Source organism: Curtobacterium sp. ER1/6 (assembly GCF_001742745.1).
In the GTDB taxonomy this organism is placed as follows: Bacteria; Actinomycetota; Actinomycetes; order Actinomycetales; family Microbacteriaceae; genus Curtobacterium; species Curtobacterium citri.
On sequence record NZ_MJAK01000001.1, the window covers coordinates 115,343 to 171,117 of the forward strand.

Here is a 55,775-nt window from a genome sequence, read left to right on the forward strand (position 1 = left end):
CCGGCCACCAGGACTCGTCCACGGAGTGCTTGTCGGCGACGTACTGCTCGTACAGCTCGTCGACGAGCCACTCGTTCGCCCCGAATTCGCCCGCGGTCTCGTCCGTACCCGTCGTCTGGCTCGACACAGCCGATCGCCCACTCTCCGTCGATAGATGCTCGTGTGTGTCGTGCGGGCAGCCCTGCCGCGCACTGGACGTCAGCCTAGCCGCTCGGCCGTGACCGTTCGGTGACCGTCGACGCGTGCCGCCGGTCCCGTCGTCGTCCGCGCGTGTCGCCCGCCGACGGCCGGGGATGGACGGCTGCCGGGGCCCCCGGGAGCCGTACAGTTGTGGGCATGAGGTTCTACGAGACGCGGCCGACGCACGACCTGACCTACTCCGACGTCTTCCTCGTCCCGAGCCGCTCCGGCGTGACGAGCCGCTTCGACGTGGACCTCGCGACGAACGACGGCACGGGAGCGACGATCCCGATCGTCAGCGCCAACATGAACTCGGTGACCGGGCCGCGCCTCGCCGCCACCCTGGCCCGTCGCGGCGGACTGGGCGTGCTGCCGCAGGACATGCACCTGCAGGACCTCGCCGCCGCCATCCGGTGGGTCAAGGAGCAGCCGGTCGACTTCGACACCGCCTACGACATGGGCGCCGACACCACGGTGTCCGAGGCGCTCGAGCAGCTGCTGCCGGTCGCCGGTCGCGGGGTCGTCGTGCGTGACGCGGCGGGGGAGTACCTCGGCTGCGTCCCGGCGGCCCGCCTCGGCACCGCCGGTGCGGACGCCGTGCTCGGGGACCTGCTGCACGGTGCGTCCACCGCGATCGACGCGGACGACGCCGGCACCGCGCGGCACGTGTACGACGTGCTCTCGGCGGCCGAGGTCGACTTCGCCCCGGTGGTGCGCCACGGCCGGGTCGTCGGCACCACGAGCCAGACGAGCGCGATCCGCTCGGACATCTACACGCCCGCCGTCGACGGCGAGGGGCGCCTCCGCGTCGCGGCCGCGGTCGGCATCAACGGCGACGTCGCCGCGAAGGCGAAGGCCCTCGCCGCGGCCGGTGTCGACGTCCTCGTCCTCGACACCGCGCACGGCCACCAGGAGGGCATGCTCCGTGCCCTCCGCACGGTGTCCGCGCTCGGCCTCGGCCTGCCGATCGTCGCCGGGAACGTCGTCACCGCGGACGCCGTCGCACACCTCGTCGACGCCGGCGCGAGCATCATCAAGGTCGGTGTCGGCCCGGGCGCCATGTGCACGACGCGCATGATGACCGCGGTCGGACGCCCGCAGTTCTCCGCCGTGCTCGAGACCGCGGCGGCCGCGCGGTCGCTCGGCGCCCACGTGTGGGCCGACGGTGGCGTGCGCTACCCGCGTGACGTCGCACTCGCCCTGGCCGCCGGCGCCTCGGCGGTGATGATCGGCTCGTGGTTCGCCGGCACGCTCGAGGCACCCGGGGTGCTCCGCCGCGACGCCGCGGGCAAGGCGTACAAGGAGAGCTGGGGCATGGCGTCCGCGAAGGCCGTGCGCGAGCGCTTCGAGCGGCTCGACCCGTACGAGCGGGCGCGCAAGGCGCTCTTCGCCGAGGGCATCTCGTCGTCGACGATCTACCTCGACCCGGAGCGCCCGAGCGTCGAGGACCTGCTCGACATGATCACCACGGGCATCCGCAGCTCGGCGACGTACGCCGGCGCCTCGTCGCTGCACGAGTTCGCCGAGCGCGCGCTCGTCGGCATCCAGTCGGCCGCCGGCTACGAGGAGGGCAAGCCCCTCCCCGTGAGCTGGTAGCGCGCGCGGTCTCCGCGCCGGTACGCGAGACTCGGCTCGGCGGACGCTTTCGCGGTCTGGCCGCCGCGAAGGAGTCCGCCTGGCCGAGTCTCGGCCTGGACCGCGGACGGACGGGAGGCGCGGTGCCAGCTGACACCGCGCCTCCCGTCCGTGGTCGGTCTAGCGCCGTCGGGTCGCGTCCTCGACGGTGCCGACGAGCTCCTCGAGGATGTCCTCGAGGAACAGCACGCCGACGGTACGGCCGTCCGCGTCGAACGCCCGCGCCACGTGCCGCCCGGCTGCCCGCATGGTCGCCAGGGCGTCCTCGAGGTCCATGTCCGTGTACAGCGAGATGAGCTGCCGGATGCGCTTCGGCGGGACCGGCACGTCGAACTCGTCGGGCCGCAGGTCGATGACGTCCTTGACGTGCACGTAGCCCGTCGGATCGCCGTCCTCGGCGACGAGGACGTACCGCGAGAAGCCGCGCTGGGCGACGGCCCGCTCGACGTCCTCGGGGGTGGCGTCCTCCGGCAGGGTGACGAGGTCGGACATCGGCACGGCGACGTCGCGGACCTTCTTCTCCGTGAACTCGAACGCCATCGCGAGCTTGCCGTCGTCGGTCAGGGTGCCCTCGCGACGCGACTGCTCGACGATCGTCTGGACCTCCTCGACCGTGAAGGCGCTGACGGCCTCGTCCTTCGGCTCGACCTTGAAGAGGCGCAGGACGCCGTTCGCGACCGAGTTGAGGCCGACGACGACCCAGTGCAGGCCGTGGCCGATGTACCAGAGCGCCGGGACGAGCACGAGTGCGGCGCGGTCCGGCATCGAGAACGAGATGTTCTTCGGGACCATCTCGCCGAACACCACGTGCAGGAACGACACGAGCAGCAGCGTGAAGACGAACGCGACGATCCCGATGACCTCGACGCTCCAGCCGGTCAGGCCGAGCGGGACCTCGAGCAGGTGGTGGATCGCCGGCTCCGACACGTTCAGGATGAGGAGCGAGCAGACCGTGATGCCGAGCTGCGTCGTGGCGAGCATGCGCGTGGCGTGCTCCATCGCCCAGAGCGTCATCTGCGCCGCCTTCGACCCGGCCTCGGCGCGGGGCTCGATCTGCGACCGACGGGCCGAGATCACGGCGAACTCCGCGGCGACGAAGAACGCGTTGCCGAGCAGCAGGACGACGAGCCAGAAGATGCCCCACCAGTCGGAACCGGCGGGACCGGACTCACCGGCGGCGAGGACCAGGCCGTCGTGCACGGACGCGGCGCTCATCGGGAGCCTTCCTTCGTGGCGGGGATGATGATCCCGGTGGCCGGGCGCTGCGCGGTGGCGGTGCTGCCGGTCGGCGTCGGGTCGGGGTGGGTCGGGGTCCAGCGGATGCGGTCGACACGGCGGCCGTCGAGCCGTTCGACGCGGAACACGCCGTCCTCGAGGGCGACCTCGTCGCCGACCACGGGCAGTCGACCGAGCGTCGACATCACGAAGCCGCCGACGGTCTCGTAGGGGCCGTCCTCGGGGACGGTGACGCCCGCGCGGTCGGCCAGTTCGTCCGGGCGCAGCAGGCCCGGGAACGTCAGCCACCCGCGGGACCGCACGACGTCGATGCGCGCGCGGTCGTGCTCGTCGGACACCTCGCCGACGATCTCCTCGACGAGGTCCTCGAGCGTGACGACCCCGGCGGTGCCGCCGTACTCGTCGACGACGATCACCATCTGGTAGCCGCGGCTGCGGACCTCGGCCAGCAGGGTGTCGCCCGGCATCGTCTCGGGGACGCGCTCCGCCTCGGTCATGAGCGCGCCGACCGGCACCTCCGGGCGCTTCTCGCGCGGGACCGCGACGGCCTGCTTGACGTGCACGATGCCGACGACGTCGTCCGCGTCCTCCTCGATGACCGGGAAGCGGCTGAAGCCGGTGCGGCGGGCGAGGGCGACGACGTCCTCGGCCGACTCGGACACGCGGATCGTGGAGAGCCGCGGGCGCGGCGTCATCACGTCGCTGGCGCTCAGCTCGGAGAACGCGATGGTGCGCTGCAGCAGCGTCGCGGTGTCCTGTTCGAGCGACCCCTCGGACGCCGAGCGACGCAGGAGGGAGCTGAGCTCCTCGGCGCTCCGGGCACCGGACAGCTCCTCCTGGGGCTCGATGCCCATCGAGCGGAGGACGGCGTTCGCGGTGCCGTTGAGCAGGGCCACGGCGGGTTTGAACACGGTGGTGAACGCGATCTGCAGCGGGACCACGAGCTTCGCGGTCTGCAGGGGGAGCGCGAGCGCGAAGTTCTTCGGCACGAGCTCACCGAGGATCATCGACAGCAGCGTCGCGATGACGAGCGCGACGATCGAGCCGACGGTCTCGACGATCGCCTCGGGCAGGTCGAGCGCGAGGAACGGGGCCTCGAGCAGCGTCGCGATCGACGGCTCCAGCAGGTAGCCCGTGAGCAGGGTCGTCAGCGTGATGCCGAGCTGGGCGCTCGACAGGTGCGTCGAGGTGACCTTCAGCGCGCCGATGACGGGGGACAGGCCGGACTCGCCGCGGTCGCGTCGGGCCTCGACCTCGGCGCGGTCGAGGTTGACGAGCGCGAACTCCGAGGCGACGAACACGCCGGTGCCGAGGGTCAGCAGGATGCCGCCGACCAGCATGACGACGTCGATGGGACTCATTCTCCACCTCCCGGCGCACGGGAGGAGGGGCTGCTCACCGAGTGAGCGCCGGATGAGTGGGAAGGCGAAGAGGAATTCGGAGGATCGTCCACAGTGAGGAACATGGTAGCGGCTGGAGGCAGGGGAAGCCGAGAGGACGTACAGGAGACGACCCGCGCCTCCCGTCCGGTGCGGTGACGGCGGACGGGAGGCACTGGTCGGGCCGCGCGGACCGGCCTACGCCGTGACGCGGGCCCGGTGGTACTGCTGCGGTTCGTAGTCGAGGGCGACGCCGAGCTCGGCGGCTGCGCGCAGCGCGAACGACGGGTCGCGGAGGAACTCGCGCCCGACCATCACGACGTCGGCCTGCCCGGTCGCCACGACCTGCTCGGCCTGGAACGCGGTGGAGATCATCCCGACCGCGATGGTGCCGATGCCGGCCTCGCGGCGGACGGTCTCGGCGAAGGGCACCTGGTAGCCGGGTCCGACCGGGATCGCCGCCCGCGCGACGTTGCCGCCGGTCGAGACGTCGGCGAGGTCGGCGCCGTGCTCGGCGGCCCAGCGGGCGACCTGCACGACCTCGTCGACCGTCAGGCCGCCGTCGGTCCAGTCGGTCGCCGAGAAGCGGACGACCACCGGGAAGCCCTCGCCGACCTCGGCGCGGACCGCGTCGACCGTCTCGAGGAGCGCACGCGCCCGGTTCTCGAGCGAGCCGCCGTAGCCGTCCGTGCGGTGGTTGCTCAGGGGCGAGAGGAACTGGTGGAGCAGGTAGCCGTGGGCTGCGTGCAGCTCGACGAGGTCGAAGCCGGCCTCGACGGCGCGGCGCGCGGCGGCAGCGAAGGCCAGTGCGACGACGCGGATGTCCTCGGGTTCGAGCTCGCGCGGGGTGGCGTACCCGTCGAAGGCCGCGGCGGACGGGGCGACGGTCTGCCAGCCGCCCTCGGACGCGGGGACGCTGCCCTGCACGTCGTTCCACGGGCGGTACGTCGAGGCCTTGCGCCCGGCGTGCGCGAGCTGGATGCCCGCGGCGGCGCCCTGCGCGTGCAGGAAGTCGACGATCGGCCGGAAGGCGTCGCGCTGCTCGTCGTTCCACAGCCCGACGTCCTGCGGCGTGATCCGGCCCTCGGGCACGACGCCCGCGGCCTCGACCACCACCGCGCCTGCGCCGCCCTTGGCGAACCCGCCGAGGTGCACGAGGTGCCACGCCGTCGGGACCCCGTCCTGCTGCTCGACCGAGTACTGGCACATCGGCGAGACCCAGAGTCGGTTGCGGACGGTGAGGTCGCGGATCGTGATGGGTTCGAACAGGGCGTGCGTCACGCGGGTGCTCCTTCGGCGGTCCGTGCCGCCAGCTCCTGCAGGAAGGTCCGCAGCGCGGTCGGCGACGTGTAGTGGTGGCCGACCGCCCCGATCGCGTCCGCGCCGGCGGCGTTCTCGGCCCTGTTGTCGACGAACACCATCTGCTCGGGCGTGATTCCCAGCCGCTCGCACGTGGTGCGGTAGACGGACGGGTCGGGCTTGAGGACGTGCTCCTCCGCGCTCACGACGACCGTCTCGAACAGCGAGCCCATCGGCGATCGCCGGTAGGGGTCCCCGAAGTCGAAGCCGGCGTTCGAGAGCATCGCCAGGCGCGTCCCGGCGTCGTGGAGCTCCTCCACGACCGCCAGGGTCTCCGGCTCGACCTCGAACCACCCCGTGAAGTCGACCGCCCAGAAGCGGTGGATGTCGGTGACCGTCCAGCTGCGCCCGGTCCGGGCACCGATGGCCCGCCAGTAGTCGAGGACCGACAGGTCGCCGCGGTCCAGGTCGTGCCGGCGCTCCCGGTAGACGGGCAGCAGCTCGTCTGCCGGCACCCCGGTCATCGCGACGAGGGTGTCCCACGCGCCGTGCGGTGTCCTGCTGATCACCTCGCCGTAGTCGAAGACCACCACGCGACCGGGCAGGAACAGGCTCATGCGCTCCACCGTAACGTGGCGGTCGTGAACGACTCCGTCCCCTTCGCCCCCGCCGACGCCGCCGCCTGGACCACCGCCCCGCACGGCGAGTCCACCAAGTACCGACGCGGGGTCCTCGGCGTCGCGACCGGCTCGGACCGCTACCCCGGCGCCGCCGTCATGGGCGTCGACGCCGCCGTCCACACCGGCGTCGGGATGGTCCGCTACGTCGGTCCCGCACGAGCGACCGACCACGTGCTGCACCGGCGCCCCGAGGTGGTCTCGGGCACGGGCCGCGTGCAGACCTGGCTCGTCGGGTCGGGGATCTCCGCCGGATCGCTCGGGGAGCTCGACCCGGCGACGGCGGCCGCGTTCGGGCACGCGTCGGACGACGGGGTCCCCGTCGTGGTCGACGCCGGCGCGATCCCGCTCGTCGACCTCGGGCCGCTCGCGGTGCTGACCCCGCACGCGGGGGAGCTCGCGCCCGTGCTCGGCACGTCGCGCGAGGACGTCGAGGCGGACCCGGCGGCAGCGGCGCTCCGCGCGGCCGAGCGCACCGGGAGCGTCGTGCTGCTGAAGGGGTCGGCGACGCACGTGGCGACCCCGGACGGCTCGGTGCGGCTCGTGGCGACCTCGGCGACGCCGTGGCTCGCCGCCGCGGGTGCCGGTGACGTGCTCGGCGGGGTGCTCGGCGCGCTCGTGGCGACGCGGCAGGGCGCCGCCGAGGCCGACGGGTCGTCGCTGTCGCCGTCGGACCTGGCGCACCTCGCCGCCTCGGCTGCGGTCGTGCACGGGCTGGCGGCGCGACGGGCGTCCCGCGGCGGGCCGTTCACGATGACGGCGCTGATCGAGCAGCTGCCCGGTGTGGTGCGGGACCTCGTCGTCGAGGGCGACGCGCGGGGGTAGCGCGCGGCGCGGAGTGCGGCGCAGGGTCTGCGACGTCGCGCGCGTCGATCGACACGTGCGGTGTCGCACGGTGCGTGCGCACATGGTTCGTGCGCATGGTCCGACGTGACACGCGTCGATCGACGCGTGTCATGTCGTGTCGGTGTCCGCTCACCGGACGGGAGGCGCGGGGCGGACCGGTGACGCGCCTCCCGTCCGGCGGTGGGTCGCGTCGGGACGCGGGGTTGCGTCAGGACGCGGGGGTCGCGTGCACCAGGAACTCCACCGCGCCGGCGTCGTCGACCTTCACGAAGCCGAGGTCCGGCGCCTGCACGCCGAAGTCCGAGAACGTGATCGGCACCGACCCGGAGACGTCGACGCCGTCGCCGCTCAGGCCGACCTGGAGCTCGGCCCGGACGGCCTTGGTGACGCCGTGCAGGGTCAGCTCGCCGGACGCCTCGACGGTCGTCGTGCCCGAGCCGCTCGGCACGGCGTCCGCGACCGGCTCGGTGAGGGTGAACGTCGCCTCGGGGAAGGCCGCGACGTCGAGGGCGGAGTCGCGGAAGTAGGAGTCCCGCTGCGCTGAGTCGGTGGCGATGTCCGCGACCTGCACCGTGACGGTCGCCGCGGTGATCGCGCTGCCGTCGACCGTCGCGGAACCGCTGACGCTGTCGGTCCGACCGGTGACGGTCACGTCGGATCCGTTGAGGACCTCGTGCACGCGGTAGCCGGCCTCCGAGTCACCGCCGATCGTCCAGTCGCCGGACAGGTCCGCGGCGTCGAGGGTGGACGGGGCGCGGCTGGCGGCGACGGAGGGCGCCGCCGACGCCTTCGCGTTCTCGTTCGACGAGTACACGTTCGTCCCGACGGCGACGCCGACGACGGCGAGCACGGCGACGACGAGGACGACGCCGGCCCAGACGAGGGGCTTGCGGCTGCGGGGGCGCTGCGGTTCGGAGGTCACGAGCAGAACGGTGACACGTCCTCCTCAGGAGTGGCTGGCAGTTCCCCGCTACGCTCGTCCGGTGCAGAGGTCCCGGTGGGTCGGCGTCGTCGGGTTCGCCCTGGCGTTCCTGCTCGTGCACGGCGTGCTCTGGTGGCTCGCCACGACCGTGCCGAACCAGCCGTTGGGTGACGTCCTCATCACGTACCGGCGCTGGATCGAGGTCGGGCGCGTCGACCACTCGTGGGTCGGGGTCGACACCGACTGGGTGTACCCGGTGTTCGCGATCGTGCCCATGGCGGCGGCCGCGCTCGGTGGGACGGCCGCGATCGGCACCGGGTGGCTCGCGCTCATGGTGCTGCTCGACGCCGTGGCGTGCGCGTTCCTCTGGCGCTTCCGCGCGTCCGGCGTCCGCGTCGTGTGGTGGTGGCTGCTCTTCCTGCTCGCCCTCGGGCCGATCGCGCTCGGACGCATCGACACCGTGGCGACCGCGCTCGCCCTGGTCGGCGTCGCCTTCGTCGTGACTCGGCCCGCGGTGGCCTCCGCCCTGTTCACCGCCGCCGCGTGGACCAAGGTCTGGCCGGCCGCCCTGGTGGGCGTGCTGCTCCTGCTCCGTCGCGGGCACCGTGGGACGGTCGTCGCCGGCGCGGCGGTCGTCACCGGCCTGGTCGTCCTGGTCGACGTGCTCTACGGCGGCGCACCCCACCTGCTGTCCTTCGTCGGCGAGCAGAGCGACCGGGCGCTGCAGATCGAGGCGCCGCTCGCGACGCCCTTCATGTGGGCGGCTGCCCTCGGCGTGCCGGGCGCGGCGGTGTACTACGACCGCGAGATCCTGACCTTCGAGGTGTCCGGCGCCGGGACCCATGCCGCCGCTGCCCTCTCGACACCGCTCATGGCCCTGGTCGTGCTCGGCGGGGTCGCCGCCGCGCTCCTCGCCGTCCACCGCGGTGCCCGCCGTGCCGAGGCCGCCCCGGTCCTCGCGCTGCTGTTCGTCGCCGCGCTCATCGCGGTGAACAAGGTCGGGTCCCCGCAGTACGTCGGCTGGTACGCGGTGCCGGTCGTGTGGGGGCTCGTCGCCGGTCGGCCGAGTGCCCGACGGTTCCTGCCCGTCGCGATCGGTGTGCTGCCGATGGCCGTGCTGACGCAGGTGATCTACCCCGGCTACTACGACCAGCTGCTCGCGGTCGAGCCGTGGATCGTCCTCGTGCTCACGGTGCGCAACCTGCTCGAGGTCGCGGTGCTCGTCTGGGCGGTCGTCGTCCTGGTGCGCCTCGGGCGTGGATCCTCCGACCGCCGAGGCGACGCCGAGGAGGCGCGGTCGGTGCGGCGGGACGTCGCCGGGGGCAGGATGGACGCATGATCGTCGCGTTCTCCCTCGCCCCGTCCGGTGGTCCCAGCGCAGCGTCGGACGGCTCTGTGCACGACGCCGTCGCTGCCGCGGTCCGCGTCGTCCGGGAGTCCGGGCTGCCGAACCGCACCTCGTCGATGTTCACCGAGGTCGAGGGGGAGTGGGACGAGGTCATGGACGTCGTCAAGCGCGCGACCGAGGCCGTCGCCGCCTACGGCACCCGGGTGTCGCTGGTGCTCAAGGCCGACATCCGCCCCGGGCACACCGGCGAGATCGACGGCAAGCTCGAGCGGCTCGAAGCGGCGCTCGACTCGTAGCGCCGGTCTCGTGGCGCTCGACTCGTCGCGCGCGCCGACCGTCGTCGAGCAGTGCGTCAGGGGTACATGCGACCGTTGTTGCGGTCTCGTTCCGCCTGCCGCAGCGCCTCGGCGATCTCGGGGTCGCTCCCGTCGTACCGACGTGAGCGCGAACCGAGGTCGGTCAGGTGGTGCATCCACAGCCACAGGCCCACCGCTGCGAGCACGACGATCCCGGTCACGATCCACCACCCCATGTCGAGGAGCGTACGCGCACGAGCGCGTCCGGTGCGCGGGCTGGGAGCTCCACGACACGCCGGAGGCCTCCCGTCGATGTCGGTGGGCGGGTGTCTCATGGTGCGCACCGGGCCGCACCGCGCAGCTCGGCCACGGTGACTGCGACGACGAGGAGTGCCTCATGATGCACGACGGCTGGTGCCCGGACTGCGACCTGCAGACGGTCGTCATCGACTCCGACGAGCAGGGTGACGGCGCCTGGGCGACCTGCACCGAGTGCGCGGCCGGGTGGGTCCACCGGGACGAACTGCCGGAGTCCGCGGCACGCCGGGACGTGCAGGCGGAGCGCCAGGCGGCCTAGGGCCGGTCCCGCGACGCCTGTGCTGCCGTGGTCCGCGGCGAGCGGACGGCTGACCGCCCGTTACCGGGCGGCCGCGCGCCAGCTGCCGGACGCTCGCCCGCTGCCGGACGCCCGTTCGCTACCGGTCGGCCGTGGTGAAGACCAACCGACCAGTGCCCGGCGCGTCGGCATCGGCCCACAGCGTCGACACGTCCGTGAACGAGGCCACCTGCGCGTCGACGGCCACCGTGCCTGCGGCGATCGCCTCGACGATGCCCGGCAGCTCGGTGACGAACGCGTCCCGCCCGACCGAACCCTGACCGCTCCCCACGATGGTCAGCCCGGATGCGCGGAGTGCGGCCGAGGGGATGGGCGCGTCCTGGCCGGCCGTCGAGCCGATCGCGATCCAGTCGAGTCGGCGACCCCGGTCCGTCCGGGCGGTGACGAGGGCACGCATGACGTCCGAGGCAGGCCGGCCCCACACGTAGTCGACGACCACGTCCACGTCTGCCGCTGCCCGCCCGACCGACGCGGGGTCGTCGAGGGCGACCAGGATGTCCGCGCCGAGGTCGCCCAGGGCGGCGAGCCGGGTCGTGTCGCGCCCGCTGGCGACGACGGACGAGGCACCCAGGTGCTTCGCCACCTGCACCGCAGCCCTTCCCGACGCCCCGGTCGCGCCCAGCACGAGCACTCGGGCGCCCGACGCGAGGTCGATCCGGCGGCGGAGGGCGACCCAGGAGGACATCACCGGGTTGGCGCCCGCAGCCACGGCGACCGGGTCGGCACCATCGGGCAGGACGACACTCGCTCGTGGGTCCGCGGCGACACGCTCCGCCATGGTGCCGCGGGTCTCGCTCGACGCGACGAAGTAGCGCAGCGAGCCGTCGGGGAAGCGGCCCACAGCGTCGACACCGGGCACGAGCGGCAGGCTGCCCTCGCTCGTGTAGTGCGATCCTGCCGCCTGGGACCGGACCCGCGGGTGCAGTCCGGTGGCGACGACCTCCACCACCACCTCGGCCTCGGCGGCGACGGGCTCGGGGAACTGCCGCCAGGTCGGTACCCGGCCGAACTGCTCGACGACTGCTGCGTGCATCGGATCCTCCATCTGGTTCGTTATACGAAGCAAAGTAGTTCGCGACACGAAGTTTGTCAAGTAGGATCGCGACATGGACCGACACGACCAGGAAGACGGGGGCGACGGAGACGACCGCGACGATCGGCTCGTCGACGCGCTCGGAGAGCTCGCGTTCCGCACCATGGGCACGCTGACCGAGATCGCCGCCGACGAGGGCGTCTCGCTGACGCAACTGCGCGTGCTGGCGATCCTGCGCGACCGACGGGTCCGGATCGGCGACCTCGCGCAGTACCTCGGGCTCGAGCGGTCGACGATGACGGGCCTGGTGGCACGGGCATCGGCGAAGGGACTGCTCGCGCGGCAGCCGAACGCGGACGACGCACGGGCGGTGGACGTCGTGCTCACCGAACCGGGGCGCCGGGTCGCCCGACGCCTCGAGACCGCGATGCGCATCGCCCTCGACCCGATGACCGGCACCCTCGACCCGGCCCGGCGTCAGGAACTCCGGGTCCTGATCGAGGCGATGCTCCACTGACGGGTGGGTACGGGCCGTCGAGGAGTCCGTGCGCGTCGCGCCGTGTCCGACGCCAGCGCACCAGCTCGGTCGCCGAGGCGGCCCGGCGGACCCGCGGACGTGCGGCACCGCCTGTCGAATCGATTCGGCCTGTCGCCTTCCGTCGACGGTTTGGAGCGGTCTACACTGCTCTGACCGGGTCACCAGGACGTGGTCCGGTCGTTCGACGCCGAACCGGACCGTCCCTGCGCACGGCCGCACCGGGCGACGACCCCGCGCGACGCACGCGGAGCGGTCCCCGCGCGTGGCGACACGCGCGTCCTGCCGGTCCGCAGGCCGGTGTCCGGAACCCAGCCCCGCTCCTCCCGTCAGAGAACAGGTCGCATGACGCTCACCACCCCGACGCAGCGCGCCCTCGCGCTCATCGCCCTCGCGCTCGGCGGCTTCGCCATCGGGTCGACCGAGTTCGTCGCGATGGGACTGCTGCCGAACATCGCCGAGGCGCTCCTGCCGACGCAGTACGCCGCCGACCCGGCTGCGGGCGTCGCGCACGCCGGGTGGCTCGTCAGCGCCTACGCGCTCGGCGTGGTGGTCGGCGCCCCGACCATCGCCGCGATCTCGGCGACCTTCCCGCGCAAGGGCCTGATCCTCGTGCTCCTCGTCGGCTTCGTCGTCGCCACGATCGCGAGCGCCGTCCTGCCGAGCTTCGGCCTCGTGCTCGTCGCCCGGTTCGTGGCCGGGCTGCCGCACGGCGCGTACTTCGGCATCGTGTCGATCGTCGCGGGCGAGATCATGGGCCCGGGCAAGCGCGGCAAGGGCATCGCGATGGTGATGCTCGGGCTGTCCATCGCCAACGTCGTCGGCGTCCCCGCGATCACCTGGATCGGTCAGAACGCCGGCTGGCGGATCGCCTACGGTGTCGTCTCGCTGCTGTTCGTGCTGACGTTCCTCGCCGTTGCCGCCTTCGTGCCGCGCAGCGCCGCCGACGCGCACGCGACCATCGGGCGGGAGCTCCGGGCCTTCCGGTCGCCGCAGGTCTGGATCGTGATGGGCCTGGGCGCCGTCGGGTTCGGCGGGTTCTTCGCCGTGTACTCCTACATCTCGCCGCTGGTGCAGAACGTGACCGGGCTGCCCGAGTCGGCGGTGCCGCTCGTGCTCGTGGTCGTCGGTCTCGGCATGGTCGTCGGCGGTGTGCTCGGTGGACACCTCGCCGACCACAGTGTCAAGCGCACGATCTACATCGGGATGCTCGCGCTCATCGGTGCGCTGCTCGTGACCGTCTTCACGGCGCAGTGGGTCTGGGGCGTGTTCCTCGGGGCGTTCCTGCTCGGCGCGACCTCGTCGGCGATCCCGCCTGCGGTGCAGTCGCGGCTCATGGACGTCGCCGGTGACGCGCGCACCATCGCGGCGGCGCTCAACCACTCGGCGTTCAACATCGGCAACTCGCTCGGTGCGGCCCTCGGCGGTGCGGTCATCGCGGCCGGGTTCGGCTTCCTGGCACCCGCGTGGCTCGGCATCGTGCTCGCGCTCCTGGGGCTGCTCGTCACGATGGTGAGCTACGGCGTCGAACGGCGGGCGGACCGGCGCTCGGCGCTGCGGTCGTCCTCGCCGTCGACCGGTCCGATCACCGCGCCGGTCCCGACGGTCTGAGGCGTCCGGACGAGGGACCGGGTGGCGGCAGGCGCGTCCACACGACGGACGGGAGGCCCGTGGCGGTGTCGCCACGGGCCTCCCGTCCGTCGTGTGGTCCGGTACCGGACCGACCGTTACAGCCCGACGGGGCTGCCGTCCTGCACGATGATGCCGTCGGTGATCGCGCGCTTCCGCAGCGCGACCTTCGTGCCGACGTCGAAGCCAGCGACGCGGTACTTCTCGCGGATGCGCTTGAGGTAGCTCTTGGCGGTCTCCTCGGAGATGCCGAGCTGGTAGGCGACGCTCTTCACGGGCTCGCCGCCGCCGTAGAGCGCCATCACGCGACGCTCCTGCGCGCTGAGCTTCGGGACACCGCCGACGTCGCCGCTGTTGATCGCGAGGTCGAGCTCCGCGGACACGTACTGCTCGCCGCGCTGGGCGGCACGGATCGCCTCGACGATCATGTCGGCGTCCTCGCTCTTGACGAGGTAGCCGAGGGCACCGGAGGCGAGGGCCTCGCGGACAACGTTCGGCTCCGAGTACGTGCTCATGACGACGGTCTTGACGCCGGCCGTCTTCAGCGTCGAGATCTTCAGCGAGACCGGGATCGAGTCCTTGAGGTCGAGGTCGAGCAGGACCACGTCGACCGGGAACGCGGGGCTCGTGAGGAGCTCCGGCCAGGTGGTCACCGCCGCGACGAGCGTGATGTCGTCCGCGGCGCTGCGGATCCACTCGGTCAGCGCGCCGAGCAGCATCCGGTGGTCGTCGACGAGTGCGAGTCGGATCGGTTCCTCTGGAGTCGCCATCAGGCGTCCTTTCTCGAAGGAGGTGCGGGGCCGATCCTAGGTGGACGGGCCGTTCTGGTCGGGCAGGTGGAGCGGGTGTCCGGCAGATCGGGCCCGGCCGGGCGGTGGTGCGGGTCGTGCGGTGTGACTGGTCGTGCGGTGGTGCTGGTCGTGCTGGTGCCGTGCCGTCGCGGGTCTCGCTACATCGTGGGGTGTCGGTCGACGACGCAGTGGGAGACGATGTGGAGGACCCCGTCGCGGACCGAGTCCGTGTAGGGGCCGACGCGCTGCAACGCACTCCACGCCGTCGGGCCGAGTCGGCGGCGGGGGACCCCGCGGGACTCGAACACGATCGGCACGTCCATCCGCTCGTCGGAGACGGGGTGACCGTCCGAGCCGATGGGTCCGAGCGTCACGGAGACGACCGGGGAGCCGGGATGGTTGGTGCGGCCGTCCCCGACCATCTGCCAGAGCGCCTGCAGCAGCCCGTCGCGTTGCGCAGGGGTCAGGTGCCCGGCGAGCGACTGCGGGTCGGCGACGCTGACCGAGCGTCCCAGGTGGTCGGACTCGGTGATCGCGTGGTACAGCCAGGTCTCCCGGCGCCCCTCGATGAGGTGCAGCCGGAGCTCGGTGGCCAGGGAGGCGGCGACCGACGCCGAGGCGTCCGAGAGCGGCAGCGGGTCGGAGCCGTTCGCGACGGCGTCGAGGAGCTTCTCCGCGGCCAGGTCGAGGCGGGCCAGCTCGTCAGAGGCGAGCATGCCGACCGCGAACTGCGGCGCCTGCACGTTGCTCTGCACGAGCACCCGGTCGAGTTCGCGCTGGACGAGCTGGCGGAACCGGTGCACGACGTACAGCGCGAGCGACGGGGGGACGACCACCAGGGCCAGCAGGGAGACGATCCCGGGCAGCGTGTCCGACGTGATCGGGGTGGAAAGGACGGCGACGACGGCGAAGGCGAGGCCGAGCACGGCGATCGCGGCCGCGACCTCGCGGGCGGGACGCAGCGCCGCGACCGGGAGCAGTGCGAAGCCCGCGGTGACGGCCGCGCTGACCGAGTGGGCGATGTCGTGCTCGGGGAAGATGCCGATGAAGTCGAGCGTCACGACGCAGGCGAGCACGGCGCAGATCAGGCCGAACGCGGTGCCGGTCAGGCGTTCGCCGTAGGTCATCAGGCTCAGCCCGACGCCGACCGCGGCGACCAGGTAGAGGGCCCACGCCGCGGCGGGGAGCCAGGGGTTCGCGTACTCGGGCAGTCGGGCGACGAAGAACACCAGTCCCGCGACGGCCTCGATCGCGGCGAGGACCGCCGCGCCGAGCCCGAGGTAGCCGGCGCCGAGCGAGGCGCCCGGCTTCGCGGCCTGCCGCAGCGACCGCGCGCCCGTCGAGGTCGAGGGGAGTCCGCGGGCCTGACGCCGCTCGCTCCCGCGGTAGCGCTCGCGGGCCTCGCGCCGGGTCCGCGGTGCCTGCTGCACGGTGTCGCCGGGCAGTCCGCGGCTGATGGTGTCCTCGGGGACGCGGGTCATCGGGGTGCCTCCAGGACGACGGTGGTGCCCGATCCCGGGGCGGAGAACAGCTTGGCATCGCCGCCGACCTCGCGGAGCCGGCTGACCACGCTCTCCTTGAAGCCGAGGCGTTCCGCGCTGACCGCGTCGAGGTCGAAGCCGACGCCGGAGTCCGTCACCATGGCGCGGACGGTCTCCTGGTCGTGCACGATCGTGACGTGCGCCTCGCCGACGCCGGCGTGCCGACGGACGTTCTCCAGGCACTCGCCGAGCGCGAGGAGGAACGCATCGAGCACGTGCGACGGGAGCAGGACCTGGCCGGTGCCGTGCCAGCTGACCTCGAGCCCCATCCGGCCGAAGCGCTGCTTCACCGACTCGAGGGTCTGTCCGAGGGGGGACTCCTCCTCGCGGGTGAGGGAGTAGTCGCCGGACTGCTGGGGCTGCGGGGTCGCGCCGAGGCGAAGGTGTCGGAGCAGTCGGGCGTCCTCGGCGGCCTGCTCCCGCATGGCCTGCTCGGAGACGCCGACGCCCGAGTGCGCGAGGAGCGTGAGCGTCGCGAGCACGGTGTCGTGGAGGAGGCGTGCGCCCTGCCGGCGCTGTGCCTCGGTCTCGCTGGCCTGGCGTTCGGCGCGGTGCGCGGTGCCGATGCTCATGATCCGCCGGGCGACCCGGGGGATGCTCCGGGCGATCCACACCGACACGACCGCGACGAGCACCCAGCCGAGCACGACCCCGCCGGTCGCACCGGACAGGGGGCTGCCGGACGCCCACGCGACCACGCCGACCGCCGCGACGCCCGCGACGATCGTCATCGCGAGACCGACCGGGGTGCCCCGCTGCGCCATGAGCGGTGCGGACAGCGATCCGGCGGCGAGCGGCACGACGGCACTGGCCACGACGGTCCGCACGTCCGGGTCGGCACCGACGAGCAGGAGCGCGAGGGCGCCCAGCCCGGCGGCGAGCGCGAGGGCGGTCCACCAGACGGATCCGTTCGTGCCGAACACGAGGAGGGCCGCGATGAGGACCGCGACGCAGGCGAGGCCGCCGAGGAGCGGCACGAGGGGGACGGCCAGGGAACTGACGATCCCGACGACGGAGACCAGGGCACACGTGACGCCGACGACACGGGTGGTGGACCGCAGCAAGCGGTCGCGTTCCTGTGCGATGAAGTCCATCGATGTCCTGGTTGGTGACGTCAAGCGGATGTGGAGCGGGTGTTCGGCGGGAAACCGAGCCCCCTTCAGGGGCCTCCGACGACATCATTCCACGAGGGGCACCCGTTGAGGGGTGTTCGGCGCGCTGCGGGATTCGGATGGCTGCGGGATCGTTACCGGGCGGAACCGCCCGCGGCTCAGTCCAGGAGCCTCCGGAGGTGCGCCCCCACCGCCTCGTGCTCGATGAGGAACCCGTCGTGCCCGAACTCGCTCTCGAGCACCGCGGCGCGGTCGCCGTCGAGCGTGTCCGGGACGCCGGCCGCGATCCGGTGCTGGTCCTCGAGCGGGAACAGCCGGTCGCTCGACACCCCGAGCACCAGGGTCCGCGCCGTCACCCGACCGAGCGCCGCCGCGACCCCGCCCCGACCGGCGCCGACGTCGTGCGAGTCCATCGCGTGGGTGAGGGCGACGTACGACGCGGCGTCGAACCGTCGAGTGAACCGGTTGCCGTGGAAGTCGAGGTAGCTCTCCACCGAGAAGCGCCCGTCGTCGCCGAGCGGGGAGACGTCGCTCTGCCACGACCGCGCGAAGCGTCCGTTCAGCTCGTCCGGTGCCCGGTAGGTCATGAGCGCCATCCGCCGCGCGAGGGACAGCCCGCGGTGCGGACCCTCGCCCGCGTCGGCCTCGTGGTGGTCACCGCCGTTGTAGGCGGGATCGGTCTGGATCGCCGCGCGCTGGAGCGAGTTCGCCGCGATCTGGTCGGCCGTCGTCTGCGCGGTCGTCGCGAGGACGGCGAGCCGCTCCACCCGCGACGGGTGCGTGACGGCGAACTCGAGCGCGTGCATGCCGCCCATCGAGCCGCCGACCACCGCCGCGAACACGTCGATGTCGAGGAGGTCGGCCAGCTGCGCCTGCACGTCGACCTGGTCGCGCACGGTGACGAACGGGAACCGCGAGCCCCACTCGAGGCCGTCCGGTGCGACGGACGAGGGACCGGTCGTGCCCTGGCAGCCGCCGAGCACGTTCGGTGCGACGACGAACCACCGGTCGGTGTCGATCGCGCGCCCCGGCCCGACGACGTCCCCCCACCACCCGGCGGTGCGGTGCCCGGGTCCGGGCGGGCCGGCGACGTGGGAGTCGCCGGTCATCGCGTGGAGGACGAGGACCGCGTTGTCCCGCGCCGCGTTCAGCTCGCCCCAGGTCTCGTACGCCACCCGGACCGAGGGGATGCGGCCGCCGCGCACCCACTGCTCGCCGAGCGAGGCGAACCGCCGGGAGCCGGGGTGGTCGCCGGGGCGCCAGGCCCCGGTGGCGGGCGGCTTGCCGAGCGTCCCGAGCTCGGATCCGGGCACGAGGGTGGACGGGACCGAGTCCTCGGGGATCGTCTGCCAGTCCATCGCGTCCAGTCTGCCGGGAGGCGCGCCCCACCTCCGCCGTGTTACGTCACCCCCGTCTCGCGGAGCGGAACGGGGGTGCGTCAGGCGCGCAGGCCCTCCTGCGAGACGGCACGCGCGGCCGCGAGCCCCGCCTCGAGGTCGGCGCGCAGGTCCTCGACGTTCTCGATGCCGACCGACAGCCGCACGAGCCCCGGGGTGACCCCCGTGGTGAGCTGCTGCTCGGGCGTCAGCTGCGAGTGGGTCGTCGACGCCGGGTGGATCACGAGCGAGCGCACGTCGCCGATGTTCGCCAGGTGCGAGAACAGCCGCAGCTCGTCGACGAACGCCCGACCGGCGGACACGCCGCCCTTCAGCTCGAAGGACAGGACCGCACCGACGCCCCGGGGCGCGTACTTCGTCGCCGCGGCGTACCAGGGCGAGGTGGGCAGGCCCGCGTACGACACCGACGCGACGTCCGGGTGCCGGTCGAGCCACTCGGCGATCTCCTGCGCGTTCGACACGTGCCGCTCGATGCGCAGCGACAGCGTCTCGATGCCCTGCAGCAGTGCGAAGGCGGTGTCGGGCGAGTTCGACGCGCCGAGGTCGCGGAGCAGCTGCACCCGGGCCTTCACGACGTAGGCGAGCTCGTTGCCGACGGCCTGCGCGAACACGGCACCGTGGTACGAGGGGTCGGGGGAGTTGAACTCCGGGAACCGCTCGGCGTGCTCCGACCAGGCGAAGCGGCCGCCGTCGACGATGACGCCGCCGATCACCGTGCCGTGACCGCCGAGGAACTTCGTCGCCGAGTGCACGACGATGTCGGCCCCGTGCTCGAAGGGTCGGATGAGGTACGGCGTCGCGATCGTGTTGTCGACGATGAGCGGCAGCCCGGACTCGTGCGCGACGCTGCTGACGCCGGCGATGTCGAGGACGTTGATGCGCGGGTTGCCGATCGTCTCCGCGAAGAACAGCTTCGTGTTCGGTCGGACGGCGCGGCGCCACTCCTCGAGGTCGTCCTGGTCCTCGACGAAGGTCGTCTCGATGCCGAGCTTCGCGAGCGTGTACTTGAACAGGTTGTACGTGCCGCCGTAGATCGACGACGAGGACACGATGTGGTCGCCGGCACCCGCGATGTTGAGCACCGCGTAGGTCTCCGCGGCCTGGCCGCTCGACACCAGGAGCGCGCCCGTGCCGCCCTCGAGCGCGGCGATCCGCTGCTCGACGACGTCGTTCGTCGGGTTCATGATCCGCGAGTAGATGTTGCCCGGCCGCGCCAGCGCGAAGAGGTCGCGGGCGTGGTCCGAGTCCTCGAACACGTACGAGGTCGTCTTGTAGATCGGCGTCGCCCGCGCGCCCGTCGTCGGGTCGGGCTGCGCGCCGGCGTGGACCTGCGTCGTCTCGAACCGCCAGGCGGCGGCGTCGTTCGTGCTCATCGGTGCTCCTGTCGGGTCTTGGCGGTCGTCGGGTCGCGGGTGCCGGCCGGGAGGCCCGGTGCGGCGTTGCGACGTCCGTCACGGTACGCAGGTGACCGGCCGGGCACCAGCGCGCCCGCCGCGCGACGTAACGCGCGCGCCGGACGCGGGCCGCGCCTCCCGTCCGGGTCAGCGGCCGGCGACGTCCCGGCGGAACAGCCAGTCGACCTTCGGCTCGAGCAGCCACCGCATCCCGCGCCGCACGAACGGCTGCGCCAGGAACAGGCTGACCGCGCAGGCGACCGCGACCATGAGGAGCACGTACGGCCAGGCGGAGTGCTCGCCGGCCAGGATCCCGGACTCGCGGATCGGGTAGAGCACGAACGTGTGGAGCAGGTAGACGGACATCGTCGCGGCGCCGAAGCGGGTGATCCAGACCGTGCGGCGGGGGACCAGCAGCAGGAACGACGCGGTCAGCAGCGTCGCCAGCAGCACCAGGCCGAGCCGCACGCCACCCGCCCACCAGGCGTCCTCGCCCAGGCCCGAGTACGAGTCGTCGTAGAAGAACCAGTGGTGCAGGTCGAAGTCCGCGAACTGCGGGATGAACAGCAGGCACGCCGCGGCCCACGCGGCGAAGACCGCGGCCGCCGCGATCCGTACCCGCACGACCGTGCGCCGCGGGGCCTCGTACCAGCGGTCGAACACGCCCCACTCCTTGACCTGCCAGCCGAGCAGGAAGAACGGCAGCAGGCTGATCGCGCGACCGAGCGAGAACGTCGAGTCGACGTTGTCGAGGTACCCGACGCCGACGCTCAGCGCCAGGGCCCAGACGAGCGGCCACCGCAGGATCGCCAGGTACGGCAGGATCAGCCGGAAGATCCCGAGCGCGAGCAGGAACCACAGCGTCCAGGTCGGCTTCGTCGGGTTGAACTCCTTGCCGCCCTCGACCACGGCCTGCACCACGGTCCAGATCGTCTGCATGACGATGTACGGCACGACGATGTCCGTGAAGGTCCGACGCATCCGGGCGGCGGTGGGGGTGGCCGCGGACGAGAAGTACCCGCTGATGACGCCGAACGCCGGCATGTGGAACGCGTAGATGAACGTGTAGAGCGCCAGGGCGTGCTCGCTGCCCGCCGTCTGCCGCTGGATCGCGTGCCCGATGACGACCAGGGTGACCGCGACGAAGCGCGCCGTGTCCCACATCGGGATGCGGCGGGGCGCGCGGCCGGGCTCGAGCGGCGTCGCCGGGGCCGCGGGCGCTGGGGGAGCGGCGTCCGTCGTCATGGTCGGTCACGGTACCGGACGGCCCGCTCGGCGGTCCGGGCCGGGCCCGCCCGCTCGTCGGGCCGGGCAGGGCCCGCTCGCTCGCCGGATCGGTACGGTGGGAGATCGACACCCTGGAGGACCCATGCCGTCACGTCCCGACACCACCGAGCGCCTCGCCGTCGTCACCGGCGCGAGCTCCGGCATCGGCGCCGCCACCGTCCGGCTGTTCCGCGCCCACGGCTGGCAGGTGCTCGCCGTCGCCCGTCGGCTGGAGAAGCTCGAGGCGCTCGCCGCGGAGACCGGGGCCCAGGTGCTGGTGGCCGACGTGACCGACGCCGACGCGGTCGCGGCGCTCGCCGAGCGGGTCGACGGACTCGGCGGCGCCGACGTCCTCGTCAACAACGCCGGTGGCGCACTCGGCTCGGCGAGCGTGGAGGAGTCCGACGTCGACGACTGGCGGGCGATGTTCGAGGTGAACGTCATCGGCACCAAGCGCGTCACCGCCGCGCTCCTGCCGCAGCTCCGCCGTCGCGCGACGACCGCCGGTGTCGCCGACGTCGTCACCGTGACGAGCACGGCCGGCCACGTGGCGTACGAGAACGGCGGCGGGTACAACGCCGCGAAGTTCGCCGAGCACGCGCTGGTCGCCGCCCTCCGGCTCGAGCTGAACGGCGAGCCGCTCCGCGTGGTGGAGATCGCCCCGGGCCTGGTGAAGACCGACGAGTTCGCCCTCACGCGGTTCCGTGGGGACCGGGAGAAGGCCGCCGCCGTCTACGCCGACGTGCCGGAGCCGCTCGTGGCCGACGACGTCGCCGTGGCGATCGTGCACGCGGTCGAGCTGCCGGCGCACGTCAACCTCGACCTGGTCACCGTGCGGCCCGTCGCCCAGTCCGCCCAGCACAAGCTCGCGCGCGGACCGCTCACCCCGCGCAGCTGAGCGCGGCCGCCCGGCGCCGCTGCAGCGGTCGTCGCCGCGGCCGCTGCCGGTGCGCGGGTGGGACGGCGCCGGAATCCCGGCACGCGCGGCGGTGGTGCACGGGTCGCGGCGGCGGGGTCCCTGCCGGTACCGTGGGCGGATGCCGATCAGCAGCGAACCCGGGTCAGCCGCACAGGCTCCCTCGACCGTGACCGTGACGAGCGGGCCCGAGGTGCTCGGTTGGCTGGAGTTCGGCGACGCCGCTCGGCTGCTCGCCAAGGACGTCCTGTCGTCCGGCTTCGAGCCCGAGGTCGTCGTGGCGGTGGCCCGCGGCGGGCTGATCATCGCCGGTGCGGTCGCGTACGCGCTCGGCACCAAGGAGTGCGGCTCGATCAACGTCGAGTTCTACACGGACGTCGAGCAGCGCCTCGAGGAGCCCGTCATCCTGTCGCCCGCGCTCGACGCCCCGAGCCTCGCCGGCAAGCGCGTCCTGGTCGTCGACGACGTGTCCGACTCGGGCCGCACGCTGCGCCTGGTCGTCGACATCATCCGCAACGCCGGTGCCGACGTCCGGAGCGCCTGCCTCTACTCGAAGCCCGGCACCGTGCTCGAACCCGACCACGTCTGGCGCCGCGTCGACGGGTGGATCACCTTCCCGTGGAGCGCCCTCGCACCGGTGACGGCCGAGTCGTGAGCATCCACCTCGTCGGCGGCGGACCCCTCGTCGCCGCGGACGTCGCCGCGCCGTTCCTCGCCGGGGCCACCGCCCGTTCCGCCGCGGTCGGCCGGAGCGTGCCCCGCATCGCCCTGCTCTCCGTGGCCGGCGCCTCCGGTGCCTCGCCGTCGTCGACCGCGGACATCGCCGAGGTCCTCGGCGGCGCTCGACAGGCCGAGGTCCTGGTGACCGAGGTCGCCCCGGGCGAGGTCTTCGCCACGACGGTCCTGAGCGACGTCGACGCACTCGTGGTGGGCGGCGGCGTCACCCCGCACTACCTCGAGGCGATCCAGCCGCTCGTCGACCAGATCCGGCTGCTCGTCTCCGACGGCCTGCCGTACCTCGGGTACTCGGCGGGCGCGATGGTCGCCGCCGACCGTGCCCTGGTGGGCGGCTGGCGCATCGGTGGCGTCGAGGTCTGCCCCGAGGAGGCCTCCGAGGGTCTCGACGAGGTCGAGCTGCGCGAGGGCCTCGGGCTCGTCGACCTGACAATCGACGTGCACGCAGTGCAGGCCGGCACGCTCGCCCGGCTGATCGCGGCGGCCGAGGCCGAGTTCGTGACCGCCGGGCTCGCCGTCGACGAGGACACCGCGCTGGTCGTCGGCGAGGGCGCACTCGAGGTCCGCGGCACCGGCAGCGTCTGGCGCGTCGTGGCCGGCGACGAGACCGTCTCCGTCGCCACCATGGGCGCCTAGGCGCGTGCGACCCCGGCCGCTCGCCGAGCTCGTCGACCCCGGCTGGGCCGAGGCGCTCGCGCCCGTCGAGGACGACGTCCACCGCATGGGTGACTGGCTCCGCGAGGAGGTCGCCGCCGGCCGGCACTACCTGCCCTCGGGGGAGAACGTGCTCCGCGCGTTCACGCAGCCGTTCGCCGACGTGAAGGTCCTCGTCGTCGGGCAGGACCCGTACCCGACGCCCGGCAACCCGATCGGGCTCTCCTTCGCGGTCGACCCGCACGTCCGACCGGTGCCCCGCAGCCTGGCGAACATCTACCGGGAGCTGCACGACGACCTCGGCGTGACGCCCCCGGAGCACGGTGACCTCCGGGCGTGGTCCGAGCAGGGCGTGCTGCTGCTCAACCGAGTGCTGACCGTGGAGGCCGGGGCCGCCGGCAGTCACCGCGGCAAGGGGTGGGAGGCCGTCACCGACCAGGCCGTCCGCGCCCTCGTCGCCCGTGGCACCCCGCTCGTCGCCGTGCTCTGGGGCGCGCAGGCCGCCTCGGTCCGGCCGCTGCTCGGTGACACCCCCGTGGTGGCGTCCGCGCACCCGTCGCCCCTGAGCGCGTCGCGCGGGTTCTTCGGCAGCCGCCCCTTCTCGCAGGTCGACGCGCTGCTCCGCGAGCAGAGTGCCGAGCCCGTCGACTGGACGCTGCCCGCCTGACCGCGGTGCCGTCGGGGTAGTGGACAGTAGGCTCGGTCGCGTGCTCGAGGAGGAATACCAGCGACGGCGTGTCCTGCCCCGCCACCTGCGTGCGCCCGTCCCCGCCGAGGCGGCGTTCACGTACACGATCCGTGCCGCCGAACCGCGGGACCTGCCCGACGTCCGCGAGATCCACACGCACTACGTCCGGAACTCGTCGGTGACCTTCGACCCGTCCGCCTTCACCTTCGCCCGGTGGAAGCAGCGCTACGACGAGGTCCGTCGCCGCGGCCTGCCGTTCCTCGTCGCCGAGAACCCCTCGGGCCAGATCCTCGGCTACGCGCTCGTCGACCCGTGGAACCCCCGCGACCGGTCGAACCACGTGGTCGAGGACTCGATCTACCTCGGTGCCGCCTCCGGTGGCAAGGGGCTCGGCCGGGCCCTCATGGAGGCGCTGCTCGACGAGTGCCGCGCCGCCGGCGTCCGGGAGGTCATCGCCGTCATCGCCGACCGCCAGGCCGAGGCCTCGATCCGCCTGCACGAGCGGCTCGGGTTCGAGGAGGTCGGCCGCATGGGGAAGGTCGGGTTCAAGTACGACCGCTGGCTCGGCACCGTGACGATGCGGCTCCGCCTGCGCGGCCCGCGGCTCTTCCGCGCCCGTCGCTGACGCCGGAAGCGCCGCGAGACGCCGCCGGATGCGGCGAGACGCCGCCGGGCGTGCGGCGTCTCGGACCCCTGGACGGCGTCTCGCGTCGACGCCACCGTCTCGCGTCGCGACCCACGGGCGGACGGGAGGCGCAGGGCCGGGCCCGCCGCGCGCCTCCCGTCCGCCCGTTCCTTCCCATCACGCGTGCGGTGGCTGGTGGGATCGGGCATGCCTGGTCGATCGGGACGACCAGGTACGCCCGGAACGACCAGGTACGCCCGGAACGACCCGCGGGCGGCGGGCCGTCGCCGTCGGACGGGAGGCGCGGGATGCGGCCGCCGCGCGCCTCCCATCCGCCCGTTCCTTCCCATCACGCGCGCGGTGGCTGGTGGGATCGGGCATGCCTGGTCGATCGGGACGACCAGGTACTCCCGGAACGACCCGCGGGCGGCGGGCCGTCGCCGTCGGACGGGAGGCGCGGCCCGGGCCCGCCACGCGCCTCCCGTCCGCCCGCACCCGGGTCACGACCCGGGCGCCTCGGCGATGAACTCGTCGCGCGTGACGCGCAGCAGCGCCGTGGCGGCCGTGCCCGCGGCCGCGGCGTCGCCGGCGACGACCGCGAGCGCCACCGCCTCGTGCCGCACCGCCGCGTCGAGCGTCCAGCGCGTGATCGTGTCCCGCGACTCCGAGGTGCGGGTGCGCAGGAGCGCCTCGACGGTGCCGGCGAAGTGGGCGAAGACGGCGTTGCCCGACCCGGTGAGGAGCGCACGGTGGAAGCGGACGTCCGCCTCGAGGTACGCGCGACTGTCCTCGCGCGCGCAGGCGTCGAGCATGGCGCGGGCCGCCTCGAGCACGGCGGCGCCGGGGGCGCGTCCGCTCCGCACCTCGGCCGCGAGTGCCGCTGCCACGGGTTCGACGCCGAGCCGCAGTTCCAGGAGTTCCCGCTGCTGCACGAAGTACGCCGGCGACGCCCCGCGCCACCGGATGACCGTCGGCGCGAGGAGCTCCCACGAGGTCGTCGGGAGGACCTGGGTGCCGACGCGCTGCCGTGGCTCGACGAGGCCGAGCGACTGCAGGACGCGCAGGGCCTCGCGGACGACCGACCGCGACACGCCGAACTCGGACGCGACCAGCTCCGGCCGGACGACCGCGCCCGGGGCGAGGATCCCGTCGACGATGCGCTGCCCGAGGGTCTCGAGCACGTGGGCGTGGAGCCCGCGGGCGGTGGTCATCGTTCCTCCGGTTGTGCGGTGCAGGACGTCGGACGCGCCGGTGTGACGCGGTCTCCATCGAAGCGGCAGACTGCGCCGCAGGGCGGGTGCCGCGCGGCGGATGGCAGTAGAGTCTGATTTGTCAGATTATTCGGGACGGGCGTTGCACGCGACCGTCCCGGGCGTCACGACACCCACACGAAGGCGACGGAGCCGCGAAGCGGCGGCTCCAGGAAGGGGCACCGATGCCTCACGCACCCACCGGAGGAACCGCGCCGGTCGACACGTTGCACGGGCTGACCGTTCTGGCCGCCGAGGGCGGCGGCACGCAGACCGTCGACCCCTCCGGTCCGATCGGACAGCTGATCACCGCGGCGCTGCTCGGCATCGTGGTGATCATCGTGCTCATCACCTGGCTCAAGGTGCACCCGTTCGTCGCGCTGACGATCGGTGCGCTCGGCGTCGGCATCGGGGCCGGTCTCGCCCCCGACAAGGCGGTGACGAGCTTCGGTACGGGGTTCGGCGCCACGATGACGAGCGTCGGGATCCTGGTCGGCCTCGGCTCGATGTTCGGTCGCATGCTCGTCGACTCGGGTGCCGCGGACCGGGTCGTCGACACCCTCGTGCGGCGCTCGTCGAAGGCTGCGCTGCCGTGGACGATGGCGCTGATCGGCGCACTGATCGGCCTGCCGATGTTCTTCGAGGTCGGCCTCGTACTCCTCATCCCGATCATCGTGCTCGTCGCCAAGCGCAGCGACGTCCCGATCATGAAGATCGCCGTCCCCGCCCTCGTCGGCCTGTCCACGATGCACGCGTTCGTCCCGCCGCACCCCGGCCCGCTCGTCGCGGTGTCGACCGTCGGCGCGAACCTCGGCACGACCCTCGCGTTCGGCATCGTCCTGGCGATCCCGGTCATCGTGCTGGCCGGCCCGGTCTTCGCCCGGTTCGCCGCACGGTGGGTCGACATCCCCGCCCCGGACATGTTCGGGTCGCGCGGTTCCGGGTCGTCCGACCCCGCGCACGCCGGCCGGGAGGCCCGCCGCGGCCCCGCCACGCAGGACACCGCGTCGCTGCCGAACGGCAAGAGCGACTTCACCCGCGTGATCAGCGAACCGCGCAGCCCGTCGTTCGCGGTCGCGCTCGTCGGCATCCTGCTGCCCGTCGTCCTCATGCTCGCCCAGGCGGTCCGCGAGGCGACCGCTCCCGACGCCGCCGGTGCGTGGGTCTCGCTCCTCGACTTCCTCGGCAGCCCGATCATCGCGATCGGCATCGCGACCGTCTTCGCGATGGTGTTCTTCGCGATCGGGGGCGGCATGGGCCGGAGCGCGGTCGCGAAGTCGCTCGAGGACGCCCTGCCCCCGGTCGCCGGGGTGCTGCTCATCGTCGGCGCGGGCGGCGGGTTCAAGCAGGTCCTCATCGACACCGGCATCGGCGGCGTGATCGCCGACGCCGTGCAGGAGTCGGGCATCTCGGTGCTGCTCGTCGCCTGGGTGGTGTCCGCGCTCGTGCGCGTCGCGACCGGCTCGGCGACCGTCGCGACCGTGACGGCGGCGGGCATCATGGCCCCGATCGCCGCAGACCTGTCGACGCCGGAGACCTCGCTCCTGGTGCTCGCGATCGGCGCGGGCTCGGTCTTCCTGTCGCACGTCAACGACGCCGGGTTCTGGCTCGTCAAGGGCTACCTCGGCACGACCGTCGGCCAGACGTTCAAGACCTGGACAGTGCTCGAGTGCCTCATCTCGGTCATCGGCCTGGTGGGCGTGCTCATCGCCGGGGTGTTCTTCTGATGCCGGGCGCCGAGGCACGGGTCCTCGTGGTCATGGGCGTCTCCGGCTCGGGCAAGTCGACCCTCGCCGCGACCCTGGCCGACCAGCTCGGGTGGGACCTCGCCGAGGGCGACGACATGCACCCGGCGGCGAACGTCGAGAAGATGCATGCGGGCACGCCGCTCACGGACGACGACCGCTGGCCGTGGCTCGACCTCGTCGCGGCCTGGATCCGGGAGCGCCTCGACACGGGGACCCCGGGCGTCGTGACCTGCTCGGCGCTGAAGCGCTCCTACCGGGACGTGCTGCGGGCGGCCGGCGTGGTGTTCGTGCACGTCGCCGGTGACACCGGAACCATCGAGCAGCGGATGACCGCCCGGTCCGGCCACTTCATGCCGACGTCGCTCCTCGCCTCGCAGCTGGCGACGCTCGAACCGCCGCAGCCGGACGAGGCGCACCTGACGGTGGCCGCGGACCGGTCGCCCGACGAGGAGGCCGCTCAGGTCATCGTGCGCCTCGGCCTGCAGCCGGTCAGCTGAACCAGATCGCCGTCCCGACCGGCAGCTGCGACAGGGTCGTCGTCATCGCGGCGGAGATCCGCACGCACCCGTGCGAGCTGCCGGTCGGGTCCGGGTAGTAGTGCAGGGCGGTCAGGGCCGCGTTGCCGCCGTACTGCGGGATCCGCGAGGAGTGCGCCCCGGTGAGGATGATCGGGTTGCCCTGCGTGTAGGTCACGCGGGCGTCGACGTACGCGGCTTCGACGTAGGTGGCGGTCGACGTCGGTGTCGGGTCGTCCGGGGTGCCGAGCCGGGCCGCCTCGGTCGCCGACACGGAGCCGTCCCTGGCGACCACCGACACCGTCGAGGCGTGGACGTCGACCCGGATCATCCGGTCCGTCGGGGCGATCGTGAAGTCGGCGGCACGGGCCCACGCGAACGTGGCACTCGGCGCGGTGGGGTCACCGCCGTCGCCCGGCGTCCGGTTCCGGGCCGGCGTCGACACGAGGACCATGCCGCCGTCCCGCCCCGCCGAGCGGCCCCAGACCGCGGTCGCCGCGGGCGTGTCGATGGTGGACACGGTCGACGCGAGGGTCGCCACCGGGCGGGCGTCGGGTGCGGCGTCGGCGTACAGCGCGACGAGCCGCTGCTTCGGCGTGGCGATCTCCCAGCGGTTGTCCGGCCGGACGTGGCTGCCGTCGAGGAGCTCGGGCACGACCGCGTCGTGGAAGGCGAGGGGGAGGGCGGCGAGCTCGGCCTCGGACGCCGCCGCCGGGACCGCGGGGAGCGTCGGGGTGGGGCTCGGCGTCGGGGTCGGGGTCGCCGTGCTGCGCGCGGCAGCGGTCTCGACGGGGGCCGACGGCTGCACCGCCGCGCCGATCCCGCCGGCAACGAGTGCGGCGGCCGCCACCGCGCCGATCGTGATGCCCCAGGTCCTGCGTCGCATGGTCCCCTCCCGCGACCAGTGCACCACATCGCGGCCGCGACCGCACCGCACGGGCGCGTCGTGACGACGCCGGGCCGCTCCCGTCTGACCCGACGGACACCGAGCGGTCGGCAGCATGGGCGGCATGGCCATCGACGACTCCCTCGGCATCCTGACCCGCGGCTACGGCTTCGGCGCGCACCTCTGGCGACGCACGCGACCGGACGCCCGTGCGGTCCCGTTCCGGCTCCTCGGCAAGCCCGCACTGCTCGTGCGCGGCGAGGAGGGCGTCGACCTCTTCTACGACGGCTCCCGCACGCGACGGCACGGGGCGATGCCGGCGCTCGTGCAGCGCACCCTGTTCGGGGTCGGGTCGGTGCACTCGCTCGACGGCACCGAGCACCGGCACCGCAAGGCGACCTTCGTCGACGTCGCGTACGAGGACGAGCAGGTCCGCCGCCTCACGCCCTTCCTCGCCGAGGAGTGGTCCCGCGAGCGCGACGCCTGGCTCGCGGGCGGACGCCGGAGCGCCTACGACGCCGCGATCGGGGCGATCGGTCGCGCGGTGATGCGATGGGCGGGCCTGCCCGGCACGGCCGCCGCGAAGACCCGGTGGGCGGCGAAGCTCGCGCAGGTCGTCGACGGGTTCGGCGTGCCCTACTCGCCGGAGTACCTGCTCGCGGCGCTGAACCGGCACTGGTCGGACCGGCACGCCGCCCGGCTCGTCGAGGCCGTCCGGGGCGAGCGCTTGCACCCCGCGGCGGGCACGGCGCTCCACGAGTGGGCCTGGCACCGCGACCAGGACGGTGCGCTGCTGCCCCCGCGGACCGCCGGCATCGAGCTGCAGAACTCGATCCGACCCGCGATCGCCGTCGCCCGGTTCGTGGCGTTCGCGGCGAAGGAGCTGCACGACCGGCCGGAGTGGCGCCGGCGGATCGCCGAGGAGACCGTCGAGCGCGGCTCCCTCGTCGACGGGCCCGTGGCCGTCGCGTTCGCGCAGGAGATCCGGCGCACCGCGCCGTTCGTGCCCGTGCTGCCCGCCTGGGCGACCGAGGACGTCGAGCTCGACGGGGAGCGGGTCCGCGCCGGCGGCCGGGTGGTGCTCGACGTCCTCGGCACGGACACCGACGACCGCTCGTGGTCGGACGCCGACCAGTTCGACCCGTCGCGCTGGCTCGACGTCACGAGCTGGGACGACGTCGAGGCCGTGCGCACCTTCGTGCCCCACGGCGGCGCGGACGTCGCGACCGGACACCGGTGCCCGGGGGAGAAGGTCGCGGTCGCGGCCCTCGCCACCGCGGTCGCGGTGCTCGGTGACCCGCGGCTCGAGGTGCTCGACACCGGGCTCGACGTCGACCGTCGCCGGATGCCGACGAAGCCGGCGTCCGGCGGTCGCGTCGCCCGCCGCGGCGCTGCCATCGGCCGCTCCGGCGGCTGCCCGTTCCACCGTTCCGCGCACTGACGGTACCGGTGTCGGTCGGGAGGCGCGTGGCGGACCCCGCCATCGTCCTCCCTCGCAGGCTCGGTCGGCGCGCCCCGCGCAACGCTCCGCGTTGCCGCTGAGCGGGGCGCGCCCGACCTTCCTCTTCAGCCCTCGGTGACGCGACCCGCCTCGACCCGCCACCGCCGGTCCAACCGCACGGTGTCGAGCATCCGCCGGTCGTGGGTGACGAGCAGCAGGGTGCCGTCGTAGGACTCCAGCGCCTGCTCGAGCTGCTCGATCGCGGCGAGGTCGAGGTGGTTCGTGGGCTCGTCGAGCACGAGCACGTTCACGCCGCGGGCCTGCAGCAGGGCGAGGCCGGCACGCGTCCGCTCGCCCGGGGACAGCGCCGACGACGGGCGTCCGACGTGGTCGGCCTTCAGCCCGAACTTCGCGAGCAGGGTCCGAACGTCGGCCGTCGTCATCTCGGGCACCAGGTCCTCGAAGGCCGCGGCGAGGGGCTGTTCGCCGGTGAACGCCGCGCGGGCCTGGTCGACCTCGCCGACCGCGACGCTCGACCCGAGGGACGCGGTCCCGCTCGTCGGCGAGGTTCGGCCGAGCAGCGCCCGGAGCAGCGTCGACTTGCCGGCGCCGTTCGGACCGGTGATGCCGATGCGGTCGCCACCGGAGACCTGCAGCGACACCGGGCCGAGCGTGAAGTCGCCCTGTTCGTAGACCGCGTCGGACAGGGTGGCGACGACCGCCGACGAGCGGGGTGCGCTCCCGATGGTGAAGGCGAGCTGCCACTCCTTGCGGGGTTCCTCGACCTCGTCGAGCCGGGCGATGCGCGACTCCATCTGCCGCACCTTCTGCGCCTGCTTCTCGCTCGACTCACTCGCGGCCTTCCGGCGGATCTTGTCGTTGTCCGGGGCCTTCTTCATGGCGTTCCGCACGCCCTGGCTCGACCACTCGCGCTGCGTCCGGGCGCGCGAGACGAGGTCGGCCTTCGTGGCGGCGTACTCGTCGTACGCGTCCCGCTTGTGCTGGCGGGCGATCTCGCGCTCCTCGAGGTACGCCTCGTACCCGCCGCCGAACAGCCGGTGCGACGACTGGGCGAGGTCGAGCTCGAGGACCGCCGTCACCGACCGGGCGAGGAACTCGCGGTCGTGGCTGACCAGCACGGCACCGCCGCGGAGGCCGCGGACGAACTGCTCGAGCCGGTCGAGCCCGTCGAGGTCGAGGTCGTTCGTCGGTTCGTCGAGGAGCACCACGTCGAAGCGGGAGAGCAGGAGCGCGGCCAGACCCACCCGGGCCGCCTGCCCGCCGGACAGCGCCGTCATCGGCGAGTCCGGTCCGACGCCTGCGCCGTCCGCCGTCACGTCCAGACCCAGTTCGCCGAGCACCACGGGCAGTCGTTCCTCGAGGTCGGCGGCACCGGACGCGAGCCAGCGCTCGAGCGCGACGGAGTACCGGTCGGCCGCGGCGTCCCCGGCGTCGGGGTCGCCCAGGGCCTCGGCGGCGCGGTCCATGTCGGCGGTGGCGTCGGCGCACCCGGTGCGGCGGGCGACGTACGCGGTGACGGTCTCGCCCACGACGCGTTCGTGCTCCTGCGGGAGCCAGCCGACGAAGGCGTCGGGCGGGTTCGTCGACACGGTGCCGGCGAGGGGCTCGTCGACCCCGGCGAGCAGGCGCAGCAGCGTCGACTTGCCGGCACCGTTCACCCCGACCAGACCGATCACGTCGCCCGGGGCGACGGTGAGGTCGAGGCCCTCGAAGAGCGTGCGTGCGGCGTACCCGCCGGCGAGGTCCTTGGCGACGAGCGTGGCGGTCATCCGGCAATCGTCCCACGGGTCCGCGGTCGGTCCCGGCTCTGGTGCGCCCGTTCCTTCCCATGACGATCGACCTACCGGGAAGGAACGGGCGTACCTGGTCGAGCGGAAGGACCAGGTACGCCCGGATCCTCCAGGCACGCCCGGATCCACCTGGCGCGCCGGGAGCCGCCCCGCCCGCAGCACACCGCCCCCGTGCGCCCCTCACCCCTCGGGGACCGCCACCACGCGGTTCTGGTACGCCCACACCACGGCCTGCAGGCGCGACCGGACCCCGAGCTTCGGCAGCATCCGCGCCAGGTGGGACTTCACCGTGGACACCTCGACGACGAGTGCTGCCGCGATCTCCTCGTTCGACATCCCCTGCGCGAGGAGCAGCAGCACGTCCCGCTCGCGGGCGGTCAGCACCTCCGACGCCCGGTCGCCGGTCACCGGCTGGAGGCTCCGCCGCGACACGAACTCCCGCAGGACCCGCCGGGTCAGGGTCTGGTCGATGGTGCCGTTGCCCGCGGCGACCTGCCGGACGGCGTCGACGATCACGTCGGGCTCGGCGTCCTTGAGCAGGAACCCGGACGCCCCGGCCTCGAGCGCGCCGAACACCAGGTCGTCGAGGTCGAAGGTCGTCAGCATCAGCACGGGCACGGCGGGGTCGGCGTCGGGCGCGCAGAGCTCGCGGGCGACCTCGATGCCGTTCCGCACCGGCATCCGGATGTCGAGCACCGCCACGTCCGGCCGCGTGCTCCGCGCCAGGGCGAGGGCCTCGCCGCCGTCCGCCGCCACACCGACGACCTCGACTTCGGGCTCGGCCGCGAGCAGGGCCGACACCCCCGCCCGCACCAGCGGCTGGTCGTCCGCCACCAGGACCCGGATCACCGGGGCACCTCCGACTCACGTCCGAGTTCCAGCGTCACCGACCAGCCTCCCGTCTCCGTCGGACCGGTCTGGAGGCGCGCTCCCACCAGGTCCGCCCGCTCACGCATGCCGCGCAGTCCGTTCCCACCCGCTGCCGTGCTCCCCGACGCCGGTGCGGCGGGCGCCCCGTTCTCGACGGTGAGCGTCAGGCGCTCGTCGTCGCGGTCGTCCACGGTGACGGTCACCTCGGCCCCCGGAGCGTGCAGGGCCGCGTTCGCGAGCGCCTCCTGCACCGTCCGGTACGCGGCGAGCTGCGCGAGCGGCCCCACGCCGTCGGCCAGCACGCGGTCGCCCGGGAGGACCTCGAGGCGCACCGCGGACCGGTACCGTGCCCGCTCGACCAGGTCGACGATCCCGGCGACGGTCTCCACGGCGCGTTCGGCCGGGGCGTCGTCGCGGAGCAGGCCGACCAGGCGACGGAGGTCCTCGAGCACCGCGGTGCTCTGCTCCCGCACCTGGCGGACGCCCTCGTGTGCGGCGGCCGGGTCGGTGTCGATCTGCCGGTCGATCACGGCCGACATGAGCGCGATGCCGGACAGGTGGTGCGCGGCGATGTCGTGCAGCTCCCGCGCCATCGCGGTCCGTTCGCGCGAGACCGCGGCGTCGACGCGGGCGTCCTGCTCGCGGACGACGGCCGAGGCCTCGGCGGTGCGAGCGGCGACCTCGGCCTCCCGGGCCGCCCGCACGTCGCGCCGCGACCGGACGACCAGGGCGACCACGAGGGGGAGTCCGACGACCCCGACCGCCTGGGTGACCCCCTGCGGTGCGGCGTCGAGCACCGCGGCCGACACGGGCCGGCCCGAGAGCGCTCCGTGCAGGAGGATCCAGTTCTCCGCGGTGCCCGTCGCGACGAGACCCGCCGCGACGACCAGTGCCGGCCAGAGCCGTCCGACCGGGACCCGCAGGGCGGTCAGGACGACGGCGACCACGACCGGGAGCGCGGCCAGGCCGAACACGTCGCTGCTCTCGTGGGTGGCGGACACTGCGATGACCGGGACCGCGGCGACCGCGACGAGGGAGACCCGGGGGGCGGGTCGCGCGGCGAGCAGGACCGCGGACTGCACGAGGAGCCCGAGGGCGGTGAGCAGCCAGGCCCCGCTGCCGACCCTCGGGGCGTCGAGGCGTGGACCGACGGTGTCCGGGTCGATCCGGTCCAGGAAGGGCAGCCCGAGCAGCAGTCCGAGCGAGACGACGGCGGTCGCGACGGCGACGAGGACGTCGGTCCGACGGAGGCGACGGTCGCCGCCGACCCGCGCGGTGCGGGAGTCGGCGGCGACGCGGGCCGCACTCGCTTCAGCGGGTGCCATCGTTCGATCCTACGAGGCGGGCGGGGGCCGGCGTCGGGAGGTGATCCGTGCCTCCCGGCCGGCGGTCGTACCCGAGCCGACCACGGGTGGCGACCAGCAGGACCGCGGCGGCCACGGTCGAGACGATCGTGAGGCCCTGCATCATCGTGCCGGCGGTCATCCCCGGGTACATGTCGGCCCAGAGGGTGGAGATCGTGTTGTTCACCCCGACGTGCAGCAGGAGCGCGACCGGCAGGCTCTCACCGGTCCGGTTGAAGACCCACGTCATCACGACGTTGAAGGTGATCGTGAAGAGCGCGAAGACGACCGGCTCCGTCCAGTGCGCGTCCGGCCACCCGCCCCAGTCCGACAGGTACAGCGGCATGTGCCAGAGCGCCCACAGCGGGCCGAGCACGGCGGCGGCACCGAGCGGTCCGAAGCGGTCCTGCAGGCGGGGGAGGGCGAAGTCACGCCAGCCGGGCTCCTCCGACAGTCCCGTGGTGAACAGTTGCACCACGAGACCCGGCACGAGGGCGAGCAGGGCGAGGGCGGTCGGCGCCTGGACGTTCCCGCCCGAGAAGGGCAGGCCCGTCAGGACGATGAGCGCCGGGACGCCGACCAGGGCCAGTGCGTACCAGTACCAGGCGACCCGCCAGCGCCAGAGGCGACCGACCCACTGCCGGAGCCCCGGCCGACCGTCGGCGATCGCCGTGACGACGAAGGCGCCGCCGAGCGGACCGAGGAGCGCCCCGGGCAGGACGCCGGTGAACTGCGCCGACCCGAGGAACTCCGGGAAGTGCAGGTCCCAGACGCCCAGACCGTGCGGGCTCAGGATGTACGGCACCCAGGCGAGCCAGCTGAGGCCGAGCGCCAGGGTGGCGAAGGAGGCGAGCGGGTGCCGGGCGACCAGGCCCGCGACCCCCGTCCGCTCGGGGACGACGGTGCCGGCGCCGGGCCGGACTTCGGTGGTGTTCGTCATGCCGTCCACGCTAGGAACGGCCGTCCACCGGGACGACCGGCGGAGGGACGCACCCCGGGACCTCCACAGAAGGATGCAAGCCGGTGCCGCGACCGCCGCACGTGCGTACCGTCGGGGACATGACCACCACCGTCCTCGTCGCCGGCGCCACCGGCGACCTCGGTGCGCGCATCGTCCGCGCACTCCTCGACCACGACCCCGACGTCCGCGTCCGGGTGCTCACCCGGTCGGGCTCCTCGCCCGCCGCCGATCGGCTCGCCGCCGCGTCCGACCGGGTGTCGGTCGTCAGCGCCGCCTACGACGACCACGACGCGCTCGTGTCGGCGCTCGCCGGGGTCGACGTCGCCGTCTCCGCGGTGAGCGGCACCCGGTCCGTGATCGTCGACGCGCAGACCGCCCTGCTCCGCGCGGCCGTCGCCGCCGGGGTGTCGCGGTTCGTCCCGTCGGACTACTCCGCCGACTACCGGGCGATCACCCCCGGGACCAACCGCAACTTCGAGCTGCGCCGCGAGTTCGCCGCGACCGTCGACGCCGCACCCGTCCGTGCCACCTCGGTCCTGAACGGGGCCTTCACCGACATGCTCACCGGGCAGGCCCCGATGATCCTGTTCGACCGTCGCACGGTCCTGTACTGGTCGTCCGCCGACCAGGTCCTCGACTTCACCACGAAGGACGACACCGCGCGGGTGACGGCGCTCGCCGCGCTCGACCCGGACGCTCCGCGGTACGTCGAGGTCGCCGGGGACCGGGTGACGGCCAGGAGCGTCGCGGACACCCTGTCGCAGCTCACCGGCACGCGCTTCCGGACGCAGTGGGCCGGGACGGCGAGCACCCTCTCCGGCATGGCACGCATCGGTCGACGGCTGTCGAGCGCCGGGGACGAGGAACCGTTCCCCGCATGGCAGGGGATGCAGTACTTCGTCAGCATGTTCAGCGGCGAGGCCGAACTGCACCACGTGGCGAACGACCGCTACGGGCCGCACCGCTGGACCACGGTGCGGGACGTCCTCGCCGCGCACCTCGACGCCCCGGCGTCGGCCTAGGCTCGGGGACCGTGTTCGAACTCCACCACCTCGCCGCACAGGAACTCTGGGACTGGATCCGCCGGGGGGACGCGACCGCGCTCGAGGTGACCGAGCACTACCTCGACCGGATCGATCGGCTCGACCCGTCCCTCGGGGCGTTCGTCACCGTCACCGCCGACGCCGCGCGTGAGCGGGCGGAACGGCTCGGGTCGCTCGTCCCGACCTCCCGGTCGCTGTGGGGCCTGCCCACCGCGGACAAGGACCTGTACGACCGGGCCGGGGTCCCGACACGGCACGGCTCGACCGCGCTGCCGGTGACGCCCGCGACCGTCGACCACCCGCTGGTGGCGGCGCTCGCCGCGGCGGGGACCGTGAGCCTCGGCAAGACGACGTCGCCGGAGTTCGGCATGTCCTCGTCGTCCGAGACCCGGTTCGGCACGACCCGCAATCCGTACGACACCGCACGGGCGCCGGGCGGGTCGTCGAGCGGCACGGCGGTGGCCGTCGCTGCCGGGCTCCTGCCCGCGGCGGTCGGCACCGACGGCGGGGGCTCGGTGCGCATCCCCGCCGCCGCCACCGGACTCGTCGGGCTCAAGCCGAGCAGGGGGCGGGTGCCGTCGATGCCCGGGCGCTCCGGGGTCGGTGGGCTGAGCGTCGCCGGACCGATCACGCGGAACGTGGCCGACGCCGGCATGCTCCTCGACGCCCTCGTGGCGCCGACCGGGCTGCCGGAGCCGTCGCCGTACGCGCTCGTCACCCCCGAGGTCGGCGAGGGACCGTTCACGGCCGCCGCCGTCCGGGGCGAGGGCCGGTTCGTCGTCGGGGTGCTCGAGGGGTCGCCGTGGGACGAGACCGTCGACGTCGTGGTCGACCCGGCAGCCCGGGCCGCCGTGGCGACCGCCGTGCGGGTGCTCGGCGAGGTCGGGCACGGGGTCGAGGACGTCGTGATGCCCCGGTTGCCGTACGCCGACGCCTTCCGCACGGCGTGGGAGTCGAGCGCCGCCGGGCTGCTGCGCGTGCCGGGCCTCGACCGGTCCGAGCTGACCCCGCTCGTGGCCTGGCTCGTCGCACGTGCCGGACGGTTGACCGCCGAGCGGGTGCTCGACGCCACCGCCACCCTCGACACGTTCTCGGCCGGCCTGATCCGGGCGTTCGACCCCTTCGACGCCGTGCTGACGCCGACCCTGGCGCTGACCCCGCGGCCGCTCGGCTGGTACGGCGACGACCCGGAGGAGGACTTCCGGCGGCAGTGCGCGTACTCGCCGTGGACGTCGATGGCGAACGTGTCGGGGTTGCCCGCGATCACGCTGCCGGTCGGCGTCACCGAGGAGGGACACCCCGACGGTGCGGGGCTGCCGATGGGCGTGCAGCTCGTCGGGCGACCGGGCGGCGAGCGCGTCCTGCTCGCGATCGGCGCCCAGCTCGAACGCCGGCTGCGCTGGCAGCGGCGCCACCCGTCGCAGTGGTGACGTCGGGGGCTGAGGTGCGGCGTCTGCGACATCGCGCGCGTCGATCGACACGCGCAACGTCGCAGACCGCGCGCTGACCAACCGACCGACCGCCGCCGGACCGGGCCGGGCGCAGCGACGCAGGGGTCCGGCGCGCCTACGGCAGCGTCGGCGCCGCCGCCACGAGCGCCCGCGTCACCGCGTGCTGCGGGTCGTCGAGGAGCGACACCGGTCCCTGCTCGACGATCCTCCCGGCCGACAGGACCGCGACGGTGTCGCACAGCCGCTGCACCACGCCGATGTCGTGCGACACGAGCACGAGCGTCAGCCCGAGGTCGTCGGCGAGCGACCGGAAGAGGTCGATCACGCGCGCACGGACCACCACGTCGAGGGCGCTCATCGGCTCGTCCCCGAACAGGATCCGCGGCCCGTGCACGACCGCCCGCGCGATGGCGATGCGCTGCCGCTGCCCACCGGAGAACTCGTGCGGGTACCGGTCGACGGCGTCGGCGGGCAGGTCGACCCGCTCGAGCACCGCACGGACGAGCTCGGCGTGCCGGCCCGGCACCCGGAGCGCCCGCAGCGGCTCGCCGACGATCGCCCCGACGCGCATCCGCGGGTCGAGCGATGCGTACGGGTCCTGGAACACGATCCCGGTCTCGCGACGGAACCAGCGCATGGTGCGCGCTGAGGCCGAGGCGACCACCGGACGACCGCCGGCCGTCACGGTGCCGGTGGTGGGCGCCTCCAGGCCGGCGAGCAGGCGCACCAGCGTCGACTTGCCCGACCCGGACTCGCCGACGATCCCGAGCCGCGACCCGGTGGCGATCGTCAGGTCGACGCCGTCCACCGCGGTGCGCACCGGTCCGGGCTCGAACGGTCCCCGGCGCGGCAGCCGGTAGGTGCGGTGGAGCCCGCTGGCGCGCAGCGCGTCGGTCATGCGGAGCCTCCGGTCAGTCGCGCGGTGGCACGGGCGGCGTCGACGAGGGCGGCCGTCGCCGGGTGCCGGGGTGCGTCGAGGAGCGCACGGACGGCACCCTGCTCGACGACCCGTCCGTGGTCGAGCACGACGGCCTGGTCCGCGATCCGCGCGAGCACCGCCAGGTCGTGCGTCACGAAGAGCATGCCGGTGCCGCGGTCGGTCGAGAGTCGCTCGAACAGCTCGAGGATCCGCGCCTCGGTGGTCACGTCGAGGGCGGTCGTGGGTTCGTCCGCCACCAGGTAGGCGGGGGAGCCGGCCATCGCCATCGCGATGCAGATCCGCTGCCGCTGCCCACCGGACAGCTGGTGCGGGTACTGCCGCAGGAGCGAGGCCGGATCGGGCAGCCCGACGGCGTCCGCGAGGGCCACCGCCGCCGTGGCCGCCGCACGACGGTCCAGGCCGCGGTGCAGCCGGAGGGGTTCGGCGACCTGCGCACCCACCCGGCGGAGGGGGTCGAGCGCCGTGCCCGGCTCCTGGAACACCATGCCGATCCCGGAACCGCGGTGCCGTGCGCGCTCGCGGTCGCGCAGGCCGACGAGCTCGGTGCCGTCGAGGCGGATGCTGCCGGTCACCTCCGCCCCGGTGGGCTCGAGCCCCATCAGGGCGAGCGAGGTCATGGACTTGCCGGACCCGGAGGCGCCGATGACGCCGACGCGCCGGCCGGGAGGCACGGTGAACGTCACGTCGTCGAGGACCGTCCGCCCCGCGATGCGGACCGTCAGCCCGCGCACCTCGAGTCCGTCGCGCTCGGTCCGGCGGGTGGTCGCGTCGGTCATGCCGTCACCCCCGGGGTGGTCGTCGTGCTGCCGGACGGACGGTCGTCGGCGTCAGCGAGCGCGTCCGTCGTGTGCGGGCCGGCCGCGTACCCGCCTCCGGGTCGGTCGCCCGAGGCGCGGTCCCCGGTGGTGAGGCGCGGGTCCGTCGCGTCGCGCACCGCGTCGCCGAGCAGCGACAGGGCGGCGACGACGAGGGCGATCGCGGCGCCCGGCCAGGTGGCGCTCCAGGGGTGCACGCCGATGTAGGTCTGGAGGTCGGCGAGCAGGTTGCCCCACGAGGCGGTGTCCGACCCGGCGCCGTACCCGAGGTACGACAGCCCGGCCTCGGCGAGGACCGCGGTCGCCATCGCGAGCGACAGCTGCACCGTGAACAGCGGCGCCGCGTTCGGTACGAGGTGCCGGGTGAGCACGCCGAGCGGACCGACCCCGGACGCCCGGGCGGCCACGACGTAGTCGCTCCGGGCGATGCGGCGGATCTCCCCGCGGGTGACGCGGGCGATCGAGACACCGAATGACAGACCGACGCTGACGACGACGACGCCGAGGGAGCCGCCGAACACCGCGGTCAGGAGCATCGCGGTGAGGAGCGTCGGGAACGCGACGAGGATGTCGAGGAGGACCGCCGTGCCCTCGCGCACCCACCTCGTGGTCAGCGAGCCGACCGCGGTGAGGACGATCCCGACGACGCTCGCGACGACCCCGGACCCGAGTGCGACGAGCACGGTCGTGCGGGTGCCGGCGAGCAGGTAGCTCGCGATGTCCCGGCCCGCGGCGTCGGTGCCGAACCAGTGCGCCGGACCCGGCGCGGCCCACTGCCGGAACGGGTCCGCGCGGAAGGGGTCCTGCGGGGTCCAGAACAGCGACACGACGGCGAGCACGACGAGGAGCCCGAGGACGACCACGGCGAAGCACCCCGTCGGCCGGGCGAGCAGGCGGCGGATCACTCGCCCACCTCCCGCTGCCTCGGGTCGAGTGCGCGGTGCACGACGTCGACCGCGAAGCCGACGAGCAGCACCAGGCCGGTGAGGACGAGGAGCTCCGACTGCACCTTCGTCACGTCCCGACGGCCGACGTCGGTGACGAGCATGCGACCGACGCCGGGGAGCGAGAACAGCTGCTCGACGACGACCGCGCCGACGAGGAGCCCGGCGATCTGCACGCCGAGCACGGCCAGCACGGTGAGCGCCACCGACGGCAGGCCGTGCCGGAGCAGCGCCTGCGTGCGGGTGAGCCCGACGGCCGCGGCGGTGCGGACGTGGTCGGCGTCGAGCACGGACAGCGTCGCCGAGCGGGTGAAACGCAGGATCACCGCACCCTCGACGGCGCCGATCGTCAGCGCCGGCAGCACGAGCGAGGAGAACGCCCGTCCGGGTTCGTCCCACCCGTCGAGCGGGAAGCCCTGCGTCGGCAGCCAGTGCAGCGTCACCGCGAAGAGGGCGATGAGGAGCATGCCGGCCCAGACGACGGGCACCGCGGCGACGGCCTGAGCGAGGAAGCCGATCACGGCACCGCCCGCGCGACGTCGGAGCACGGCGGCGAGCACGCCGAGCGGCACCCCGATCACGAGCGCCGCCACGAGCGACATGCCCGCGAGCGGCAGGGTCACGGCGAGCTTCTGCGCGATCTCCGGGCCGACGGCGCCGTTCGTCACCAGGGAGCGCCCGAGGTCACCGCGCAGGACCCCGCCGATCCAGTCGAGGTACTGCAGGACGACCGGACGGTCGAGGCCGAGCTGCTGCCGGAGCTGTTCCACCTGCGCGGGCGTCGACTCGGTGCCGGCGACGACCTGCGCGACGTCGCCGGGCAGCACGCGCAGCGTCGCGAACACGATGATGCTCGCGACGAGCAGGCCGACGACGAGCAGGAGCAGTCGCCCGACGAGGAACCGGGTCACGTCCCCGATGCTACGGGGAACGGCGCCCCGTCCCGTGGAGCCGGGCTCACCCGAGCGCCAGCTTCGACAGGTCGAGTCGCGAGTTCCCGCCGTCGACCGGGAACCCGGTGACGCCCGTGCGCACGGCCGTGATCTCGGTCGCGGTGTACAGCCACTCGCCGGCGGCGTCCTCGCTGACGATGCGGGCGGCCTTGCGGAGCGCCTCGACCTTCGCGGTCTCCGAGGTCGCGGCGAGCGACTCGGCGTACAGCGCCTGCACCTCCGCGTTGTCGTACCCGAAGTAGTAGTCCGGGTTCGCCCAGTTGCCGAAGTCGCGTGCCTCGACGTGGTCGACCATCGACAGCTGGAAGTCCTTGTCCTGGAAGACCTGCGACAGCCACGTGGCGAAGTCGACGCGCTCGACCTTCAGCGTGATGCCGACGTCGGCGAGCTGCGACTTGAGGACGTCGCCGATCGTCGCGGGGTAGACGTTCGCGTAGGTGAGCGTCAGGTCGAGGTCGGGCTTCCCGGCCTCGGCGAGGAGCTTCTTCGCGTTGGCCGGGTCGTACGCGTCGATCGCGGTGAGGTCCTCGTAGCCCGGGTCGAGCTCGGGGATCGGGCCGCCCTGCTCGACGCCCGTGCCGCCGATGGCCTTGATGAGGGCCTTCGGGTCGATCGCCTGCCGGATGGCCTTCCGCACCCGCACGTCGGTGAACGGTGCCCGGGAGTCGTTGAACGCGAGCGTGTACTTGTCGGTCGTCCTGCCGCGGTGCAGCGCAATGTCCGGGTTGCCCTGCAGCTGGCCCTGCAGCGTGCCGTCGACGGGGTTGAGCACGTCGAGGTCGCCGTTCGCCATCGCGTTCACGGCCGTCGACGGGTCCGTGATGTACCGGAACACGATCTTCGCGACCTTCGGCTCGGTGCCCCAGTAGTCGTCGTTGCGGCTGAAGGTCAGCGAGTCGCCCTGCTTCCACGAGGACACCTCGAACGGCCCGGTACCGTTCGCGCTGTCGGACAGGTCGTTCCGCGCGGCCTGCTCGAGCACCAGGCCCGCGCGACCGGTCAGGGTGAAGAGCAGGTCGGAGTCGGGCTTCGCCAGGCGCAGTTCGACGACGCCGTCCGACGGCGAGCTGATCGAGGTGACCCCGGCGAGCTTCGCCGAGTCGACGTAGCCGGCGTCGTCCTTGACCTGCTGCAGCGACCAGACGACATCGGCGGCGGTGACGGGCTTGCTGTCCTGGAAGGTCGTGCCCTTCCGCAGCGTGAACGTGTAGGTCCTGCCGTCGGCGGAGACCTCGTGCCGCGACGCGAGCACGTCGCGGATCTCCCCGTCCGCCGTCCGGCCGACCAGGCCCTGGTAGACGTTGTCGATGAGCACCTGGTCGAGTGCCGCCCCCGACTGCTTGCGGATGTCGAGGCTGGTCGGCTCGAGCACGAGCCCGACGCGCACGGTGGCGTCGGCGCCGCCGCGGTCGTCCGAGGAGCCCGAGCAGGCGGTGAGCGTCAGGGCCGACACGACGGCGACCGCGGTGGCGGCCAGGGCGAGACGTGCCGAGCGGGTCCCGGCGCGGGTCCCGGTGCGGGTCCCGGTGCGGGGGAGGAGCGGACTCATGGGTGTGTGGGTTCCTTCCGGGCGCGTGCCGTCGACGGTCGTCGCGTCGCGCTCGCACGAGGTTACCGGCGGTCGGGGGTGTCCGGCGACGGTTCCTGTACGGGGTGCAACAACCCGTCCGGGAGCGACGACCCTTCGGGCTGCGGCGACGTCACCGGCTGCAACACTCCGTGCCGCTCACCCCATGCCCGGATCGCCGTCGCCAGTTCGAGGGGTGCCTGGTTCTGCACGGCGTGCCGGGCCGTGACGGTGACGACCTCCGCGTCCGGCAGCCGCTCCGTGAACCCGGTGTGCAGCTTCGGTGAGACGTACCCGCGGTCGCCGCGGACGAGCAGCAGTGGGACGTCCAGAGCCTCGAGGTCCGGCCACGCGTCGGCGAACCGGCCGACCGACGCGGTCCGGCCGGCCAGGTGCGGGAAGTGGTGCCGCCGGACGAGCCGGCCGTCCTCGCCGAGCCGGGTGGTGTGCCGCGCCTCGCGCAGGAGCACCGCCCGGTCGTCGCCGACACGTGCCTCGACCGCGCGGTCGACCACCTCGTCGAGTGAGGCGAACGGTGTCTCGTCCTCCAACGCCCGGGCGATCCGGTCGACCGCCCGCTGCGCGAAGTCGGGCGACATGTCGACGAGCACGAGGCCCGTCACCCGCTCGGGCGCCGTCGCCGCGAGCCGTGCCGCGAGGATCGCACCGAGCGAGTGCCCGACGACGACGCCGGGCGGCACCCCGAGCGCGTCGAGCGCGGCCAGCACCTGCGGTGCCGTCGCGGTGGCGCCGTAGTCCGCGTCGTCCCGCCACGACGACCGGCCGTGCCCGGGCAGGTCGAGGGCGACCGCCGGCTCGCCGACCGCGATCGCGGTCTGGTCGAAGCTGTGCGCGTCGATGCCGAGCCCGTGCAGGTAGGTGATCCGCGCCTCCCGTCCGTCCGCCGCGTCCCACCGGATCGCGGCGGTCTCGCGACCGTCGTCGGTCCGGACCACCTGCCGGGAGGCGCGCAGCGGCTCCGCCACGCCGCTCGCCGCCGCGAGCGCCGCCAGGTCCGCGAATTCGTCGTCGGGTTCGTGCACGGTTCCGATCCTCGCACCCGGGGGCGGTACCCGTTCCACCCTGGAAGGGTTAGGTGAGGCATGCCATACTCGTTCTCGTGGCAGCCCGGTACCGCGTCTTCTCCGTCCGCGTGGCGGCCGTCACCGCGCTGACCCCGTCGTTCGTCCGGGTGACGCTCGCCGGTGACGCCCTCGCCGACTTCTCGGCGGTCGGGCTCGACCAGCGGATCAAGCTCGTCCTGCCGATCCCCGGCCACGGGTTCACCGACCTGCCCGACGGCGACGACTGGTACGGCGCCTGGCGTGCCCTGCCGGACGCGGAGCGCAACCCGCTGCGCACATACACCGTGCGGTCGTTCCGCCCCGACGCCCACGAACTCGACATCGACTTCGTCGCCCACGGCGACACCGGCCCGGCGTCGCGCTGGGTGTCGTCGTGCCGCGTCGGCGACGAGCTGCGGATCGTCGGCCCGGCCGTGCCGTCGTCGCCCGCCGAGCTGCCGAGCGGCGCCGCCGAGTTCGCGCCGGGCAGCGCCACCCGCATCCTGCTCGCCGGCGACGAGACCGCCGCACCGGCCATCTGCGCGATCCTCGAGGCGCTCGACGTCACCGCGGTCGGGCACGTCTTCATCGAGGTCCCGACCGACGCCGACCGGCTGCCCGTGACCGCGCCCGCCGGGGTCGAGGTCCGATGGATCGCCCGCAACGGTGCCTCGCACGGCGTCCGGATGACCGACCAGGTGCAGGCGTGGGCCTCGGACGTCGTGGTCGGCGCGTCCGCTCCCGGCGCCGTCGACCCGTCCGAGGTCGCGCTCTCCGAGGTGGACGTGGACGAGCAGGTGCTCTGGGACGTGCCGGCGCCCGTCGACGAGCGGCCCGTGTACGCCTGGATCGCGGGCGAGGCCGGATGCGTCAAGGAGCTCCGTCGTCACCTCGTGCGTGGGGTCGGGCTCGACCGGGAGCAGGTCGCGTTCATGGGGTACTGGCGGCACGGCAAGGCCGAGCACTGAACACCGACCTGCCACCGCTCCCGACGACGGCGCTCGGCGTCCGTGGCCTGACGCTCGCGTACGACGACCGCGTCGTGGTCTCCGCGCTCGACGTGGACGTGCCGGACGGCGAGCTGACCGTCATCGTCGGACCGAACGCCTGCGGCAAGTCGACGCTCCTCAAGGCCTTCGCCCGCACCCTCACCCCGAGCGCGGGCACGGTGTTCCTCGACGGCGCCCCCATCACCTCGTACCGCCCGAAGGCCGTCGCGCGCCGGGTCGGCATGCTCCCGCAGACGCCGATCGCGCCCGAGGGCATCACCGTCCGCGACCTCGTGTCCCGCGGGCGCTTCCCGCACCAGGACCTCCTGCACCCGTCGTCCGGGTCCGACCGCCGTGCGGTGCAGGCCGCCCTCGAGCAGACCGACACGGTCGCACTCGCCGACCGCAGCGTGGGCGAGCTCTCGGGCGGACAGCGGCAGCGGGTCTGGATCGCCATGGTGCTGGCGCAGGAGACCGACATCGTCCTGCTCGACGAACCGACGACGTTCCTCGACATCGCGCACCAGTACGACGTGCTCGAGCTCGCCTCGGCCCTGCACGCCGCAGGACGGACCGTCGTCGCGGTGCTGCACGACCTCAACCAGGCCGCCCGGTACGCGACGCACCTGGTGGCGATGCGGGACGGGGCGATCGTCGCACAGGGGACCCCGGCGGCGGTCCTGACGTCCGAGCTGGTCGAGGACGTCTTCGGGCTGCCGTGCGTGGTCGTCCCCGACCCGGAGACCGGCACGCCCCTCGTGGTGCCGCGGCGTCGCGCGGCCTGAGGCCGCGGAGCAGCCGCCGGCTGCTCGCGAGTGGGCAGGACGTGCCGCTCACGTCTGCCGAGCGTGCGGTTCCGGTCGGTGCTGCTCACCGGGCGTGACGGATCCGGCCCGCTCAGTTCCGGCCCGGCCTGCTCAGTGGGGGCGGGGGCCGACGGACGGGAGGCGCGGGGCGGGGTCGCACCGCGCCTCCCGTCCGGCGGCGGGCCCGTCGGCACGGCGGCGAGCGGGCGGGACGTGCCGCTCACGTCCGCCGAGCGGGCGGTTCCCGTCGGTGCTGCGCACCGGGCGTGACGGATCCGGCCCGCTCGGTGCGGTCGGCGAGACCTCCGGGACCGGACGGTCAGCGGTAACCGCCGTCCTCCAGGCCGGCCTCGACCTCGAAGCGGTTGCGCAGCGGATCCCGTCCGGCGACGGCGTACAGCAGCGGCATGAGCATGCCGTAGCGCCGCCACTGCGCCACGTGCACGCGCTCGTGGCGGAGCACCCGCGGTCCGTCGTTGTCGCGCGTCAGGTACACGGAGCCGACGCACGTGCCGCCACGCCGGAAGACCCAGCGGGGCAGGCCCGTGCAGACGACCAACCCGTCCTCGACCCGGACGCGCCCGGTCGAGAGCGGTACGCCGACCGCGAGCCCCACGGCCGTCGCGAACAACCACCCGGCGCGGGACGCCGGGGAGTCGAGGAGCGGGTTGCGCACCCCTACTCCGGGCGGCCGTAGGTCTCGAGCAGGCGCAGCCAGACCTCGTTCATGGTCGGGTAGGCCGGGACGGCGTGCCAGAGGCGGTCGATCGGCACCTCGCCGACGACGGCGACCGTGGCGGCGTGCAGCATCTCGGCCACGTCCTGACCGACGAAGGTCACGCCGACGACGACGCCGCGGTCCTCGTCGACGACCATCTTCGCCCGACCGGTGTAGCCGTCCGCCTGCAGCGCGGAGCCCGCGACGGCACCGAGGTCGTACTCGACGGCGCGGACGTTCACCCCCTGCTTCCGGGCCGCGTCCTCGGTCAGACCGATGCTCGCGACCTCGGGGTCGGTGAACGTCACCTGCGGCACGGCGGCGTGGTCGGCGGTCGCGACGTGGGCGCCCCACGGCTCGGCGTGCACGGGACGGCCCTGGGCGCGGGCGGCGATCGCCTCGCCGGCGGCGCGCGCCTGGTACTTGCCCTGGTGGGTGAGGAGCGCGCGGTGGTTGACGTCGCCGACGGCGTAGAGCCAGTCGGTGCCCTGCACGAGCATGGTGTCGTCGACCTCGAGCCAGTCACCGGCGGTCAGTCCGACCGTCTCGAGGCCGAGGTCGGCGGTGTGGGCCTTGCGGCCGGTCGCGGCGAGCACCTCGCTCGTGACGACGGTGGTGCCGTCGTCGAGCGTCGTGGTCACGAGTCCGTGCTCGTCGCGGTCGACGCGTGTCGGGCTGACACCGGTGCGCACGTCGATGCCGAGCTCGCGCATCGCGTCGGCGACGAGTTCACCGGCGAAGGGCTCCATGCCGCCGAGCAGACCGTGGCGGGCGACCAGGGTGACCTTCGAGCCGAGCGAGGCCCACGCGGTCGCGAGCTCCGAGCCGGCGACGCCGCCGCCGATGACGAGCAGGCTCTCCGGGACCTCCTGGGCGCTGGTGCCCTCGCGGGTTCCCCACGGCTGTGCGTCGGCGAGCCCCGGGACGTCCGGCAGCTGGTGGAGCGAACCGGTGACGACCGCGACGGCGGCCGTCGCGGTGTACTCCTCGCCGCCGACCGCGATGGTCTTCTCGCCGGTGATGCGGGCGTGGCCGCGGATGAGGGCGATGTCGGAGGACTCGAGCCACGCGACCTGGCTGTCGTCCTGGTAGTCGGAGGTGAACGAGTTGCGACGAGCGAGCACCTTCGCGGCGTCGACGTGTCCGGTGACCGCCTGGGCGGCTCCGTCCACGCGCTTCGCCGCGGCGACCGCGTGCCCGCTGCGGAGCAGGGCCTTCGACGGCATGCACGCCCAGTAGGAGCACTCGCCGCCGACCAGTTCGGCCTCGACCACGGCGACCGACAGGCCGCGCTTGTGGGCGTAGTCCGCCACGTTCTCGCCGACAGCGCCGGCTCCGATCACGATGAGGTCGTAGTCCGTCATGCTCCCGAACGTACGCGGGGCGACGGTGCACCGGCCGGGTGCGGTGCGGGGACCGGCCCGCCGGGGGCCGGGACCGGTCGGTGCGTGCCGCACCGGTCGGTGCGTGCCGCGGGCGGGGACCGGTCAGGCTGCGCGTGACGCCGTCGTCAGGGCGCCGACCGCGCGGAGGATCACCCCGAGGTCGTCGACCGCGCGGTCCGGGTCGACCGGCGCGAACCCGGTCAGGGCCGCACCGACCAGCCGGCGACCGCGCGTGGCCGCCTGGATGCGCTCCACGAGCCCGGCGGCATCGAGACCGAAGGGCACCGGCTCGAGCAGCCCGTCCACCTCCGCCGGGTCGAGGACGTCGAGGTCGACGTGGACGAAGACCCCCTCGGCACCGGTGGCGTCCACGGCCGCGGCGACCGCGTCCGGGGTGGCCGCGTCCACGTCGAGGTGGGTGATGCCGATGCGGTCGAGCGCGGCGAGCTCGGCGTCGTCCGTCCCACGGATGCCGGCGACGACGACGGCCGCCGGGTCGACGGTCGGCAGGTCGGGGAACAGCTCGTCCGACCGGTCGACGAGCAGCCGGAGCACGGCGGTCTCCGCCGCCACCGGCTGCGCGCGGTTCAGCGACCGGTACCCGCTGGAGCCCGCGATGCGGACGAACGCGGTGCCCGGCCGGACGAGCACGGTGGCGCCGAGCACGCTCGATCCGTCGCCGCCGACGACGAGCACGGGCTCGCTCGCGACGCCGGCCTCCTCCGCCACGCGTTCGGCGACCGCGCGGACCGCCGTGTAGCGGGCGACGGCGGTCTCGAGGCGGTCCCCGGCACCGGCGGGGACGTCGACGACGGTGGTGGCGGCACGGGGGAGATCGGCTGCGATGGCCTGCGCTCCGTCGCCGAGGCGCATCGCGCGCGACGACGCCGAACCCTGCCACTGACCGACGACGAGGAACTGCATCGTCTCAGTCTGTCAGCACGGTCCGGCGTCGTCCGGGGAACCGGCTCAGATCGAGCTGGATCCGCCGTTCTTCAGCGCGGCGAGCCGGGCTTCGACCTCGGCGTCACGGCCGACGTCCTCGAGGCTCTCGAACTGCGCGTCGAGGCTCGACGACTGCAGTTCCTGCTGGCCGAGCACCTTCGCCTCCTCGCGACGGACCTTCTCCTCGAAGCGGTTCAGGTCGCTCGTCGGGTCGGTGATGTCGATGTTGCCGATGGCGTCGTTCACCTTCGACTGCGCCTCGGCGGTCTTCTGCCGTGCGACGAGGGTGTCGCGCTTGGCCTTGAGCTGCTCGAGCTTCTGCTCCATGCCGGCGAGCCCGGACTTGAGCTTCTCGACCTGCTCGTTCTGCGTGGCGAGCGGTCCCTCGTTGTCCTTGACCTCCTGCTCGGCGGCGAGCTGCCTGCCGATGGCGATCTTCGCGAGGTTGTCGAACTTGTCGGCGTCCGCCGTCTTGCCCTCGGCGCGGTACTTGTCGGCAGCGGCGGAGGCGTTCGCGGCCTTCTGCCCCCACTCGGTCGCGGCGCGCTTGTCCTCCTCGTGGTCCTGCTCGAGCAGGCGGAGGTTGCCGATCGTCTGCGCGATCGCGGTCTTGGCGTCCGCGATGTTGTTCGAGTAGTCGCGCACGAGTTGGTCCAGCATCTTCTGCGGGTCCTCGGCGTCGTCGATGATCTGGTTCACGTTCGCCCGGATGAGCGAGGAGATCCGGCCGAAGATGGTCTGCTTTGCCATTGCTTTCCCTTTCGTGGAAGGTCCGTTGTGGTGCTGGTTCGGTCGTGCTGGGCCGCTGGCCGGGTCAGGCCGCGGCGGTCGGCGGGACGGGGTTCAGAAGCGGCCGCCGCCCGAGAAGCCCCCGCCACCGCCACCGTCTCCGCCGCCGAAGCCGCCCCCGCCGCCGCCGCCGAAGCCCCCGCCGCCGAAGCCGCCCCCGCCGAAGGACCCGCCGCCGAAGCTGCCGCCGCGGCCGCCGAGCAGGCCGCCGAGCACGATGCCGGTGACCAGTCCGCCGAGTTGCGCGCCGTTGCCGCCGCCCCCGCCCTGGCCGGGCCACCCGCCCATGTCGTCGTTGGCCGCGTCCATCGCAGCCGCCGCGTACTGCTCCGCGGCGCGCGCTGCCTGGACGGCACTGGCCGGATCGGTCGTCGCGAGGTCCACGGCGTCGTCCAGTGCCCGTTCCGCCTCGGACAGCCGGGTCCGCGCGGTCGTCCCGACGCCGCCCCGTCGGACCGAGATGAAGTCCCGCGCCTGGCTGATGCGCGCTCGGGCGTCGCGCAGGGCGTCGTCGAGGGCCCGCTGCGCCCGCTGGCGCTGCTCCTGCGCACCGCGTGCCGCGGCCAGCGCCGCGTCGATGTCCGTGTTCGCCCGGGTCAGGACGTCGACCGCGGCGATCGGGTCGCGCGGGTCGAGGCCCTGCCGCAGCGCGGTGTCGGCGCGGGTCACGGCTCCCGCCAGCGCCGGGTCGGCCGAGCGCATGGCACGCGCCGCGGCGACGTCGCCCTCGATGTCGACGCGCATCGCCTCGGCCCGCGCCGACGCCTCGGCGAAGGTGCGCTCCGCACCCGTCGCGCTCGTCGTCAGCTGCTGCACCTGCGCGAGGGCGTGCTGGGCGTCCCGGACCGCGATCACCGCCTCGCCCTTGTCGCCCGCGGCGATGGCCGCGGTCGCCGCCTGCGAGCGCTCGGTGGCGAAACCGAGCACCTGGTCCGCCTGGGCGACGTTGTCCGAGACCGTGGCGAGGGTCCGGCCGGTGTACTGCCCACGGACCCGTTCGAGTGCGCGGCGGGCCGCGTCGAGGTCCGCCGGCGCCGCGGCCACCGCCGACGCGAGTGCCGTCGCGGCGTCCTCCACGCCGTCCTCGAGCGCGCGGAGCCGGTCGAACGCCTCGGTCTGCTCCTCGATCGACGCGTGCGCTCGCTCGCAGATCGCGATGATGTCGTTCGCCCACTGCGCCCGCTGCTGCGGGGAGTCCGGCACCTCGTCGTCGAGCTGCTGCTGGTACGAGAAGGCCTGCCGCACCGAGCGCTTCGCGGCGGCCACCGCCTCGGCGAAGGGCTTCGCGGCGTCCTCGCCGAACTGCGCGCTGGCGAACCCGACCTCCTGCTCGGCCGTGCGGAGCTCGTCGTCGATCGTCACGAGTGCGCCGCCGGCCTTCCGCTCGAGCCCGGCGAGCGAGGCCTGCTGCGCCCGCTCGGCCTCGGCCGTCCGGCGCTTGTTGCGGGTGCGGACGACCAGCACGACGATCACGAGACCGACGACGACCACGAGGAGCAGGACCCAGAGCCACGTGAGGTCCGCCGGCGCCTGCGTCTGCACGAGTCCGTCGGCGAGGGCCACCGCGGCCCCCGCCCAGTCGCCGTTCCGCAGCTGCGGGACGGCGTCGTCCTGGTACGCCGACTCGACGTCCCCGCGGGACAGCGCGGTCTCGTTCGTCTGCTGGATGTCCGCGATCCGGTCGTCGACCGCCACGGACAGGACGATGGCGTCCGAGTCGATCTGGTTGCGCTCCATGAGGGCGTCGCCCCAGGCGGTGTGGTCGCTCGGGTTCGTGAAGGTCGGGACGTAGACCACGTAGAGCTGCGTCTGCGTCCGGTCGTACAGGTCGGAGACGGCCCGCTCTACCTCGCTCCGCTGGCTGCTGCTGAGCACGCCGGCCTCGTCGACGACGTAGGCGCCGCCCAGGTCGACCGGGTCGGTGGCGTGCGCGGCCGCGGCGGGTGCGAGCACGAGCCCGGCGGCGAGGAGCAGGCTCCCGAGGCGGGCGGCGAGACGTGCGGCCCGCCCGCCCTGGCTACGCCCCCTCGGTCGCCGGGGCAACCGGTCCGCCCCGGTGTCGTCCGTGCTCGATCCGTCGTGGACCGCTCGCATCCGTCCTCCGTCCGTCGGCGAGGGCGCCGTCGGCGTCCCCGGTCCGGCCCCGCGGGGGAGCCGTGGCCCCGATGCTATCCAGGCGACGCACACAACGGGTGGATGCTCCGAGAACCCCCGGTGATGGGCGACTTGTGGAGGGCTTGTACCCCGGACCGGGGTATGGTGGAGGCCATCGTTCGACGACGAGCGGAAGGAAGCACCATGGAGCGCACGACGAGCACAGAGGTCGTCCCACTGGAGGACGGCTACCACCGCGTCTCGACGCCGGCGAGCGGCGTCATCGGGTTCGTCCGGGAGCAGGACGGCCGCTACGAGGTCCTGCGGGGCCGCGTCCGCCAGGCCACCCGGTCCGAGGGCGCCTACAGCACCATGAACGTCGCGCTGATCGCGCTGACGCACGCCTGACCGCCGGCGGCGGGGTGCGCGCCCGCTACGCTCGCCGCGTGGCCCGTCCGACCCCCGCCGTCCTGGTGACGATCGTGCCGTCCGGCGACGACCGGGAGGCACTGCTCGCCGCCGTCGCGTCCGCTGCGGCGGTCGACGTGGCCGCCGTGCGGGCGGGGCGCGTCTGTCCGCACTGCGGGTCGACCGACCACGGCCGCCCCTGGGCCACCGCCGCCGGACGCGCCGTCCCGGTGAGCACCGCGCGGACGGGCGGCGCGACAGCCCTCGCCGTCGTCCGCGGGACCGCCGTCACCGACGTGGCGCTCGGTGTCGACCTCGAGCAGGTCGCCCGCGTCGCGGCCGCGCCGCTGGACGCCTTCGGCCCGGCCGAACGACGACGGCTCGGTGGGGACGCCGACCGAGCCGCTGCCTGGGCCGTGAAGGAGGCCGTGCTGAAGCAGGACGGCCGGGGCCTGCGTGTCGACCCCACCGCGGTCGCGGTCGACCTCGAGCGCTCGGTCGCACGCTTCGCGGGACGCGTGCAGGCGGTCACCGTGCTGTGGCCCGCTCCGGGCACCGTGCTGGCGGTGGCGGCCGGCGGGCTGCCGGTCGAGGTCGAGGACCGCGTCACACCCCCGGTCGGGTGAGCACCTCGGCGCCGTCCTCGGTGATCGCGATCGTGTGCTCGGTGTGGGCGGTGCGGGCCCCCGTGGCGCTCCGGAGGGTCCAGCCGTCCGGGTCGGTGACGAGCTCGTCGGTGTCCGCCATCACCCACGGCTCCAGCGCGAGGAGCAGCCCCGGGCGCAGGGTGTAGCCGCGGCCCGGTCGTCCGGTGTTCGACACGTGCGGGTCCTGGTGCATCGTCGAGCCGATGCCGTGGCCGCCGAACTCGGTGTTGACCGGGTGGCCGGCGGCAGCGAGGACGCTGCCGATCGCGTGCGACAGGTCACCGGTCCGGGCACCGGGTCGGGCTGCGGCGATGCCGGCGGCGAGGGCGCGTTCGGTCGTCTCGATCATCGCGGTGTCCGCCGGGTCAGCCGTGCCGACGACGAAGCTGACGGCGGCGTCCGCGGCGATGCCGTCGAGCGACACCGCGAGGTCGAGCGTGAGCAGGTCGCCGTCCGCGAGGTCCCGGTCGTGGGGGAGCCCGTGGAGCACGGCGTCGTTGACCGCGGTGCAGACGTGGTGCCCGAACGGCCCGCGTCCGAAGGACGGCGCGTAGTCGACGTAGCAGGACTCGGCACCGGCGTCCTCGATCATCGTCCGGGTCCACCGGTCGATCTCGAGCAGGTTCGTGCCCACGCCCGTGCGCGCACGGAGGGTCTGCAGGATCGTGCCGACGAGCGCGCCGGTCCGGCGTGCGCGGTCGACCTCGGCGGGGGAGAGGATCTCGATCACGGGATGATCGTACCGGTACTGTCCGGCCGGTACTATCATCGGAGCATGGTCCGACTCCCGCTCAGTCCCGACGAGCTCGAACGCGGCCGCCGGCTCGGTGCGCTGCTCCGCTCGGCGCGTGCGGACCGGTCGATGCTCGACGTGGCCCTCGCCGCCGGTGTCTCGCCCGAGACTCTCCGGAAGATCGAGACCGGCCGGATCGCGACCCCGTCGTTCGCGACGATCGCCGCGCTGGCCGGGGTCGTCGGGCTGTCCCTCGACGCCCTCTGGGCCGAGGTCCAGCCCGCTCCGTCCGGCGGTGGGACGGTCGGGTCTGCCCGTCCCTCGAGGACACCGGCGGCCGGGTCCGCCCGTCGCTAGGCCGAGCCGCCGGTCGGCAGTGCGGGCACGCCCGGCTCGTCGATCCACGGACCCGTGACGCGACGCACCGCGAGCTCCGTCACGCCCGCCGCCGCGGCGAACGCCGCGAACACGTCCGTCGGCGCCACCGAGCCGTGCCGGTGCTCCGCGGTGATCGCGCGGAGACCCGTCGTGAACGCGGTGTCGCCGAAGGTCCGACGCACCGCGTGCAGCGCGAGGGCGCCGCGCTTGTAGACGCGGTCGTCGAACATGTCGCCCGCGCCCGGGTCGGCGACCACGAGGTCCTGCGGCCCGGCGAGCAGTCCGTCGCGGTACCGCTCGGCGAGCGTGTCGGCGGAGTCGCCTCCGCGGTGCTCCGACCACAGCCACTCGGCGTAGCAGGCGAAGCCCTCGTGCAACCAGATGTCCCGCCAGCGCGCCGCGGTCACGGAGTTGCCGAACCACTGGTGCGCGAGCTCGTGGGCGATCAGCCGGTCGGTGCCGTGCTCGCCGTCGACGTGGTTCCGCCCGAACACCGCGAGGCCGTGGGCCTCGAGCGGGATCTCGAGCTCGTCGTCGGTCACGACGACGCCGTACGACGAGAACGGGTACGGACCGAAGACGTCCGAGTAGAGCGCGAGCATGTCGGGCACGCGCCCGAAGTCCGTCCGCACGGCGGCCGCGAGGTCCGCCGGGTGGTGCACGGTCACGTCGGGCAGCCCGTCGCCGGAGGGACGGCGGAGCGCGGTCGTGCGGTACCGCCCGATCTGCACCGTCGCCAGGTACGTCGCCATCGGCTCGGTCACCGCCCAGGTCCAGGTGGTGCCCGCCCGACCGCGCTCGCGCCCGAGGAGGTCGCCGTTCGCGACCACGTCGTAGCCCGTCTCCGCGGTGATCTCGATCCGGTAGGTCGCCTTGTCGTCGGGGCGGTCGTTGCAGGGGAACCACGACGGGGCGCCGGTGGGCTGCGCGGCGACGATGACGCCGTCGGTCAGTTCCTCCCAGCCGATCTGGCCCCAGGGGCTCCGCAGGGGGTGTGGCGCGCCGCGGTACCGGACGTGCACCGAGAAGTCCGCCCCGGCGGCGACCGGCTCCGCGGGCGTCACCGTGAGCTTGTGCGTGGACGTCGACACCTTGGCCGCGCGGGTGCCGTCGACGTCGACCCGGTCGACCCGCAACCCGTGCAGGTCGAGGACGATCCGGTCCAGCTGCTCGACGGCACGGCCGTGCACGGTGGCGGTGGCGTCGAGGCGGTTCGTCGCGACGCGGTAGCCGAGGCGGAGCTCGTAGTGCCGGGCGCTCCACCGCCGGTCGCCGCTGTGCGGGGTGTACGGGTCGGCGTCGGGGTTCGGCTTCACGGTGCCGTCGAGTCTGCCACGACGCCGTCGTCCTGGGCGGCGGTGGTGCGTTCCGCGACCGGCACCGGCGGCGCGGACGCCCACGGTGCGATGGGGTTGCCCGCCCACTGCGTGCCCCCGGGGACCTGCTCGCCGCGCATCACGAGCGACGCCGGTCCGACCGTGGCGCCGGCACCGATCCCCGCCGCCGGCAGCGCGACGCTGTGCGGCCCGAG

Annotated in this window: 56 protein-coding genes (2 of these 56 running past the window's edge); 22 read left to right on the top strand and 34 right to left on the bottom strand. The window is 73.8% G+C overall.

Annotated elements, in window-relative coordinates:
• Positions 1-127 carry the 5' end (the start) of a multifunctional oxoglutarate decarboxylase/oxoglutarate dehydrogenase thiamine pyrophosphate-binding subunit/dihydrolipoyllysine-residue succinyltransferase subunit gene (locus Cus16_RS00520; protein WP_069710708.1) on the bottom strand. The gene continues 3,614 nt to the left of window position 1, outside the view, so the window shows 127 of its 3,741 coding nt (coding positions 1-127); it begins with the start codon at positions 125-127; its stop codon lies beyond the left edge, outside the window.
• A gap of 209 nt (positions 128-336) precedes the next feature.
• On the opposite strand from Cus16_RS00520, the gene Cus16_RS00525 reads away from it, so the two are divergent.
• Positions 337-1,776, top strand: coding sequence for a GuaB1 family IMP dehydrogenase-related protein (locus Cus16_RS00525; RefSeq protein ID WP_069711331.1), 1,440 nt, complete (start codon positions 337-339; stop codon positions 1,774-1,776).
• Positions 1,777-1,935: 159 nt separating this feature from the next.
• Here Cus16_RS00525 and Cus16_RS00530 read toward each other — a convergent pair whose 3' ends face one another.
• The 4 genes from Cus16_RS00530 to Cus16_RS00545 form a co-directional block, all read right to left on the bottom strand.
• On the bottom strand, positions 1,936-3,030 hold the full coding sequence (locus Cus16_RS00530) for a hemolysin family protein (protein WP_223246470.1): 1,095 nt from the start codon (positions 3,028-3,030) through the stop codon (positions 1,936-1,938).
• Positions 3,027-4,412: a hemolysin family protein gene (locus tag Cus16_RS00535; protein WP_083263584.1), complete on the bottom strand. Its 1,386-nt coding sequence runs from the start codon at positions 4,410-4,412 to the stop codon at positions 3,027-3,029. The genes Cus16_RS00530 and Cus16_RS00535 overlap by 4 nt, the downstream gene beginning before the upstream one ends.
• 216 nt (positions 4,413-4,628) lie before the next feature.
• On the bottom strand, positions 4,629-5,711 hold the full coding sequence (locus Cus16_RS00540) for an NADH:flavin oxidoreductase/NADH oxidase (RefSeq protein WP_069710709.1): 1,083 nt from the start codon (positions 5,709-5,711) through the stop codon (positions 4,629-4,631).
• The gene (locus tag Cus16_RS00545; protein WP_069711334.1) at positions 5,708-6,346 is read right to left on the bottom strand and encodes an HAD family hydrolase; all 639 of its coding nucleotides are present in this window, start codon (positions 6,344-6,346) and stop codon (positions 5,708-5,710) included. Before Cus16_RS00545 ends, Cus16_RS00540 begins: the two co-directional genes overlap by 4 nt.
• A gap of 24 nt (positions 6,347-6,370) precedes the next feature.
• Between Cus16_RS00545 and Cus16_RS00550 the strand changes: the two genes are divergently transcribed.
• A complete protein-coding gene (locus Cus16_RS00550; RefSeq protein WP_069711335.1) occupies positions 6,371-7,231 on the top strand; it encodes an NAD(P)H-hydrate dehydratase in 861 nt (286 codons plus the stop codon).
• Between the two features lie 229 nt (positions 7,232-7,460).
• Here Cus16_RS00550 and Cus16_RS00555 read toward each other — a convergent pair whose 3' ends face one another.
• Entirely contained in the window at positions 7,461-8,174 is a 714-nt protein-coding gene (locus Cus16_RS00555; protein ID WP_069710710.1) for a YceI family protein, read from the bottom strand.
• Between the two features lie 61 nt (positions 8,175-8,235).
• Between Cus16_RS00555 and Cus16_RS00560 the strand changes: the two genes are divergently transcribed.
• Positions 8,236-9,513 (top strand): glycosyltransferase 87 family protein, encoded by a 1,278-nt coding sequence (locus tag Cus16_RS00560; RefSeq protein ID WP_083263586.1) that lies wholly within the window; start codon positions 8,236-8,238, stop codon positions 9,511-9,513.
• Positions 9,510-9,818: an MTH1187 family thiamine-binding protein gene (locus Cus16_RS00565; protein ID WP_069710711.1), complete on the top strand. Its 309-nt coding sequence runs from the start codon at positions 9,510-9,512 to the stop codon at positions 9,816-9,818. Before Cus16_RS00560 ends, Cus16_RS00565 begins: the two co-directional genes overlap by 4 nt.
• Before the next feature lie 56 nt (positions 9,819-9,874).
• Here Cus16_RS00565 and Cus16_RS00570 read toward each other — a convergent pair whose 3' ends face one another.
• Positions 9,875-10,054 (bottom strand): hypothetical protein, encoded by a 180-nt coding sequence (locus tag Cus16_RS00570; RefSeq protein ID WP_069710712.1) that lies wholly within the window; start codon positions 10,052-10,054, stop codon positions 9,875-9,877.
• Positions 10,055-10,215: 161 nt separating this feature from the next.
• Here Cus16_RS00570 and Cus16_RS00575 point away from each other — a divergent pair, with 161 nt between their 5' ends.
• On the top strand, positions 10,216-10,395 hold the full coding sequence (locus Cus16_RS00575; protein WP_069710713.1) for a hypothetical protein: 180 nt from the start codon (positions 10,216-10,218) through the stop codon (positions 10,393-10,395).
• Positions 10,396-10,513: 118 nt separating this feature from the next.
• On the opposite strand, the gene Cus16_RS00580 is transcribed toward Cus16_RS00575, so the two are convergent.
• A complete protein-coding gene (locus tag Cus16_RS00580; RefSeq protein WP_069711337.1) occupies positions 10,514-11,467 on the bottom strand; it encodes a zinc-binding dehydrogenase in 954 nt (317 codons plus the stop codon).
• Positions 11,468-11,540: 73 nt separating this feature from the next.
• Between Cus16_RS00580 and Cus16_RS00585 the strand changes: the two genes are divergently transcribed.
• Entirely contained in the window at positions 11,541-11,984 is a 444-nt protein-coding gene (locus Cus16_RS00585; RefSeq protein ID WP_069710714.1) for a MarR family winged helix-turn-helix transcriptional regulator, read from the top strand.
• A 363-nt stretch (positions 11,985-12,347) separates the two neighbouring features.
• Positions 12,348-13,613, top strand: a complete 1,266-nt coding sequence (locus tag Cus16_RS00590) for an MFS transporter (protein WP_069710715.1) — start codon at positions 12,348-12,350, stop codon at positions 13,611-13,613.
• 116 nt (positions 13,614-13,729) lie between these two features.
• On the opposite strand, the gene Cus16_RS00595 is transcribed toward Cus16_RS00590, so the two are convergent.
• The 6 genes from Cus16_RS00595 to Cus16_RS00620 all read right to left on the bottom strand — a co-directional run bounded on the left by Cus16_RS00595 (position 13,730) and on the right by Cus16_RS00620 (position 21,111).
• Positions 13,730-14,401 (bottom strand): response regulator, encoded by a 672-nt coding sequence (locus Cus16_RS00595; protein WP_069710716.1) that lies wholly within the window; start codon positions 14,399-14,401, stop codon positions 13,730-13,732.
• A gap of 179 nt (positions 14,402-14,580) precedes the next feature.
• On the bottom strand, positions 14,581-15,903 hold the full coding sequence (locus Cus16_RS00600) for a hypothetical protein (RefSeq protein WP_083263587.1): 1,323 nt from the start codon (positions 15,901-15,903) through the stop codon (positions 14,581-14,583).
• The gene (locus Cus16_RS00605; protein ID WP_069710717.1) at positions 15,900-17,057 is read right to left on the bottom strand and encodes a sensor histidine kinase; all 1,158 of its coding nucleotides are present in this window, start codon (positions 17,055-17,057) and stop codon (positions 15,900-15,902) included. The genes Cus16_RS00600 and Cus16_RS00605 overlap by 4 nt, the downstream gene beginning before the upstream one ends.
• Positions 17,058-17,233: 176 nt before the next feature.
• Complete coding sequence (locus tag Cus16_RS00610; protein ID WP_069710718.1) at positions 17,234-18,433, bottom strand: homoserine O-acetyltransferase MetX; 1,200 nt, start codon at positions 18,431-18,433, stop codon at positions 17,234-17,236.
• Between the two features lie 80 nt (positions 18,434-18,513).
• On the bottom strand, positions 18,514-19,845 hold the full coding sequence (locus Cus16_RS00615; protein WP_069710719.1) for a bifunctional o-acetylhomoserine/o-acetylserine sulfhydrylase: 1,332 nt from the start codon (positions 19,843-19,845) through the stop codon (positions 18,514-18,516).
• 168 nt (positions 19,846-20,013) lie between these two features.
• Positions 20,014-21,111, bottom strand: coding sequence for an acyltransferase family protein (locus Cus16_RS00620; protein ID WP_069710720.1), 1,098 nt, complete (start codon positions 21,109-21,111; stop codon positions 20,014-20,016).
• 124 nt (positions 21,112-21,235) lie between these two features.
• Between Cus16_RS00620 and Cus16_RS00625 the strand changes: the two genes are divergently transcribed.
• The 5 genes from Cus16_RS00625 (at position 21,236) to Cus16_RS00645 (ending at position 24,750) form a co-directional block, all read left to right on the top strand.
• Positions 21,236-22,030 carry an SDR family oxidoreductase gene (locus Cus16_RS00625; protein WP_069710721.1) on the top strand — a complete coding sequence of 265 codons (795 nt, stop codon included), beginning with the start codon at positions 21,236-21,238 and terminating at the stop codon, positions 22,028-22,030.
• Positions 22,031-22,169: 139 nt separating this feature from the next.
• Positions 22,170-22,703, top strand: a complete 534-nt coding sequence (locus tag Cus16_RS00630) for a phosphoribosyltransferase (protein ID WP_223246471.1) — start codon at positions 22,170-22,172, stop codon at positions 22,701-22,703.
• Positions 22,700-23,419 (top strand): Type 1 glutamine amidotransferase-like domain-containing protein, encoded by a 720-nt coding sequence (locus Cus16_RS00635; RefSeq protein WP_069710722.1) that lies wholly within the window; start codon positions 22,700-22,702, stop codon positions 23,417-23,419. Before Cus16_RS00630 ends, Cus16_RS00635 begins: the two co-directional genes overlap by 4 nt.
• Before the next feature lie 4 nt (positions 23,420-23,423).
• Positions 23,424-24,104, top strand: coding sequence for a uracil-DNA glycosylase (locus tag Cus16_RS00640; RefSeq protein WP_069710723.1), 681 nt, complete (start codon positions 23,424-23,426; stop codon positions 24,102-24,104).
• Positions 24,105-24,144: 40 nt separating this feature from the next.
• Entirely contained in the window at positions 24,145-24,750 is a 606-nt protein-coding gene (locus tag Cus16_RS00645; RefSeq protein WP_069710724.1) for a GNAT family N-acetyltransferase, read from the top strand.
• A gap of 500 nt (positions 24,751-25,250) precedes the next feature.
• On the opposite strand, the gene Cus16_RS00650 is transcribed toward Cus16_RS00645, so the two are convergent.
• Complete coding sequence (locus Cus16_RS00650) at positions 25,251-25,961, bottom strand: FadR/GntR family transcriptional regulator (RefSeq protein WP_069710725.1); 711 nt, start codon at positions 25,959-25,961, stop codon at positions 25,251-25,253.
• Between the two features lie 224 nt (positions 25,962-26,185).
• Here Cus16_RS00650 and Cus16_RS00655 point away from each other — a divergent pair, with 224 nt between their 5' ends.
• Entirely contained in the window at positions 26,186-27,727 is a 1,542-nt protein-coding gene (locus tag Cus16_RS00655) for a GntP family permease (RefSeq protein ID WP_223246472.1), read from the top strand.
• Positions 27,727-28,245: a gluconokinase gene (locus Cus16_RS00660; RefSeq protein WP_069710726.1), complete on the top strand. Its 519-nt coding sequence runs from the start codon at positions 27,727-27,729 to the stop codon at positions 28,243-28,245. The genes Cus16_RS00655 and Cus16_RS00660 overlap by 1 nt, the downstream gene beginning before the upstream one ends.
• Here the strand turns inward: Cus16_RS00660 and Cus16_RS00665 are convergent.
• A complete protein-coding gene (locus Cus16_RS00665; protein ID WP_141718750.1) occupies positions 28,238-29,149 on the bottom strand; it encodes a L,D-transpeptidase in 912 nt (303 codons plus the stop codon). The genes Cus16_RS00660 and Cus16_RS00665 overlap by 8 nt on opposite strands.
• Positions 29,150-29,273: 124 nt before the next feature.
• Here Cus16_RS00665 and Cus16_RS00670 point away from each other — a divergent pair, with 124 nt between their 5' ends.
• A complete protein-coding gene (locus Cus16_RS00670; RefSeq protein ID WP_317614851.1) occupies positions 29,274-30,590 on the top strand; it encodes a cytochrome P450 in 1,317 nt (438 codons plus the stop codon).
• Between the two features lie 125 nt (positions 30,591-30,715).
• On the opposite strand, the gene Cus16_RS00675 is transcribed toward Cus16_RS00670, so the two are convergent.
• From Cus16_RS00675 to Cus16_RS00690, 4 genes are all read right to left on the bottom strand, one after another.
• A complete protein-coding gene (locus Cus16_RS00675) occupies positions 30,716-32,380 on the bottom strand; it encodes an ABC-F family ATP-binding cassette domain-containing protein (protein WP_069710729.1) in 1,665 nt (554 codons plus the stop codon).
• Between the two features lie 201 nt (positions 32,381-32,581).
• Positions 32,582-33,250: a response regulator gene (locus Cus16_RS00680; protein WP_069710730.1), complete on the bottom strand. Its 669-nt coding sequence runs from the start codon at positions 33,248-33,250 to the stop codon at positions 32,582-32,584.
• Positions 33,247-34,596, bottom strand: coding sequence for a sensor histidine kinase (locus Cus16_RS00685; RefSeq protein ID WP_083263588.1), 1,350 nt, complete (start codon positions 34,594-34,596; stop codon positions 33,247-33,249). Before Cus16_RS00685 ends, Cus16_RS00680 begins: the two co-directional genes overlap by 4 nt.
• Complete coding sequence (locus Cus16_RS00690) at positions 34,583-35,554, bottom strand: CPBP family intramembrane glutamic endopeptidase (protein ID WP_069711341.1); 972 nt, start codon at positions 35,552-35,554, stop codon at positions 34,583-34,585. Before Cus16_RS00690 ends, Cus16_RS00685 begins: the two co-directional genes overlap by 14 nt.
• 119 nt (positions 35,555-35,673) lie before the next feature.
• Here Cus16_RS00690 and Cus16_RS00695 point away from each other — a divergent pair, with 119 nt between their 5' ends.
• Both Cus16_RS00695 and Cus16_RS00700 read left to right on the top strand, forming a co-directional pair.
• The gene (locus tag Cus16_RS00695) at positions 35,674-36,597 is read left to right on the top strand and encodes an NmrA family NAD(P)-binding protein (protein ID WP_069711342.1); all 924 of its coding nucleotides are present in this window, start codon (positions 35,674-35,676) and stop codon (positions 36,595-36,597) included.
• Positions 36,598-36,608: 11 nt separating this feature from the next.
• On the top strand, positions 36,609-38,048 hold the full coding sequence (locus tag Cus16_RS00700; RefSeq protein WP_069710731.1) for an amidase: 1,440 nt from the start codon (positions 36,609-36,611) through the stop codon (positions 38,046-38,048).
• Positions 38,049-38,184: 136 nt separating this feature from the next.
• Here the strand turns inward: Cus16_RS00700 and Cus16_RS00705 are convergent, their stop codons facing one another.
• From Cus16_RS00705 to Cus16_RS00730, 6 genes are all read right to left on the bottom strand, one after another.
• Positions 38,185-38,967, bottom strand: a complete 783-nt coding sequence (locus Cus16_RS00705; RefSeq protein ID WP_069710732.1) for an ABC transporter ATP-binding protein — start codon at positions 38,965-38,967, stop codon at positions 38,185-38,187.
• A complete protein-coding gene (locus Cus16_RS00710; RefSeq protein ID WP_069710733.1) occupies positions 38,964-39,785 on the bottom strand; it encodes an ABC transporter ATP-binding protein in 822 nt (273 codons plus the stop codon). Before Cus16_RS00710 ends, Cus16_RS00705 begins: the two co-directional genes overlap by 4 nt.
• Positions 39,782-40,729, bottom strand: coding sequence for an ABC transporter permease (locus Cus16_RS00715; RefSeq protein ID WP_083263589.1), 948 nt, complete (start codon positions 40,727-40,729; stop codon positions 39,782-39,784). Before Cus16_RS00715 ends, Cus16_RS00710 begins: the two co-directional genes overlap by 4 nt.
• Positions 40,726-41,679, bottom strand: coding sequence for an ABC transporter permease (locus Cus16_RS00720; RefSeq protein WP_069710734.1), 954 nt, complete (start codon positions 41,677-41,679; stop codon positions 40,726-40,728). The genes Cus16_RS00715 and Cus16_RS00720 overlap by 4 nt, the downstream gene beginning before the upstream one ends.
• Positions 41,680-41,725: 46 nt before the next feature.
• Positions 41,726-43,270 (bottom strand): ABC transporter substrate-binding protein, encoded by a 1,545-nt coding sequence (locus tag Cus16_RS00725; protein ID WP_069710735.1) that lies wholly within the window; start codon positions 43,268-43,270, stop codon positions 41,726-41,728.
• Positions 43,271-43,332: 62 nt separating this feature from the next.
• Positions 43,333-44,331 carry an alpha/beta fold hydrolase gene (locus Cus16_RS00730; protein WP_069710736.1) on the bottom strand — a complete coding sequence of 333 codons (999 nt, stop codon included), beginning with the start codon at positions 44,329-44,331 and terminating at the stop codon, positions 43,333-43,335.
• Positions 44,332-44,408: 77 nt separating this feature from the next.
• Between Cus16_RS00730 and Cus16_RS00735 the strand changes: the two genes are divergently transcribed.
• Together Cus16_RS00735 and Cus16_RS00740 are read left to right on the top strand one after the other, a co-directional pair.
• On the top strand, positions 44,409-45,320 hold the full coding sequence (locus tag Cus16_RS00735) for a siderophore-interacting protein (protein ID WP_223246473.1): 912 nt from the start codon (positions 44,409-44,411) through the stop codon (positions 45,318-45,320).
• Positions 45,218-46,126 (top strand): ABC transporter ATP-binding protein, encoded by a 909-nt coding sequence (locus tag Cus16_RS00740; RefSeq protein WP_411266591.1) that lies wholly within the window; start codon positions 45,218-45,220, stop codon positions 46,124-46,126. Before Cus16_RS00735 ends, Cus16_RS00740 begins: the two co-directional genes overlap by 103 nt.
• Positions 46,127-46,466: 340 nt before the next feature.
• Here Cus16_RS00740 and Cus16_RS00745 read toward each other — a convergent pair whose 3' ends face one another.
• The 5 genes from Cus16_RS00745 to Cus16_RS00765 form a co-directional block, all read right to left on the bottom strand.
• Complete coding sequence (locus Cus16_RS00745) at positions 46,467-46,823, bottom strand: Fe-S oxidoreductase (protein ID WP_069710737.1); 357 nt, start codon at positions 46,821-46,823, stop codon at positions 46,467-46,469.
• Between the two features lie 2 nt (positions 46,824-46,825).
• Complete coding sequence (locus Cus16_RS00750) at positions 46,826-48,229, bottom strand: dihydrolipoyl dehydrogenase family protein (protein ID WP_069711345.1); 1,404 nt, start codon at positions 48,227-48,229, stop codon at positions 46,826-46,828.
• A 123-nt stretch (positions 48,230-48,352) separates the two neighbouring features.
• Positions 48,353-49,174: an arginase family protein gene (locus Cus16_RS00755; protein ID WP_069710738.1), complete on the bottom strand. Its 822-nt coding sequence runs from the start codon at positions 49,172-49,174 to the stop codon at positions 48,353-48,355.
• A 45-nt stretch (positions 49,175-49,219) separates the two neighbouring features.
• Positions 49,220-49,945, bottom strand: coding sequence for a PspA/IM30 family protein (locus Cus16_RS00760; protein ID WP_069710739.1), 726 nt, complete (start codon positions 49,943-49,945; stop codon positions 49,220-49,222).
• Between the two features lie 93 nt (positions 49,946-50,038).
• Entirely contained in the window at positions 50,039-52,078 is a 2,040-nt protein-coding gene (locus Cus16_RS00765) for a TPM domain-containing protein (protein WP_083263591.1), read from the bottom strand.
• Between the two features lie 204 nt (positions 52,079-52,282).
• Between Cus16_RS00765 and Cus16_RS16485 the strand changes: the two genes are divergently transcribed.
• Together Cus16_RS16485 and Cus16_RS16140 are read left to right on the top strand one after the other, a co-directional pair.
• Positions 52,283-52,486, top strand: coding sequence for a hypothetical protein (locus Cus16_RS16485; RefSeq protein WP_058729997.1), 204 nt, complete (start codon positions 52,283-52,285; stop codon positions 52,484-52,486).
• A 38-nt stretch (positions 52,487-52,524) separates the two neighbouring features.
• Complete coding sequence (locus Cus16_RS16140) at positions 52,525-53,112, top strand: 4'-phosphopantetheinyl transferase family protein (protein ID WP_141718751.1); 588 nt, start codon at positions 52,525-52,527, stop codon at positions 53,110-53,112.
• Here the strand turns inward: Cus16_RS16140 and map are convergent.
• Positions 53,093-53,863, bottom strand: coding sequence for a type I methionyl aminopeptidase (map, locus tag Cus16_RS00780; protein WP_069710741.1), 771 nt, complete (start codon positions 53,861-53,863; stop codon positions 53,093-53,095). The two genes, Cus16_RS16140 and map, sit on opposite strands and share 20 nt — an antisense overlap.
• A gap of 45 nt (positions 53,864-53,908) precedes the next feature.
• Here map and Cus16_RS00785 point away from each other — a divergent pair, with 45 nt between their 5' ends.
• Positions 53,909-54,223 carry a helix-turn-helix transcriptional regulator gene (locus Cus16_RS00785; RefSeq protein WP_069710742.1) on the top strand — a complete coding sequence of 105 codons (315 nt, stop codon included), beginning with the start codon at positions 53,909-53,911 and terminating at the stop codon, positions 54,221-54,223.
• On the opposite strand, the gene Cus16_RS00790 is transcribed toward Cus16_RS00785, so the two are convergent.
• Together Cus16_RS00790 and Cus16_RS00795 are read right to left on the bottom strand one after the other, a co-directional pair.
• Positions 54,220-55,560 (bottom strand): M1 family metallopeptidase, encoded by a 1,341-nt coding sequence (locus tag Cus16_RS00790; RefSeq protein WP_069710743.1) that lies wholly within the window; start codon positions 55,558-55,560, stop codon positions 54,220-54,222. The two genes, Cus16_RS00785 and Cus16_RS00790, sit on opposite strands and share 4 nt — an antisense overlap.
• On the bottom strand, positions 55,557-55,775 hold the final stretch of the coding sequence (locus Cus16_RS00795; RefSeq protein WP_083263594.1) for a Pls/PosA family non-ribosomal peptide synthetase. It continues 3,729 nt past the right edge of the window; only the last 219 of its 3,948 coding nucleotides appear in the window; the start codon falls outside the window, past its right edge; it ends in the stop codon at positions 55,557-55,559. Before Cus16_RS00795 ends, Cus16_RS00790 begins: the two co-directional genes overlap by 4 nt.

Coding starts and splice junctions, on each gene's coding strand:
- Cus16_RS00525 (WP_069711331.1), top strand. CDS start 337: ATGAGGTTCTACGAGACGCGGCCGACGCACGACCTGACCTACTCCGAC.
- Cus16_RS00530 (WP_223246470.1), bottom strand. CDS start 3,030: ATGAGCGCCGCGTCCGTGCACGACGGCCTGGTCCTCGCCGCCGGTGAG.
- Cus16_RS00535 (WP_083263584.1), bottom strand. CDS start 4,412: ATGAGTCCCATCGACGTCGTCATGCTGGTCGGCGGCATCCTGCTGACC.
- Cus16_RS00545 (WP_069711334.1), bottom strand. CDS start 6,346: ATGAGCCTGTTCCTGCCCGGTCGCGTGGTGGTCTTCGACTACGGCGAG.
- Cus16_RS00565 (WP_069710711.1), top strand. CDS start 9,510: ATGATCGTCGCGTTCTCCCTCGCCCCGTCCGGTGGTCCCAGCGCAGCG.
- Cus16_RS00570 (WP_069710712.1), bottom strand. CDS start 10,054: ATGGGGTGGTGGATCGTGACCGGGATCGTCGTGCTCGCAGCGGTGGGC.
- Cus16_RS00575 (WP_069710713.1), top strand. CDS start 10,216: ATGATGCACGACGGCTGGTGCCCGGACTGCGACCTGCAGACGGTCGTC.
- Cus16_RS00580 (WP_069711337.1), bottom strand. CDS start 11,467: ATGCACGCAGCAGTCGTCGAGCAGTTCGGCCGGGTACCGACCTGGCGG.
- Cus16_RS00585 (WP_069710714.1), top strand. CDS start 11,541: ATGGACCGACACGACCAGGAAGACGGGGGCGACGGAGACGACCGCGAC.
- Cus16_RS00590 (WP_069710715.1), top strand. CDS start 12,348: ATGACGCTCACCACCCCGACGCAGCGCGCCCTCGCGCTCATCGCCCTC.
- Cus16_RS00595 (WP_069710716.1), bottom strand. CDS start 14,401: ATGGCGACTCCAGAGGAACCGATCCGACTCGCACTCGTCGACGACCAC.
- Cus16_RS00600 (WP_083263587.1), bottom strand. CDS start 15,903: ATGACCCGCGTCCCCGAGGACACCATCAGCCGCGGACTGCCCGGCGAC.
- Cus16_RS00605 (WP_069710717.1), bottom strand. CDS start 17,057: ATGGACTTCATCGCACAGGAACGCGACCGCTTGCTGCGGTCCACCACC.
- Cus16_RS00610 (WP_069710718.1), bottom strand. CDS start 18,433: ATGGACTGGCAGACGATCCCCGAGGACTCGGTCCCGTCCACCCTCGTG.
- Cus16_RS00615 (WP_069710719.1), bottom strand. CDS start 19,845: ATGAGCACGAACGACGCCGCCGCCTGGCGGTTCGAGACGACGCAGGTC.
- Cus16_RS00620 (WP_069710720.1), bottom strand. CDS start 21,111: ATGACGACGGACGCCGCTCCCCCAGCGCCCGCGGCCCCGGCGACGCCG.
- Cus16_RS00625 (WP_069710721.1), top strand. CDS start 21,236: ATGCCGTCACGTCCCGACACCACCGAGCGCCTCGCCGTCGTCACCGGC.
- Cus16_RS00630 (WP_223246471.1), top strand. CDS start 22,170: ATGCCGATCAGCAGCGAACCCGGGTCAGCCGCACAGGCTCCCTCGACC.
- Cus16_RS00650 (WP_069710725.1), bottom strand. CDS start 25,961: ATGACCACCGCCCGCGGGCTCCACGCCCACGTGCTCGAGACCCTCGGG.
- Cus16_RS00655 (WP_223246472.1), top strand. CDS start 26,186: ATGCCTCACGCACCCACCGGAGGAACCGCGCCGGTCGACACGTTGCAC.
- Cus16_RS00660 (WP_069710726.1), top strand. CDS start 27,727: ATGCCGGGCGCCGAGGCACGGGTCCTCGTGGTCATGGGCGTCTCCGGC.
- Cus16_RS00665 (WP_141718750.1), bottom strand. CDS start 29,149: ATGCGACGCAGGACCTGGGGCATCACGATCGGCGCGGTGGCGGCCGCC.
- Cus16_RS00670 (WP_317614851.1), top strand. CDS start 29,274: ATGGCCATCGACGACTCCCTCGGCATCCTGACCCGCGGCTACGGCTTC.
- Cus16_RS00675 (WP_069710729.1), bottom strand. CDS start 32,380: ATGACCGCCACGCTCGTCGCCAAGGACCTCGCCGGCGGGTACGCCGCA.
- Cus16_RS00685 (WP_083263588.1), bottom strand. CDS start 34,596: ATGGCACCCGCTGAAGCGAGTGCGGCCCGCGTCGCCGCCGACTCCCGC.
- Cus16_RS00690 (WP_069711341.1), bottom strand. CDS start 35,554: ATGACGAACACCACCGAAGTCCGGCCCGGCGCCGGCACCGTCGTCCCC.
- Cus16_RS00695 (WP_069711342.1), top strand. CDS start 35,674: ATGACCACCACCGTCCTCGTCGCCGGCGCCACCGGCGACCTCGGTGCG.
- Cus16_RS00705 (WP_069710732.1), bottom strand. CDS start 38,967: ATGACCGACGCGCTGCGCGCCAGCGGGCTCCACCGCACCTACCGGCTG.
- Cus16_RS00710 (WP_069710733.1), bottom strand. CDS start 39,785: ATGACCGACGCGACCACCCGCCGGACCGAGCGCGACGGACTCGAGGTG.
- Cus16_RS00725 (WP_069710735.1), bottom strand. CDS start 43,270: ATGAGTCCGCTCCTCCCCCGCACCGGGACCCGCACCGGGACCCGCGCC.
- Cus16_RS00740 (WP_411266591.1), top strand. CDS start 45,218: ATGCGTCAAGGAGCTCCGTCGTCACCTCGTGCGTGGGGTCGGGCTCGA.
- Cus16_RS00750 (WP_069711345.1), bottom strand. CDS start 48,229: ATGACGGACTACGACCTCATCGTGATCGGAGCCGGCGCTGTCGGCGAG.
- Cus16_RS00755 (WP_069710738.1), bottom strand. CDS start 49,174: ATGCAGTTCCTCGTCGTCGGTCAGTGGCAGGGTTCGGCGTCGTCGCGC.
- Cus16_RS00760 (WP_069710739.1), bottom strand. CDS start 49,945: ATGGCAAAGCAGACCATCTTCGGCCGGATCTCCTCGCTCATCCGGGCG.
- Cus16_RS00765 (WP_083263591.1), bottom strand. CDS start 52,078: ATGCGAGCGGTCCACGACGGATCGAGCACGGACGACACCGGGGCGGAC.
- Cus16_RS16485 (WP_058729997.1), top strand. CDS start 52,283: ATGGAGCGCACGACGAGCACAGAGGTCGTCCCACTGGAGGACGGCTAC.
- Cus16_RS00785 (WP_069710742.1), top strand. CDS start 53,909: ATGGTCCGACTCCCGCTCAGTCCCGACGAGCTCGAACGCGGCCGCCGG.